Here is a 57,671-nt window from a genome sequence, read left to right as displayed (position 1 = left end):
GCCCCTCGTCGCGTGCCGTGTTCCAGGAGGCCTCCTCCGAGTCGACGACGTAGAAGCCGCTGTTCTCGTCCTGGCCGAAGCGGACGTCGTCGAAGACGAAGAACTCCGCCTCGGGGCCGAAGACGGCCGTGTCGGCGATCCCCGTGTCGACGAGGTGACGCTCCGCCTTGCGGGCGATGAACCGCGGATCCCGGCTGTACGGCTCGCGGGTGATCGGGTCGAGGATGTCGCCGATCACGCTGAGCGTCGGATGCCGGTGGAAGGGATCGACGAAGGCGGTGGCCGGGTCGGGAAGGACGAGCATGTCGCTCTCGTCGATGTTCTTCCAGCCGCGGATGCTCGAGCCGTCGAAGCCGACGCCGTCGACGAAGAGCGCCTCGTCGAGCCGCCCGACGGGGATCGTGAAGTGCTGCCACGACCCGATGAAATCCATGAACTTGATGTCGACGAACTCGATGCCGCGCTCGGCGGCCATCTCCAGAACGTCCTTCGGCGCGCTCGTCATCGGCGGTCCTTTCTTCTGTGGCGGGACGCCCCGCGGCTCCGCGGTCCATGCGTGGCGGGACGACTCCATTCTCTCCCGGCAGGGGGGTGCGCGTCAACAGATAGTGACGGAAGGCGGCGACCGTCGCGCGCGGCGCGGCGGATGGGGGCGCGGCGGTGCTCGATGCGGGCGGGGGCTCGGCAGGCGGGGGCGCGGCGGGGCGCGATGCGGCGCGAACGGGCGGTCGGGGCGCTCAGGCGAAGCGCCGCCACGGAACGACGTTGAGGCAGCGCAGGCGCGGCCCGCCGTCGAAGCCGAAATCGATCATGCTCACCGAGGCGTTGGCGATCGCGAGGCGGTGCATCGCGTCGAGGTCCATGCCGAGGTAGTGCGCGACGACCGGCTTCATCACGTCGCTGTGCGAGACGAGCGCGGCACGGCCGTCGCCGGTTTCCTCCACGATCCGCCGGACCGCGGCCAGGGCCCGCCGCTGGATGTCCGCCATCCCCTCCTCCGCCGAGAAGGTCGATCGCGTGGGCGCCGTGCGGTAGGCCTCGAAATCGGGATCGCCGGCCAGTTCGTCGAAGCGCCGCCCCACCCACCGCTCGTAGGCCGATTCGTCGAGGCGCGGCTCCTCGACGATTCGCGCCTCCCACTCGCCGGCGAGTATCCGCGCGGATTCCATCGCGCGCGGCACGGTGCTCGAGTAGACGACGGGGATCCCCGCCGTGCCGAGCCAGCGTGCCGTCGCCGCCACCATCTCCCGGCCCGCCGCGTTGAGCGGAACGTCCGATCGCCCCATGATGCGGCGGTCGCGGTTCCAGTCGGTCTGCCCGTGGCGGATGAGGTAGAGCAGCATCGTCGTCTCCCCCGGCGCGGCCGGTCAGAGGATGTGTTCCCAGCCGAGGTCGGGGAGCGGGACGATCCCGCCACCGCGCGTGCGCAGGCGCAGCCCGTCGGCGGCCGGGCGGATCTCGCCGATCTCCGTCCCGGGGCACGCCGCGCCGGGCGCGACCGCGAGGAGAAGGACGTACTCCTCGCCGCCGCCGAGGAGGAGACGCCGCCGCGCGTCGTCGTCGCCGCCGGCGGCGACATCGGCCGGGGGATCGAGCGGCAGCGCCGCCTCGTCGACGAGAGCACCCGCGCCGCTCTGGGCGCAGAGGTTGCGAAGGTCCCGCGCGAGGCCGTCGCTCACGTCGATCGCCGCCCTCACGCCGCCTCTCATCGCCTCTCCCGGCGGCAGGGGCCGGGCGAGTGGGGCGAGATGGGCCGCCGCGGCGAGAAGCGCTGGCAGGAAGGCCGCGTCGAGACCGCGGGCGGCGAGGAGCGCCGCGGCCTCCTCCTCCCCGGCACCGATCGGGCAGGCCCGGGCGGCGTCGAGGAAGGCCTCGCGTCCGCTCTCGCCGGAAACGAGGCGCGCCGCGGGAACGCCGGGGATCGGCGGCAGGTCCGCCGCCGCGCGCAGCACGGCGAGCCCGGCGAGCGAGCGCCCGAGCGGGCCGGTGACGACGAGGCGGTCTCCCGGGCGCGCGCCGCCGCGCCGGAGCGCGCGGCCGGCCGCGACCCGCCCGAGGATCGCCACGTCGAGGAAGAAGGGGCCGGCGCTCGCCACGGTGTCTCCCCCGGCGAGCCCGGCGCCGTACCGGTCCAGGGCGGCACGGAGCCCGCGGACGAGATCGGCCGCGTCCTCATCCCCGAGCCCGGCGGGAAGCCCCGCCGTGACGGTGACGGCCACCGGCTCGCCACCCATCGCGTAGACATCGGAGACGTTCGCCGTCACGGCCTTCGCGGCCGCCTGGGCGAGGGAGCCGTAGCGCAGGTCGAGGTGAACGCCGTCGACGACGGCGTCGGCGGCGAAGAGGAGCTCCCCCGCGGGCGCCGGCAGAACGGCGGTATCGTCGCCGAGGCCGGCGTCGGGAAACGCGGCGCGAAGCATGTCGATGAATCGCCCTTCGTTCATGGCACCCTGCCCCGGTCCAACTAGAGGGTCTCCTCCTCCACCTCGAGCATCGCGAGGGGCATCGCGTCCATGCAGTCGCCGGCGAGCATCGCCCGTTCGCCCGTGTCGGCCGAGGCGATGTCGGCCGCGCGCGAGTGGACGAAGACGCCGAGGCGCGTGGCGGCCGCCGGCGAGGCGCCCTGGGCGAGGAAGCCGCCGATCGCGCCGGCGAGGACGTCGCCGCTGCCGGCAGTCGCCTGGCCGGGATGCCCGAACCAGTTGACGTAGCCCGCGCCGTCGGGCTCGACGACGACCGTCGGGGCGCCCTTGCAGGCGAGGACGATCCCCGTGCCGGCCACGAGGAGCCGCAGCGCCTCGATCCGCGCGGCGGAATCCGTCCCCACGTCGGCGCCGGTCAGGCGGGCGAGCTCGCCCGCGTGCGGGGTGAGGACGATCGGCCGGTCGGCGGAGAGCGCCTTCACGCGGTCGTAGGCCCCGGCGAAGGCGTTGATCCCGTCGGCGTCGAGGAGGAGGGGCGCGTTGCAGCGCCCGGCCAGTTCCCCGACGAACCGGACGGCGGCCGCATCGGCGGTGAGCCCGGGGCCGCAGGCGACGGCGTCGAAGCGCACCTCGTCGAGCAGGGCCGCCGGGTCGGCGTCGATCGACCCGTTGACGGTCTCGGCGAGCGGCACGAAGATGATCTCCGGGGCGGAGACCTGGACGACCTGGCGGATCGATTCGGGGCCGGCGAGATAGACGATCCCGCAGCCGGTCCTCAGGGCGGCGCCGGCGGCGAGCACCGCCGCCCCCGCGTACCGCCGGCTCCCCGCCACGAGGAGGAGCGCGCCGCGGTCGAACTTGTGCCCGGCGGGATCGCGCGGCGGCAGGTCGGCGACGGCCTGGTCGAGATCGAGCAACCCCAGCGAGAGCCGCGCCTCCTCCACGACCGGCGCGGGAATGCCGATGTCGACGACGCGGAGCCCCCCCACGTGCTCCTTGCCGGGGTAGAAGAGGAGCCCCGTCTTGGGCAGACCCATCGTCACGGTGAGATCGGCCCTGATGGCCGTTCCCAGGACGGCGCCGGTCGTGCCGTCGATCCCCGAGGGGACGTCGATCGCGACGACGGGCAGACGGCTGCGGCGGACGAGCTCGATCGCCTCCGCCCAGCGCCCGGTCACCGGCTTGCCCAGCCCCGTGCCGAAGATGGCGTCGACGACGACGTCGCACTCGTCGAGCGCGGCGAGCATCTTTCCCTCCCAATCGGCGAGGTAGAGGAAGATCTCCTCGAGCCGCCCCTGCTTCCGGTCCTTCCTGAGGCGGGCGTAGTTCTTGAACGCGTCAGGGGAGAGGTCCTTCGGCTCCCGGAGGTAGAGGAGGACGACGCGGGCCCCCGTCTCGGCGAGCAGCCGGGCGACGACGAGCCCGTCCCCGGCGTTGTTGCCGCTGCCGAGGAGGATCGCGTAGCGGAAGTCGCCGGGCGGGTCGAAGAACTCCCCGATCGCGTCGACGACGCCCTGCCCGGCCCGCTCCATCAGCGTGAGCCCCGGCACGTGGCGGCTGATCGTGGCCTCGTCGAGCCGCCGCATCTCCTCGGCCGTGACAACGTGCATCGTTCGTCCTTTCCGGCCGGCCTCGAGCCGGCCGCCGCGCTCAGTCCGCGGGAAATACTTCCTGCCCGCCGCCCGCCGAGGCGGCGCCGTTGATCTCGTCGATGATCCCCACCAGCTCGTAGATGTCGTCGATGTCGTAGTCGGCCCCCGAGTGGCTCGTGTCGAAGGTGTCGCCGTAGCGGGCGAAGACCGTCGTCATCCCCATCTCCTTTGCTCCGGCGATGTCGCGCTCCGGCCAGTCCCCCACCATCAGCGCCTCGGCCGGGGGGATCCCCGTCCGCTCAAGGACGGCCCGGAAGGGGGCGGGGTCGGGCTTGTAGGCGCCGGTGTCCTCGTGGGCGAGGACGGCGTCGAAGACCTGGTGGAGCTGCAGGTAGCAGAGCCGCAGCCACGCCTCGTGGCGGGGGGCGTCGGAGACGACGCCGAGGCGGAGCCCGCGGCGCATCAGCGCGAAGAGGGTGATCTTGACGTGCGGGTAGAGGACGAGGGCCGCCTCGCGCGCGCGCCGGTACCCGACGATCCCCGCGGCGAGGATCTTGTAGTCGACCTCGCCGAGCAGATCGGTGAGCAGCCGGTCGAAGACCTTCTGGAACTCGATGCCGCGCTCCTCGTAGATGCGGCCGATCTCGTTCCTGATCCGCTCGGGCTCGTTCATGAGCCCCGCGTCGATCATCGCCTCGACCGAGGCGTCGATCGCCTGCTCCTTCATGCGCATGAAATCGGTGAGCGTGTTGTCGAGGTCGAATACGACGAGCCTGATCATCGGCCTTTCTCCTTGCCGCCGCCGACGGGCCGGATTATGTTCCCCCATGTGGAACCGAACGACGAGCACTACGAACCGGTCGACGGCGATGCGCCGGAGCCGGGGCTGTTCGGCAGGGTGAACAACTACTATCTGCTCGTATACGCCCTGGCGTGCTTCCTGATGTTCTACTCGATATCGGGGCTGCTCTACCTGCGGGGCAACGAGGTCCTCTCGCTCTCCCTGCCCGGGATCGCCGCGTTCCTCTTCCCGATGTACCTCCTGACGAGGCGTTTTTCGCTGGGATTCTCCCGGGAATTCCTCATCGGGGCGCCCGACCTCCCGACCACCCTGCTCGCGGTCCTCGCCGCCGCCTGCGCGATCCTGCCGAGCGACATGCTCTCCGGGCTGCTCGAACGGCGGCGGCCGCCGGACCCCGAGTATATCAAGTTCCTCGTCTCGATCAAGCCCAAAGGGGTTTTCTCGCTCCTCGCCGTCGGCGCGGGGACGGTGATCGTCGGGCCCGCCACCGAGGAGCTGCTCTTCCGCGGGTTCGTCCAGCGGATCTTCCACCGGAACATGGAGGGATGGCTCGCCGTCCTCCTCGGCGGGATCATTTTCGGCATCGCGCACTTCAGCCCCACGCTGCTCCCCGGCGCGACGTTCGTCGGGATCGTTTTCGGCTACCTCTTCTACCGCACGGGGAACCTCGTCTACCCGGTCCTCGGGCACGCCGTCTACAACCTCTCCTCGCTCCTCCGCCTCGAGGGCGCCTCGGTGGCCGATCTCGAGCAGGCCGGCGGCGCGCTGCCCTCGCCCCTCTGGACCGTCGTCTCGCTCGCCGGCCTCGCCGCCGCCCTCCTCGTCATCGAGCGGCGCCACGGCGTCACGGACCTGGCCGGACCACCCGACTGACCCGACGCCAACCGGCACGCCGGCCGCCCGCGCATCGCCCGCTTATCGCCCGCGCACAAAAAAACGGGGCCGCGAACGGCCCCGTCGTCTATCTCCGATGCCCGGATCCCCTACTTGGTCGAGAACCCGAGGTCCTTGCCGATGCTGATCTCCCCGTTGTCGATGCGGATGTTGAAGCCGCAATCCGGATTGTTGCAGACCCACGCCTTGTAGCGGATGGGGGCGCCGTCCCTGCCGTAGTCCGAGAGCGGCAACAGGATACCCTTGTTACACTTCAGACAACCCGTGAACGTTTCCGCCATGTTCCCCGCCCGGTTCCTCCCCTCGAACCGAGACTCTCACCTCCATCTCCGCTGAATCCCGTACCGTCCCTGTTCGCGCCCGCCCCGCGGGCCTTTCAGGATTCACATACTGTTGGAGTTCTGATACCCTGTCAAGCGAAATCGGGGAGCGTCGGCGACCGGCCCGGCGGCCGCCGCGAGGCGCACGGACGGGAGGTGTCGGGCGATGGAACGACCGCGTTTTCTCTGCGACCGGATGCTCGGGCGGCTCTGCCGGAAGCTGCGCCTTCTCGGCTTCGACGCCGCGCTGAACGGGGAGGGGGAGGCGGGACGCTTTCTCCTGCGGGCCGCGCGGGAGGGACGGATCGCCGTGACGGCGGCGCGGCGGGCGGATGATCGCCCGGGCCCTGCGCCTGTCGTTTTGCGAACCGCCGGCGCCGTCGAGCAACTCGCCGAACTTTTCGCGGCGATCGGTGGCGCGCCCTCCCTCGAGCCATTCACCCGCTGCATCGAGTGCAACGAGTTCCTCGTCGAGGAGCCGGCCGCCGCGGCCGCCGGCCGGGTGCCGCCCCTCGTGGCCAAACGATTCGACCGCTTCCACCGCTGCCCCGCCTGCGACCGGATCTACTGGGAGGGCTCCCACTTCGAGGCGATGACGCGCGAGGTGGAGCGGATCCGCCGGGCTCTCGGGGAGCAATGAGGCGCGAGGCCCGGCAACGCCGGCCAGGCGCCCCGCCGCATCGGGCGAGGCGCCTGCGATCGTCGCGGCATGCCGTCCCCTAGAGGAGCTTCGTCTCCGACGTGGGCCGTGGCGCCTTGACGACGAGGATGCGCGCGGGCGACGCCGCGTCGTTGACGATCGTGTGCGGGACGCGCGCCGGGCTCTCCACGAGCCGGTCGGCCGGCACCCGCTCGGTCTCCTTCCCCACCGTGATCGACGGCGTCCCCTCGAGCACGTAGAAGAAGACGTCGACCGGGGTGACGTGCATCTTGAGCCCCTCGCCCGGCTCGAGCGAGATGTGCATGGCGACGGCCGACTCGTCGTCGTAGACCTTCGAGACGCGCACGCCGTGCGGATTCGGCGCGGAGGGCGCGTTTACGACATCGACGATCTTCATCATCTTCCCTCCATGATCGCCGCCGCGTCCGAGGCGGCCTCGCCCGTCGGCCTGATGCCGAACTTCTCCACGAGCACCGTCGCCACGTTCGGCGAGAGGAAGGCGGGCAGCGTGGGCCCGAGGCGGATGTTCTTCACGCCGAGCGCCAGCAGGGCGAGGAGCACGGCGACCGCCTTCTGCTCGTACCAGGCGATATCGTAGGAGATCGGCAGGTCGTTGATGTCGTCGAGCTCGAGGATCTCCTTGAGCTTGAGGGCGATGACGGCCAGGGAGTACGAGTCGTTGCACTGGCCGGCGTCGATGACGCGCGGGAGTCCGGCGGTCTCGCCGAGGCCGAGCTTGTTGTAGCGGTACTTCGCGCAGCCGGCGGTGAGGATCACCGCCTCGGGCGGCAAGGCCGTGGCCACGTCGGTGAAGTAGGAGCGCCCCTTCTGGCGGCCGTCGCAGCCCGCCATCACGACGAAACGCTTCACGGCGCCGCTCTTGACGGCCTCGAGGATCGGCTTGGCGAGCTTCTCGAGCTGGCCGTGGCCGAACCCGACGGTGAGCGAGCCCGTCTCGATCTCCGTCGGCGAGGCGCACCCCTTCGCCTGCTCGACGATCGCCGAGAAGTCCTTCTCGCCGTCCGCCGCGGCGGGGATGTGCCTGACGCCGGGGTAGCCGGCGGCGCCCGTCGTGTAGATGCGGTCGCGGTACTCGTCCCTGACCGGCGTGATGCAGTTCGTCGTCATGAGGATGGGGCCGTTGAAGGAGGCGAACTCCTTGTCCTGCCGGTACCACGAGCCGCCGTAGTTCCCCGCGAAGTGGGCGAATGTGCGGAAGGCCGGGTAGGCCTGGGCGGGAAGCATCTCGCCGTGCGTGTAGACGTCGACGCCCGTGCCGTCGGTCTGATCGAGGAGCCGGGCGAGGTCGTGCAGGTCGTGGCCCGAGACGAGGATCCCCGGGTTGCCGCGGACGCCGATGTCGACCGTCGTCATCGCGGGCTCGCCGTAGGCGGCCGTGTTGGCCGCGTCGAGGAGCGCCATCGTCGTCACGGCCATGCTGCCGGCCTCCATGACGAGGGCGAAGAGGGCGTCGCCGTCGGTCTCGCGGGTGAGCGAGGCGAGCGCCTTGAAGGCGAAGGCGTAGATCGCCGGATCCTCCCTGCCGAGAACGGCGGCGTGATCGGCATAGGCGGCGATCCCCTTCAGACCGTAGACGAGGAGCTCGCGCAGGCTCCGCGCATCCTCGTCGTCCGTGGCGAGGACCCCGACGCCGGAAGCGGCGGCGAGGAACTCCTCCATCGACGCGCCGCGCCAGCGGGCCGCTTCGGGAAGATCGCCCGCGGGCGTCTTCGCGGCGAGCTCGTCGCGCAGGGCGATCGACTCGCGCACGAGGGCGGCGATCCGGTCGGCGCTGAAGTTGGCGTTGGTGATCGTGGCAAAGAGGGCCCGCATCGTGAACCGGCCCGCCTTCCCGAAGAGGGGATCGGCCTGATCGAGGCGCTCGGCGTGGACGGCGACGCCCCTGAGGACGTACAGCAGGAGGTCCTGCATGTTGGCCGTCGTCTCGTCCTTGCCGCAGACGCCCCGCTTCGTGCAGCCGGCGTTGCCGGCCGTCTCCTGGCACTGGAAACAGAACATGCTCATCTCGCGCTCCTTTCGTCCGGCCCGGATCGGGCCGGTCGTGTGCATGATACGCGTCACGCCGCCCGCGCGCCTTGACCGGGGTCAAGCGGGGCGGCGATTGTTCCGGATCCGTCGCGAAACGGGGCCGGCGGCGGCGCGCCGTCGTTTTCCGCCTTGCCTTCCCGCCGCGCCGCGGGTATCTATAGCCTCATGGACAGGCGCGACGGGAAGCTCTTCCAAACGGCGTTCTTCGGCGACATCGGGCCCGGGGCCCGGCAGGCGCTGCTGAATGTCGGTGTGTATCGTGAAGCCGCAGGGAACAGCGTACTCTTTCTCGAGGGGGATGTCGAGGGCCGCTTCTTCATCCTCGTCGAGGGGGCGGTCAAGCTCTACAAGCTCACCCCCGACGGCCGCGAGATCGTCATCCGGCTCGTTTGCCCCGGGGAGATGTTCGCCGAGGCGATCCTCTTCGAGCGCGACGACTACCCGGTGAGCGCCCTCGTCACGGCCGACTCGCTCCTCTTCGAGATCCCCCGGCGGGGCTTTCTCGCGCTCCTCGGGGAGCCCGCCTTCCGCGACGAGTTCATCGGCACCCTGATGCGCAAGATGCGCTTTCTCGCCGACCGCATCCTCCAGCTCACCGCCTTCGACGTGGAGGAGCGCTTCTTCCGCTTCGTCGCCGACCGCTGGGGGCGACGCCCCTCCTGCCGACCCGACCTCTCCAAGAAGGAGCTGGCGCAGGCGATCGGGACGACGCCCGAGACCCTCTCGCGCCTCCTCGCGCGGCTCGCGCGCCGGAAGCTCGCCACCTGGGAGAACGGCCTGCTCGAGATCGACCCCGCCTGCTGGGAGCTCCACGCCGGCGACGGGTGAGGCGCGGCGGGGACGCTGCGAACGATGGCCTCGCGTTGCGCACGGCACGGCGCACGGCACGGCGCACGGCGCACGGCGCCGCGGTCGCCGTCCCGGCCGGCCCCCGCCTTCAGCGCAGGGTGATGTAGTCGCGGGTGTCGGCGGCGAGGATGCCGGGGATCCCCCGCTCGTCGGTCTCCCCGAAGACGAAGGCGAAGTTGCGGAAACGCCGGTAATCGATCGGCCGCATCTCGAGGACGCGGCGGAAGAGCCGCCCGAACCCCATGTAGTCGAAGGACGCCACCCGATTGCCCGTCACCTCGGGGGGCATGTCGGCGATGGCGAGGCAGAAGAGGCGCCCCTCGAGCCCGTCGAGGTAGGCGTCCCAGTCGGGGCGCCACCCCCGCAGCAGATAGGCGTATGAGTCGAGCCCCCAGGCGATCTGCGCGATGTCGGCGGCGCACCAGCCGGCGAAGCGCAGGGGGTTGACCTCGATCGGGAAGACGCCGCCGTCCGGCTCGAGGCGGAACTCGACGTGCATGGGGAAGTTCCTGAGCCCCGCCGCCTCGCCGAGCCAGGCGAGCTCCCCGCCGAAGCGCTCGATCCCCTCGCGGACGATCTCCGCCGAGGTGAGGTAGAGCCGGTCGCTCGTGTCCTCCGGGGAGCGGAACCGGTGGTGGAGAACGTTGAGGACGACCGGCGCCCCGTCGGCGTCGTAGTGGACGTCGAGCGCGTACTCCTCCCCCTCGACGCACGCCTCGACGATGAATGTGCCCGCGTCGAGGACGGCCGAGGGGTAGTGCCCGGCTACCTGGTCGAGCTCGAGCCGGATCGCCTCGAGCGCGGCGGGCCAGTCGGCCGGATCGGCCACGCGCCGGACCGCCATCGAGAAGAACCCCACGGCCGGCTTGATGACGAAGGGCGAGGGCAGCGCGGCCGGATCGAGATCGCCGAGTCCGGCGAGCGGGACGGCCCGGTAGAAGAAGTCCGGGTGCCGCGGGGCGAGGAGCTCGCGGAAGCGGACCTTGTCCTTGAACCGGGCGACCGTCGCGGGGAGCCCCTCCGCCGGGAGGCGCTCGTCGAGCCAGCCGATGCTGTTCTCCGAGTTGCAGTAGACGAGCGGGTGCCTCTCGGCGGCGAGCGCCCGCGCCGCCTCGTTTTCCCCCACGAACGCGAGCGTCGGGCCGCCGAGCGATCGTGCGAAGGGCGTGTCGAGCACGTCGGCCCCGATCCGCGCGATCGAGGCGACGAGGTTCTCCGAGACGTAGGGTTCGTCGAGGATGACGAGGCTCATCGGTGTCTCCTTCCGCGGCGCGGGGCGCCGGCAGGTGTCACGGCAAAACGATCTCGTCCAGCGGGCGTTTCGGTACGTGGTGGACGCCGTCGTCGTCGCGCCAGTAGCGGATCCCGCGCGTCCCGCCGACCGTCTCGACGACGACGCGCTCGGCCGGCTCACCGAGGGCGACGACGAGCATGACGCGGAACCGCTCCTTCAGCGCGAGGGCGGCGGCGAGGGCCTCGCGGTCGACCGAGCCGACGATGCAGGCGCCGATCCCCCGCTCGGCGGCGCCGAGCGAGATGCTCCAGGCGGCGATCCCGTGATCGCACCCCGCCGAGGCGGCGATCGATGTGTCGTGGAGGATCGTCACGTAGGCGGCTGGGCGTTCGCCCGGGGCCGGTCCCGGCCAGTCCTCGAGGTAGCCCGCCCAGGAGAGGTGCGGGAAGATCGCCCTGTTCGTTTCGGGATCGGCCGAGAGGTGGAAGCGCAGCGCCTGGCTGTTGCCCCCCGACGGGGAGAGCCGTGCCAGGTCGACGAGGGCGAGCAGGGTCTCGCGCGCGATCGGTTGCTCCTCGCGGAAACGGCGGACGCTGCGGCAGCGCGAAACGAGACCCGAGAAATTCATCGCGCCTTTCCCCGGGGGCGGCGGTGCGGCCCCGCGGCAGCCCTAGAGGGGCAGGGTGGAGAGAGCATCGAGCATCGCCGTGCGAGCCGCGTCGTCGACGGCGGGCACGCCGAAGAGGAACCGACGCTCGAGGAGCTCCATACCGCAGAAGCCGAAGATCCCCGTGTCGATCGCCTTCCGGATGGCGTCGCCGAACCCGTGGTTTCGGTAGGCCTCCTCGCCGCCGCCGGTCGTCGTGACGACGATCGCCTGCTTGCCGGCGAGGAGCCCCTCGGGGCCCTTCTCGCCGTAACGGAAGGCGAAGCCGTGGACGAAGACGCGGTCGATCCATCCCTTGAGGATCGCCGGCATCCCGAACCACCACGTCGGGTGGATGACGAGGAGCCGGTCGGCCGCCGCGATCGCCGCCTGCTCGGCGGCGACGTCGGGGGGCACCTTCCCCGCCATGTAGCCTTCCAGGCCCTCGGCGTCGAGCCGCGGCTCGAACCCGAGGGCGTAGAGATCGTGGACGACGTATTCTCGGCCGCGCTCCTCGAGGAGCGCGGTGACGCGTTCGAGGACGGCGTGGTTGAAGCTCTCCGGCCGCGGGTGGGCGTAGACGACGAGATACTTCATGGAGACTCCCCCTTCCGGTTCGGGACCGTGTCGGCGGCGGCGATGGCCGCCCGGCCTGTCGACGGGATCGTCCGCGGCCGGCGCGGTCTGCGGCGACGAGAGCGGCGGCGACGAGGTCGACGGCGGCGCGGCCGGCGGACGGGGGAATCGTACACCGCTCCCCGCGGGCGCGTCAAGGACGCCGCCGGGGCGCGGCGGAAGGCCGCGCCGATTCGCCGTGCATCACGCCGGCGCGCCGCTCAGGTCTTGCGCTCCTGCGGGCGCGCCGCGGGGAAGAGGATGTTGTTGAGGATGAGCCGGTAGCCGGGGGAGTGCGGGTGGCGGCCGAGGTCGGTGGGCGGATCGCCCACGAGGTGCTGGTAATCCTCGGGGTCGTGCCCGCCGAGGAAGGTGAAGGTGCCCCGGCCGAGGTTGCCGTGGATGTAGCGGACCTCGTCGGCCCCGCGCACCTCGCCGAGGACGAGTACCTTCTTCTTGAGGAGGCTCCGCCGGAAGGCCGTCGTCTGGCCCATGAACCCCTTCACCACGGAGACGTGGTCCTGCACGAGCATCGTCGCGACGGGGTCGTGCTTCGCCGAGAACTCGAAGAGGGTGAACCAGTCGCTCTGTTCGCCGCGCGCGGCGGCCTCCCGCGTCATGTCGATGTCGGAGAATTCGTAGACGTAGGGATCGAGCTCGAGCTCGAAGCCCTCGAAGGCGAAACAGCGGGAGAAGTCGAGCTTCTCACGGCAGCCGGGGTCGACGCCGTCGCCGTCGTACTCGCGGGGGACGATGTCCACCGGCCCCGCGGCGAGGGCGAGGTCGATCGTGTCGCAGGCCGAGCACATCGCGAAGAGGAACCCCCCGGCGCGCACGTACTCGCGGATCGCCCGGGCCACGGCCTTCTTCTCCTCGGAGACCTTGTCGTAGCCGAGCGAGGCGGCGATCTCCTCGAAGAGGATCTGCTGCCGCATGTACCACTCGGTCCGCCGGAATCCGCCGTAGAACTTGCCGTACTGCCCGGTGAAGTCCTCGTGGTGGAGGTGCAGCCAGTCGTAGGCCCCGAGACCGCCGGCGAGGACCTCCGCGTCGTAGACGACATCGTAGGGGATGCCGGCGTAGTCGAGGGCCATCATCACCGCGTCGTCCCACGGCTGCTTGTTCGGCGGCGCGTAGACGGCGATCCGGGGCGCCTTCTCGAGACGGACCGATTCCATGTTGCCCGACTCGACCTCGGCGAGGATCGCGGCGACCGCCGCGCCGTCGGCCGCCTCGACGAGCACGCCGAGGAGCCCCGCCTCGCGGCGCCACGCCGGCGCGTCGGGGAGGAGGAAGGAGCCGCCGCGAAAGTTGAGGAGCCAGCGCGCGTCGCCGCCCGCCTGGAGGACGCGCCAGACGAGCCCGTAGGCGCGCAGGTGGTTCGTCTGGCCGGAATCCATCGGCACGAGGAGATCGGCCCGCGCCGCCGGGGCGGCGAGAAGCGCGAGGGCCAGGAATATCGCGGCGGTCGTTCGTCTCATCGCGTCGTTCCTTTCTGCGAGGCGGCGGGGCGCGTCATCGAGCCGCGTTCGCCCCGTCGGCGCCCGTCTCTCATCGAGCCGCGCCCGTCTCGCGGAGATGCGCGATCCGCGCGCGGACGCGCTCGACATAGGGGTCGTCGGGGTACCGCTCGACGATCTCGCCGTAGAGCCGCGCCGCGGCGGCCGGATCGCCCCCCCGCTCGAGGCTCTCGCCGCAGCGCTCGAGGGCCCGCGGGGCGAGCTCGTGGAGCGGGTGGCGTTCTGCGAGGCGCAGGAGCGTCTCCCGCATCGCCGCCTCGCGGCCGGCACGCTCGAGGAGCCCGGCGCGCTCGAGGAGCGCTTTCGGGGCGAGCGACGAGGCGGGGCTTTTCGCGGCGAGCGCCGCGAGCGACTCTGCCGCCTCGTCGATGCGGCCGGCGGCCGAGAGCTTCGCGGCCGCCCGGTAGCGTTCGAGCGCGGCCCGCTCCTCCCCGCGCGCCGTCTCGACGAGCATCGCCGTCTCGAGGGCGTCGTTCGCCCACCGGCTCCCCGGGAACCGCTCGGCCGCGGCGCTCAACGCCTCCACCGCTCCCGCGTCGTCTCCCTCGAGGAACATCAGGCGCCCGAGGGCCCACGCGCCGAGGGCGGCGACGCTGGTGTCGGCGCTCGCCGCGACGAGGGCGAGCCGGCGCCCCGCCTCCGCCCGGTCTGTCGCGCCGAGGAGGGCGCGCGCGCGGACCTCCTCGATCGGCACGGCGGCCGCGCCGTCGGGGCGGCCGAGCCGGGCGAGCGCGTCGAGGGCGTCGCCGGGGCGGTGGAGGTCGTCGAGGAGGATCTCCGCCCGGAGCCGGACGGCCCGCTCGCGCAGGGGGAAGGAGCGCATGCCGGCCGAGACCGAGTCGGCGAGGGCCGCCGCCCGCTCGAGGGCGCGCGTGCGCGCGGGGCCGCCGGAAAGGCGCCGCGCCCGGTCGCGCGTCCGCTCGGCGACGAGAACGGCGACGAAGGGGGCGGCGGGAGCGTTGCCGTGCCGCTCGAGGTAGGCTTCGGCCGCCGCGTCGAACGCCTCGCCGGCCGCATGGACGGCATCGTCGGCCGCGGCGATCGCTCCCGCCGCCTCCTCGGCGAGCCGGGAGACGAGCCGGCCGAGCTCCGGCTCGGCGAGCAGCCGGTCGCCCGCCTCGTCGACGTAGCGGTCGATCGGCCTGCCCGACTCGGCGGCGAGCAGCGCGTGGAGCAGTTGGAAGGCGGGGTCGCCGGCGGCGGCCGAGTCGGCCGCGGCGAGGAGATCCGCCGGCCGGCCCGTCTCGCGGAAGATCTCGAACGCGTCGCGCGCGAGCACGATGTCGCGGGTTTCGGCGAGCGAGAGCGCGCGGAGCGATTCGCGGAACGCGGCGCGCGGCCGGCCGAGCAGGCGGTGGAGCCGGACGATCTCGTTGGTCAGGTGGACGGCGTTCCGCCCGCCGCCGAGCCGCCCGCGCTCGAGCGTGGCGAGGGCGCGGTCGTAGAGCCCCGCGTCCCGTTCGAGGGCGGCGACGGCGCTCGTGTACCCCTCGCGCGACGCCGGGTCGGCGAGCGCCCGTTCCCAGGCGTCGGCCGCCTCGCCGGGGCGGTCGAGCGCGAGGAGAGCATTTCCCAGCTCGCGGAGGAGCAGGAAGGGCCCGGCCGCGTCGCCGAGGCGCTCCTCGAGGAGGCGCACCGCGTCCGCCGCCCGGCCGCCGCGCCGGTAGGCGCCGGCGAGCATCTCGGCCACCTGGTCGGCCTCCGGCTCGTCGGCGGCGAGGCGCTCGAGGAGACGGATCGCCGCGTCGTAGCGCTGCGCGCGGATCAGCGCGTTCGCACGGGCGAGATCCCGGCCGAGGCGCACGCCGGCGTCCTCCCGTTGCGCCGGGTCTGCATGGAGCCCGGTCGCGAGGAACAGAAGGAGGATCGCGACGCCCGCCCGCCGTCTCATCGCTCGCGCACCTTTCTCGAGAGGGCCCTGAAGTAGAGCCGGAGCAGTTCCTCGTAGCCGACCGGCCCCTTCTCGCGCATCGCGCTCCTGATCTGCTCGAGGAGCGCCTCGGCCGTCTCGTCGCCGGGGACGACGGGCGGGGGCGCCTCGGCCGGGAGATCGCCCGCCGGCGCGCTCCGGCGCTCGCGCGTGTAGTCGCGCCGCTCGAGCGATCGCTGGGATTCGAGCATGCGGCTGACGATCCGTTCCTGGCGGTCGAGGAGCTCCTCGTCGAGCCGGCCCCGCTCGATTCGTCCGGCCGCGTCGGCCATCTCGTCGGCGAGGTCGTCGAGCCGGCCGAGCAGCTCGCCCGCGCCGCGGCTCTCCTCGGCCGCCCGGCGCATCATCTCCTCGAGCCGGCGCTGCTCGCCGGCGAGCCGCCGCATCCCCTCCCGCTCCTGTGCCGACAGGCCGCCGCCCGCCGCGAGCATCCGCTGGAGCTGCTCGCGGATCGCGAGCTGCCGCTGCATCATCATCCGCATCCGCTGGCGGGCGCCGCCGCCACCCTGCCCCGACGAGGCGCTCGCCCGGAGAAGCTCGATGACGGCGAGGTTGATCTCCTCGAAGGCCCGGTTCGAGCCGCGCCGCGCCTCGACGTAGCTGCGCGATCCGAGGCCGTCGAGGACGACGTCCATCTCCCGCATCGCGAGGCCGAGGTGGAGGAAGGCGCCGTCGGGGATCGCCATCGTCTTGCCGGCCAGCTCGTACAGACCGCGGGCGATCCGGTCGGTCGCATCACGGAGGAGGATCTGCCTCGATGCCGCCGCCGCCTCCCCCTCCTCGCCGCGGATCGCGAAGGCGGCCGCTTCCTGTTCGCCCGAGAGCTCGACGAGGCGGCGCGCGGCGCGGGCGATCTCCGCCACGAGGGCGGCGTCGAGCGTCATCGACATCGCCATCCGGCACTGGCCGAGCGAGGAGTAGAGATAGAGCATCCCGTCGGCGGCGCTCTGCTGCGCGCACGAGGCCTCTCCCCGCTGCCCCTCCCGCAACCGCCGGGCCGCCTCGCGCATCAGTTCCTCGACGGCCGCCGAGTCGGCGCGGGCGAGCGCATCCTCGAGCATCGCGGCGAGGGCGCTGTCCTCCTGCGCCTCGGCGAAGGACGCCGCGTCCTCCTCGAGCGCCGCCATCTCGTCGGCGAGCGCCTCCTGCCGGTCGGCGATCCCGGCGTCGTCGCCGGCGTTCGCTTCCGTGGAGTCGGCGAGCGCGCGCTGCCCGTCGAGCATCTCGCCGGCGCGCCGGAGGAGCTCCTCCATCCGCTCCTCGCGGAGCACCTGCTCGAGCAGGTCGATCGTGCGCTCGAGCTGCCGGACGAGATCGGCCGTGGAGAGCTCGACCTCCTCCATCGCGGCGAGGGCCTCCTCCCGGCTCATCTCGCCGAGCAGCCGCTGGAACCGCTCGATCGACTCGCGGAGCTGCCCGTCGCGTATCCGGTCGATGAGTCGCCCGATCTCCTCCATCTTCTCGCCGATCTCGCGCGAGGTCATCCGGTCGCCGGCGAGCCGGTCGAGCGTCCGGTCGAGCCGCTCGGCCGCCTCGGCGAGCTGCTCGCCGATCCGCTCCTGCCGCTCGAGGAGCTCGCGTCCCTCTCTCCGGCGCGACCAGTCCATCTCCCCCTCTGCCTTCATCTCCTCGGAAAGCTCGCCGATCCGCTCGCGCACGCGGCGTCCCTCGTCGACGATCTCCTCGAGCTGCTCCTGCTGCGCCCTCTCCTCGCGCCGCACGTCGGCGTAGATCTGCGAGAGGGAGGGCACGAGGAGACGCCGCGTCTCCGTTCGCGCGCGGCCGGGCCCCGTGGCGGCGTTGCGGTCGACCGCCTCGAGGAAGAAGAGGACGCGATCGCCGGGGAAAAGCCCCGCGCCGGCGAGCGACCAGGCGTGCGTTGCCTCGAACGAGCGCGTCCCCGCCGGTGGACGCTCTATCGCGACGGCTTGGAACCCCTCGTCCTTCCCCTCGCGCATGAAGTGGAGGCGGACGGGGCCGAGCCCGTAGTCGTCGTCGGCCCGGTAGACGACCGCCGTCTCGAAGGACCGCGGCAGAAGATCGCCGTCGGCCGGCGCGAGGATCTCGACGCCGGGTGCGCGGTCCTCCCGCGCGTGGACGGCGCGGGGCACGGGGCGCTCGTTGTCGAGGCCGAGCGAGTCGACGACGCGCACGCGGAAGGTGTCGTCGTCCTCGACGGTGAAGGCGGCGCGGAAGAGGCGGCCGGCCGGCTCGACGGGCTCTTTCTTCCCCGACGAGAAGGAAATCGTCCCCGAGGCGACCGGCGCGCTCGCCTCCCCCTCGATCGTCACGCGCGTGCCGGCGAGCGCCTCGAGGCGGCCGACGAGCGGGCTGACGGTGTCGGGGGGCAGGCCGGTGTAGGACGGCGCTTCGAGCACGGCGGCGAGCCCGTTCACGACGGGGCGGCGCGCCACGCGGACGGCCCGCTCGGCCGTTCGCGCGCCGTCGGCGTCGAAGACGTACCGGACGTCGCCGGGCAGCCCCTCGAAGGTGTGGCGGTAGACGACGAGAGGGGCGCCCGCCGCGCCGGCGGTGTCGGGCAGGAGCGGATCGCTCCGCCAGACGCCCGGCGCCGGGCTCGAGAGGAGCGACACCGCGCGCGGCGTCCTGCCGAAGCTCGTCGCCTCCACCGTCACGTCGTCGCCGGCGATCGCCCGCGACGGCGCACGCGTCACGACGAGGTTGACCGCCGTCCCGCCGCGGAAGGAGAGGGTCGGGTCGGCGATCCAGCGGGCGACGCGCGCGCCGCCCCCCGCAACGGTCATCAGGCCGCAGACGAGCCCCGCGGCGAGGGCCGCGGCGAGGAGCCGCGGCCGGCCCGCGTCGGCGAAGAGGCGGCGGGCGTCGAGCGAGGCGAGCCCGGCGGCCCCCCGGCGCAGCGTCTCCTCGACGAGGAAGGGCGAGCTCGCCGGCGGCGGATCGTGCGCGAACTCCCGGGCGGCGGCGAAGAAGCCCCCGCGCCCGGCGAGCCGGCCGACCGACAGGGCGAGCCGCGCGGGGCCGGGCGGCGGCAGGATCCGCGGCAGGGCCGAGGCGATGGCGACTGCGACGCCCCCCCAGAAGAGGAGGAAGACGGCGAAGGGCGCGGCGCGCGAGCCGGGCGCGAGGCGCTCGAGGGCGAGCCCCGCGGCGAGGGCGGCGAGGGCGGCGAGCGAGACGGCCGCGACCAGGCCGCGGGCGAGGGCCGCGCGGCGGGCGCGCGCGAGCCGCGCGAGCGCGGCGTCGAATCCCGCCTCCGTCGCCGGGTCCCGTCTGCTGCGTGTCCCCGTCATCGGGTCGTTCCCCGTTCCTTCCGTATCGTGCGGCGGGCGTGGGCCGGTCGCGCATCCGGCGCGCGGCCCGCCCGCCGTCTCACCTCGTCAGCGCGTAGTAGAGGATGTTGACCGCCATCTTCATGGCCGCCTCGCGCTTCTCCGCGGGATCGCCGTGGACGTCGGCGTCCTCGAGGCCGTCGCCGACGTCGCTCTCGTACGTGTAGAAGAGGACGAGGCGCGTTCCGTCGAAGACGCCGAGACCGCGCGGCGGTTTGCCGTCGTGCTCGTGGATCTTCGGCGGCCCGTCGAGATCGTAGAAGCAGTGGTAGATCGGGTGGTCGAGCGGGACGTCGACGAGCGGCCGCGCGGGGAAGAGCTCGGCGACGAGCGCCCGGAACGAGGCGTCCATCCCGTAGTTGTCGTCCGCCCAGAGGAAACCGCCGCGGAGAAGATGCCCGCGCACCGCCTCGATCCCCTCCGGCGAGAGCCGCACCGTCCCGTGCCCCGTGACGTAGAGGAAGGGGTAGGCGGCGAGATCGACCGCCTCCGCCTCGACGATCGCCTCGTCGCGCGTCGTGCGGATCTCCGTGCGCCGCTCGAACTCGCCGAGGAGGTTGGGGAGCGAGGAGGGGTCGCTGTACCAGTCGCCGCCCCCGCCGTACTTGAGCCGCGCGATCGTCACCCGCCCCGCGGCTGGCCCGGTCGCGCCGGTTGCGGCTGGCCAGGCCGGCCCCGCGGCGGCCGGCGCGGCAGGCGGCAGGAGCAGGAAGGCGGCGGCGAGCGCCGCGCGGCCCGCTCGCAGGATCCGTGTCGTGCGTCGTTCCATACGGTCATTATACACGCGGAAGCCCCCCGGCGCAGGGAGAGATCGGTCGGCCGCGCGCCTCATGCCCCGGCGGGGGCGGCGGGCAGATCGATTGTCGCCTCCACCCCTCCCCCGTCCCCGCGGGCGCGGAGCGCCACCTCGCCGTCCATCTCGCGCGCGAGGCCCTGGCAGATCGCGAGCCCCAGCCCCGTGCCGTTCGTCTTCGTGGAGAAGTAGGGCTCGAAGAGCCGTTCGGCCGCCTCGGGCGAGAGCCCCGCCCCGTCGTCGAGGACGGCGATCCGCACGCGCCCGCCGGCCGCCCTCCAGCCGACGTCGATCCGCCCCTCGCCGGCGACCGCGTCGACGGCGTTCTCCAGGAGGTTGACGACGATCTTGCGCAGCGCCTCGCGGTCGGCCGCGACGGCGGCCGGCTCCGCCGCGGCGAGAGCGACCGTGACCCGCTCCATCCCCGTGTAGGGCGAGATGATCTCCTCGAGGAAGGGCCCCACGTCGACCCGCTCGGGATGCAGGTTCGTCACCTTGCCGAAGCTCGAGAACTCCGAGGAGATCCGCCGGAGGATCTCGGTCTGCTGCACGATCGTCTCGACGCCGCTCTCGAGGATCTCGTCGAAGCCGTCGGCCTTCGCCTCCCAGGCGCGGCGCATGAACTGCGCGGAGAGGCGGATCGGCGTGAGGGGGTTCTTCACCTCGTGGGCGATCTGGCGCGCCATCTCCATCCACGCGGCGAGCTTGTTCGAGCGGATCAGCTCGGTGAGGTCGTCGAAGACGACGACCGTGCCGAGGCGCTCGCCCTCCGCCTCGAGCGCGGCGACGACCGCCTTGATGGTCCGCCGCCTGTCGCCGGAGAAGAGGGTGACCTCCCGCTCCTCCACGCCGCCGCCGTCGCCGCCGAAGAGGGCGAGGAGCGGCTCGATGCCCGGCTCGTCGACCGCGGCGGGCTCGCGCCCCTCGATGCGGGCGCGGTCGATGCCGAGGATCCGCTCGCCGGAGGGGTTGAGCGTGGTGAACCGGCCCGCGCGGTCGGTGGCGAGGACGCCGGTGGCCGCGTTGCCGAGGACCGCCTCGAGGTAGCGCTGGCGCTCGAGCAGGCCGCGCCGGGCCTCGCCGAGGGCGGCCGTCATCGTGTTGAAGGAGTCGACGAGCTCGCCGATCTCGTCGCGCGCCCCCGAGGCGAGCCGGAACTCGAGGTCGCCGTCGATGATCCGCCGCGTCCCCCGGCGGAGCTCGGCGAGCGGGTTGAAGATCCTGCCGGCGAGGAAGACGCCGAGCGTGACGGTGGCCACGAAGAGGAGCGTGAGGAGCCCGAGGATCAGGGCCGAGGTCTTGAGCACCTCGCGCCGCACGTCGGCGGGCTGGTAGAGCATCGGCACGCTGAGCACGCCTGCCTCCGCCCCGCGGGCCGGCGCGAGCGCGGCGCTGCCCACCTGGTAGGCGTAGTCGCCGATCGTGGCGTCGACGACCGCGGCCCGGCTGCGGCCGAGGACGATGTCCGCGTAGGTGGAGGCGGCGAGCAGCGGGTCGATGAACCCGCCGGTGACGAGCTCCCGCTCGCTCGTGGCGGCGACCGTGCCGGCGTAGTAGATGTTCACGTCGTAGCCGAGGACGTCGGCCGCCATCGAGGCGAAGCCGTCGTCGATCGGGCGCCGGTAGACGAGCCGCCCCGTCTCGCCGCCGGGCAGCGGGGCCGGCACCGTCACGCCCCCCCAGAGGCGGCCCTCCGCGAAGGAGACGGTGAGGTCGCCGGCCGCCGCGCTGGGGCCGGCGGCGGCGTTCAGGATCTTCGCGGCGCCGGCGGCCGCATCCGCCCCGGCGGCCCCACCCATCCCGCCCGATTTGTTCGTTCCGTTCGTTACGCCGGCGTCGCCCGCGACGAACGCCCCCGACGCGTCGTAGAGGGCCCAGCGGCGATCGGGGGCCACGCGGTCCGGCGCCGCTGCGAAGGAGGTTGCCTCGGCCCGCACCGACTGCCCGATCATCGAGGCGGCTGCGCGCGCCCCGGCGAGCGCGTCGCGCTCCCCCTCGGCCCGGAAGCGCCCCTGGATGTAGCGTCCCGAGAAGACGCCGAGGATCACCACCGGGACGATCGCCACGGCGAAGAAGGAGAGGAGCAGCTTCTGGCGGAACCCCGGCGGCCCGCTGAAGCGGACGGCGGGTGTCACGCTCCCCAGCAGGCCGAGCTGGCGGACGACGAGGAGCGCGAGGAGCGAGAGGACGGTCAGGGCCACGTCGAGCGAGACGACCGTCGCCCACATGAGGACGTTCTCCACGGCGCCGGCGTCGCGGTAGCCCACGAGGAACCCCTCGCCCGACGCGTCGACCGCCGAGACGCAGTCGTAGGCGTCGCCCTCGAGATCGAGGCGGAACCACTCGCCCGGCCCGGCGGGCAGCGGCGTCCCCCCGACGAGCCGCGGCGTGGAGGAGCCCGCGACGACGCCTCCCCGGACGCGGGCGACGAGGAGGTTCTCCGGCTCGTCGATCCGCGGGGCGACCGAGCCCACGTCGATGTTGTGGAGGATCTCCGGCGCGGCCGGCCCCGAGCGGGCGAGGAACTCGGGGTTCTCGAAGAAGTAGGGGATGACGATCTCGACGCGCCCGATCCGCCGCCCGCGCAGGTCGTGCACCGGGGCGACGCCGCCGAGGAAGAAGATCGCCCCCTCGCCGGTCTCCTGGCGCATGTCGTAGACGGCGGGGCGCTCCGCTTCGGCCGCGGCGGCAGGGAGGTCGGGAGGCGAGACGATCGGCATCCCCACGGCGAAGCGCGAGTAGCGCCGTCCCGCCGCGTCGAACACGCGGAAGAGGCAGGAGAGGTTGAAGCGGCTGAGCGCGCTCTCCGCCCAGATCTCGAATGCGGTCGACTCGCGGCGCGAGATGATCTTCGAGGCGACGTCGCGGTCGTTCGCGATGTCCTGGCAGAGGTCGGGGAGGATCACCTGCAGCCAGTTGTCCTCCGGGTAGTTGAAATCCTGCGCCTTCTCGATCACCCGCTGCCGCCGCAGCTCCGTGTAGCGGCCGTTCGCCGCGCCGTAGATGACGAAGGAGGTGACGAGGACGAGGAAGAACGAGGCGAAGACGACCGAGGTGATCTCGTCCTTGCGCAACAGCGGGAAGATGCGGAAGGCGAGCAAAACGAGCGCGGCCGCGGCGATCGGCAGCGTCCAGTGGCCGCCGGGAAGAAGAACGAGCGCGACGAGCGCGGCCCCGGCAGCGGCGATCCCCTCGCCGAGTGCGGCGCCTCCCGAGACGAGCGCGAGCCGCACGGCGAAAAGGCAGAGGATGAAGAGCCCCGCCACGCCGAAGAGGAGGGCGAGGTGGAGCGCGACGACGGGGAGCTCGAGCAGGCTCACATCCAGCCCGATGAGCCGCGGGTTGGCGTTGAGGACGACGCGCGTGACGAGACGGACCGCCCCCCCGAGCGACAGGGCGAGGGCGGCGAAGATGACGGCCGCCTTGCCCAGCGCGCGGACGGGCCGCATGCGGCTGCCGCGGACGAACCCCCGCTCGAGCGCGCCGGGGTAGTAGGTACGGAAGTTCTTGATCGAGCCGAGGACCAGCATGAGGAAGAAGAGCGCGGTGAGCAGGAAATCCCCCGTCGTGCGCGTCAGGCCGCCGGGGATGTCGTCGGCGAAGAGGGCCGGGTCGAAGAGGTTGGTGCCGAAGAACCGGCTCGGGATGTCGAGCCGGAGGAGCAGGACGCGGATCAGGGCGAGAAAACCGAGCAGGATGACCACGCGCCGGGCGAGGACTGGCCACTTCCGGCGCCCCCGGGCGCTGCGCTTGCCGAACCTGCCGTAGGTCCAGCGCGCGATGACGACGACGGCGAGGGCGACGACGAGCCCGGCGAGAAAGCTGCGGCGCGACTCGCGCTCGGCGACGACCGTGGCGTAGGGATCGCCGCTGACCCGCAGGTGGGCGAGCGGCAGCCCCTTCTCCGAGACGACGATGCCGTAGACGCGCACCCCCTCGTCGGTGGTGTAGCGGATCTGCGGCCTCTCCCGCGCGGCCGGCTCCTCCTCCCAGCGCATCGCACCGCGATGCTCTCCCATCGAGAAGTTGAAGCTCACGCGCTCGCCCCAGCGCTCGCTCAGCACCTCGCCGAGGCCCGTGCTGCGCAGGAACCGGTTGTTGATCCGGTAGTTCACCTCGAGGGGGATGTCCACCACGGCGCGCGCGCCGCCGGGGAGCGGTTCCACCCGGACGAGCAGCGTGTACATCCGCGTCCTGGCGGTGAAGATCCGCGTGTCGTCGACCGGCCCGGGGATCGGCTCGAGGTAGCGCGGCCGGCCGCCCCAGGCGATGCGCGCGCCGCCGGCCGAGCGGACCTGGACGCCGATCTCGCCGAAGGGCCGGGCTCGCCCGCCGAGCGCCCCCGCGAGTGAATCGAGCGCGGCGACGAGCCTGACGCGCCCGCCGGACCCGAGGTTCGAGACGTCCGGCCCCGCGGCCCGCACCGCGGCGGCCGCGGCCTCCGCCGCCGTCTCCTCCAGCTCGCCGACGACCCTCCCGGTCTCCTCGAAGAGACCGGTGAGGCGGGCCTCCTCCCCCGCGTACCACGACTCCTCGCCGCCGCCGGTGGGCCGGGCGAAGAAGAGGACGACCATGACGAGGGCGAGCGGCACGAGCGGCACGAGCGTGACGGCGCGGCCCGGCTCGCGCATCCCCTCATCCGTTCCCTCTTCTTCGCCGCGCTCGACGATGTGCTCGAGGCGGCGCGGGTACCAGCGGCCCCGCGGCGCGGGCTCGCCCGGCGGCCCGTAGCCGCCGCGCCCGGTGTGGGGCACGAAGAGGAAGACGATGAACCCGGCGTCGAGGAGAACGAGCATCAGCCACACGGGCGCGGAGAGGACGATGCGATCGAGCGAGATGAGGACGATGAAGAAGACGAGGACGCCGACGAGGAAGGTCCAGAGCGCGATGCCGAAGGCTGTCTGTTCGCGGTTCCGCTTCACGGCACGCAGACTCCGGTGATTGTCACGAGGCGGTCTTGATCTCGGCGACGACCCACCGCGACCCCTCGAGCCTCAGCGTGACGTAGACCCTGTCGGTGAAGATCCTGCCGCTGCGGATGTCCTTCCAGCTCCGGGTGGCGATGCCGTACACGCGCCGGCCCGGCTTGTCGACGTTGTGGAACTTGACGAACTCGAACCCCACCTGCCGGTAGGACTTGAACATCTTCTTGAAGAGGTAGTAGACCTGCGACTGGCTGTAGAAGCCGTCCGTGCCGCCCGGCTCGGGGAGGCTGAGGTAGACGCGCTTCTCGCCGACGTGGCGGGCGAGGGCGTCCGCGTTCTCCGCGCGCCAGGCCGCCTCGAGCCCCCGGAAAACGGCCATCGGCGCGTTCGTCGCCTGCATCTTGGCCGGCGGCGCCGCCTTGGGCTTCCGGCGCACCTGCGCATCGGCGCTCCCGCCGGCGAGAAGCCCCGCGGCGAGGATGAGAAGGATGATCGTCAGTGTCCGCGGCGCGCCCATGGTGTGCCTCGTTTCGTGATGCGCCGAAAGGGACGGACTCCTCCGGCCGGCCGCCACGCGCGGCCGCCGCCCGAGCCCGACCCGTCGCCGTTCGCCCGTCGCCCGGCCGCGTTCTGCGCCGGGCGCCACTACCGTACACAGTGCAAGGCAAGGGGCGTGCCCCGGCCCGTCCGTTGATTTGTATGGAATTACGCGCGAAGGGCGGGGAGGTGAGTGTCCACTTTTGGAGAATTGCGTCCTCGAACGAGGACAGAAATGCGGCGGGGCCGCCCGCCGGACGGCCCCGTATCGATTGCCCGCGCATGGACGCGCCGGCTAGAACTCGTCGGTCTTCCCGGTGAACTGCTCCTCCATGAAGTCGGCCGTCTGCACGGCGAGCTCGAGGGCGTTCACGAGTGATTCCTTGTCGGCGTTGGCCGAGATGCGGACGACGAAGATCGCCTTGTCGCCCACGCGCCCCCAGGCGCCGAGCTTCTTCTTGAAGGCGTCCTCGAGCAGCGTGTTGGCCACGTCGACGGGGATGTTGTCCCCCTCGATCCGGTAGGCGAACGACCAGATCTCGCGGATCTCGAGGTTCCGGTACTCGTAGGTCTTCGACCGGATGTAGGCGAGCTGCGTGCGCTCGTTGCCGGTGTTGTAGACGACGCGGTAGTCCCCGTCGCTGTCGATCTCGTACTTGATGTCCTGCTCGCGCAGGATCGTCCCCACCCGGTCGTCGTACTTCGGCTCGTCGTCGCCGATCTGGGCGCAGATATCGCCCGCGAACAGCATGACGGCCACCGCGATCAACACCACGACGAATCCGTTCTTCACGGTCCGCTCCTTTCCCCTGCGGTCAGTGCAACCCGTTGCATGAAAGTCCCCGGAGCGGAGCATGGCACATTTTGTATGAGGAGTCAACAGCGGGGCGGGGGTACGATCGCCAGGAATCGCGGATAACACGGATTCGTTCGCCGCCGGGATCGCCGCTTTTTCTTCTTATTATACCTGGCTTCCGTAAAGGCGGTCCTTATTATACCTGCGCCCCTCGAAGTATAATAAGCCGCTCGCATTCACGAGCGAGAGGTATCACTGGGACAGGATCTTCTTGATCTTCGGCCCGAGGACCTTCCTGAATCCGAGCAGCCGCAGTATCGCCCATTCCCTGATGCTTGCCAGTTCCGATGCTGTCATCTCGATCGATCCCTCTGTATACACACCGATTCTCGATGCTCTTCTTGTATCCAACCGTTCCCATTCGAGGGCATCTCCCAGCTCCTGCTCGATCTCTTTCTGCTGAAGCTTAAGTGCATCCAGGAGCTCGACATTCTTCGAGCCGTCCTCGAAATCTGACCTGCCCCACTTTTTAGTACCACTCTGAGATGTTAGACTGCCTCCCGGCGCCCAGCCTAACAGCGGGAGCTGCGGACTTATCGGAGCGCTCTGGCACGGATGCAGCCCGACGACCGACACCGGTGATACCGACCGGACTCCGACAGCGAGCAGGCTGTACGACTGTTTCCCAAATCCTTTCAATCCCACCACGACGATCCGCTTCGATATCGCGCAGCCGGCCCAGACGAGCCTGCGGATCTACGATGTGGCCGGGCACCTCGTCAGAGTGCTTGTAGACGAACATCTTGTCACGGGCAGGTACGAGGAAGCATGGGACGGCAGAAACGACGCCGGACACAAGATCTCGAGCGGAGTATATTTTTACAGGCTTACCGCGGCAGAATACGAGCAGACGAAGAAGATGGTGCTTCTGAGATACCACTTCAAACGGATCGACATATTCAATCAAGCCTTCGGAGTGTCCCACGAAGGTCAGAGCTTCGAGCCATCTCCGACTCTCTGCCAGAGTGACCCTTCGCCGCTGCCGAAGGCAGCGGAGAAGCTATATATATAAAGGATTAATTATATATAGAACGGTCATTATCGGACGTCGCTGCCCCAGTCAGTTAATTACATAGCCTATATATTCATAGATGTGAAAACAATGAGATGTTTAATACATATTATTGTTTCAGAAACACCCCCAGGTCCTCCAGCAGGCTCTGCAGGTCCTCCTCGTGCTCGACCTCGTCCTGGAGGATCGAGGCGGCCATGTTGTAGGTCACCACGTCCTTGAGGCCGACCTCCTGGATCATCGCGTTGTAGACATCGATGGCGCACTGCTCGCCGGCGATGTTCTGCTCGAGGATCTTCCGCACGAACGGATCGTCCGGCGCCTCGTAGGCGCAGTTCGTCCACTCGAGCCACTTGTCGGGCGAGGTGAGCGGGGTGCCGCCGAGCTGGATGATCCTGGTCGTCACCATCTCGGCGTGGCGCAACTCGTCGGCGGCGTGCTGGAGGAGCTCGGCGATGACGGCGTCCTTCATCGGCCCCGCCACCACCTTGGCGCCGAGCCAGTACTGGTAGTGGGCCAGCCACTCGTCGGCGAAGGCCTTCTCGAGAAGCTCGAGCACCCGTTCGACGTCCATCCCCACGATCTCGATTCCCCTGGTTCCCATTACGGCTCCTTTCGGTGCATGGTCGTCACGTCGCAATACCTGCAATACTACACGGGAATGTGAGAATTGTCATCCCCGAGCCGGCCGCGTGCGGCGTCGGAGGAAGATCGCCCCGGCGGCGAGGGCCGCGGCGGCGAGGAGCGCCACGGCGTTCGGCGAGAGGACCGGCACCGGGCAAACGGGGATCACGTGCACCGCCGCCGCCCCCGTGTCGCGAGAGAGGCCGGTGGCCCGGTCCCAGGCGACGAGGGTCACCGTGTCGAAGTCGCAGACCTCCGAGACGCTCGCGTCGAGCACGGCATAGATCTTTTCGCACGCCCCGCCCGCCACCGCCACGCTCCCCGTCCGGGGGTAGCCGGGGTTCCAGGGGATGAGTCCCGCGCCAGAGAACTCGTAGTCGATGGTGTCGACCGGAGAGCACGGATCGCCGTTACAGATCGAGAAGGGGAGGAAGTTCGTCTCCTGGCCGTAGGCGGCGAGGAGCAGCGTGTCGTTCAGGACGTACACCCACGGGGGCGAGTCGGTCACCTCGAGGACGAGCGTGTCGGCCGACCAGTAGTATTTCCCCTCCCAGAGGTTCGGGTCCTCGCAGCCGGGCGTGTCGAGGCATGAGGGATCGCAGGCACCGCCACCGCAATAGGCCATGACGGCGACGATCGTGTCCCGGTCGCCGGTCGCCGCCCCGCAGGGGGCCGATATCGAGACGTACTGATGAAGGAAGTAGCCCGGCTCGAGGAGGATGCAGTCGCCGAGGGACGGGTCGCCCCCGATCGTCCAGTTGCCGGTATCGGTCACGTGGACGCAGAAGGTGTCCGCGTCGTCGCAGGAGGATAAGATGGCGAAGTTGCACGGGGCGAGGTAGAGGGTGATCGTTTCGCCGGGGGCGACGGTGCGGTCGGCCCCGAACCCCACATAGAAGGCGGGGTCCCCCTCGCGGCTGCACACCGCCCCGGCCGGCGCCGCGAGCGGGCCGGCGAGGAGGGCGAGCGCGAGCGCCGTCCGGATCGTTCCCCTCCATGCGGAATCCATGACCGCCTCGATCTCTCGTTTCGGGGTGCGGCAGTAGTATAGCACACTGTGCGGGGAATTTCACGGGGCGATCAGGGCGATCGGACCAAACGGGGCGATCGGGGCGATCAAAACGACGGGCGGCGGCAAGCGGCGAGCTGGGCGCCCCTCACCCCCAGCTCCGCCAGATGAAGATGCCGAGGACGACGAGCGAGAGGGCGAGCTTCACGAAGAAGGCGGCGAGCTTGCCGACGAAGGCGGCGAAGCCGGTCTTCATCGCCTCGTCCATCGAGTTGTAGTACGCGTACTCGAGGGCGACGGCGCCGAGGAAGGCGCCGGCGAGGGCGCCGAGCACCGTGCCCACGAAGGGCAGCGCCGCCGAGCCCACGATCGCCCCCACGAGCCCGCCGATGAAGGCGCCGAGCACCCCCCACTTCGAGGCCCCCTTCTTCGCCACGTAGACGACGCCGAGGAGCGATTCGACGATCTCGCCGACCGTGAGAAGCCCCGCCATCACGATGAGGAGCGGCCAGCCGACCGTCGAGAACCCCGTCGCGATGTCCCAGATGACGATCCCGGCGAAGGCGACCCACCCGCCGGGCACGCCGGCGAAGATCAGCACGTCCAGGGCGAAGAGCAGGAGATAGAAGAGGACGAGCCCCGTGTGCTGGAGGATCGAGAGGAAGATGTCCATGGCCTGTGGCCTCCGTTCGATCGCGGGCCGCCCCGCGGCCGGTCCGCCGGCCGGCGCGCCGCACGGCCGCGCGCGCCCCCCGGCGGCCGCGCCGGCGGGAGAGAAAAACGGGACGGAAGCCGTCGCCTCCGCCCCGTCATGGATTCCGTCACACCCGCCCCGAGGCGCCTACTTCTTCTGCTTCTTCAGGCGCCCGGCGATGCGGTTCTGCCACTCGATGAGCACCGGGCTTGCCACGAAGATCGACGAGTAGGTGCCGACCACCACGCCGATCAGGAGCGCGAAGGCGAAGTCGTGGATGACCTCCCCGCCCATGAAGAAGAGGAAGAGCACCACGATGAGCGTGGTGAGCGAGGTGATCACCGTCCTGCTCAGCGACTCGTTGATCGAGATGTTGATCATGTTCTCGTAGGATTCGCGGCGGCGGAGGCCGAAGTTCTCGCGGATCCGGTCGAAGACGACGATCGTATCGTTCAGCGAGTACCCCACGATCGTGAGGAAGGCGGCGACGACGACCATCGAGATCTCCTTGTCGAGCAGGGAGAAGATCCCGAGGGTGATGACGACGTCGTGGATCAGGGCGAGGATCGCGCCGATGGCGAACTTGAACTCGAACCGCCAGGTGATGTAGATCAGGATTCCGAACAAGGAGATGATGATCGCCGCCCAGGTGCGGTTCTGGAGCTCCTCGCCCACCTTCGGGCCCACCGTCTCGGTGCGCTCGAAGGAGACCTCCTGGCCGGGGAAGGCCGCCACGAGGGCCGCCTTGAGCTGCTCGGCCGCCTTCGCCTCGATCCCGAGGAAGGGCAGGCGGAAGGCGATGCGCGTCTCCGTCTCGGCCGCGGCGGTGATGATGCCCACGCCGGCCGCCTTGACGGCCGACTCGAGCCCGCCGAGCTCCGGCAGGGAGTCGGCCTCCACGATGACGAGGTTGCCTCCCTCGAAATGCTCCGAGGCGTCGGGGGCGAGCTCGCGCTCCTCGACGACGCGCCAGTTCAGCCCCGGGGCGACCGTCTCGAGCGCGTCCATGAGGTTCGCCGAGGCGCGCCCGGCCTCCTCGAGCTTCTCGATCGTGATGAGGTAGTCGTTCGGCCCGCCGAAGTTCTGGATGTGGCTCCCCTCGAACCCGGCCCGCTCGACGACGTCGCGCACCTCGCCGACCGGCACGGCCTCCTTGAAGCTCACCTGCACGAGCGTGCCGCCCATGAAGTCGATGCTGAGGTCGGGGCCGCCCTTGATCGCGAGCGAGACGAGCCCCGCCACGATCAGGACCCCCGAGATGATGAACGCCCGGTTCCGGAAGCTCGCGAAATTGATGTGCGTCTCGCCGAAGAACTTCATGTCAGCTCCTTGTATATGACCCCGTCAGATACTCAGCTTCTTCACGCGTCCGCTCCTCGTCCAGAGATCGAAGATCATGCGGCTGAAGACGAGTGCGGTGAACATCGACGCGATGATACCGATGCTGAGTGTCGTCGCGAACCCCTTGATCGCGCCCGTGCCGAACTGCCAGAGGACGACCGCCGTGATCAGGGTCGTCAGGTTGGCGTCGAGAATCGTGGTGAAGGCCCGGTCGTACCCGGCGTCGACCGCCGAGCGGATCGTCTTGGCCTTGCGCAACTCCTCGCGTATGCGCTCGAAGATGAGCACGTTCGCGTCGATCGCCATGCCGATCGTCAGGATGATCCCGGCGATCCCCGGCAGGGTCAGCGCCGCGCCCAGGTAGGCGAGCAGGCCGCAGAGGATGATCAGGTTGAACAGGAGCGCCAGCGACGCGATGCCGCCGGAGATCTTGTAGTAGACGAGCATGAAGAGCACGACGAGGACGAGGCCGAAGATGGCGGCCCGGACCCCCATGCGGATCGAGTCGGCGCCGAGGCTCGGGCCGACGGTGCGTTCCTCGACGACGTTCAGGTCCACCGGCAGGGCGCCGGCGCGCAGGATGATCGAGAGGTCGCGCGCCTCGGCATCGGTGAAGTTGCCCTCGATGTAGCCCTGTCCGTCGGGGATCTTGACCCGGATGATCGGGTAGGAGCGGATCTTGCCGTCGAGGATGATCGCCGTGAACCGCCCGGTGTTCTCGCCCGTGAAGCGGGAGAACTCGCGCGCGCCCCGGCGGTTGAACCGGAAGTTCACGATGAGCTGCGTCGGCGAGCTCGGGTTGGGGCTCGTCGAGGCGTTGACGAGGTTCTTGCCCGAGACGCCCTCCTCGGTGGAGACGAGGAAGAGGAACTTGCCGCGCCCGCCCTCGGGGATGTTGATCCATTCGTCGTACCAGATGAACCGGGAGTCGCCGGGAATCGCGTCGGCCGCCTCGGGGCTCGCCAGAAGCCGCCGGACGGCGGGGATGTCGCCCTCGGCCACGAGGAGCCAGTCGCGGTAGACGCTCGTGATGAGCGATGTGAACGGCTTGTCGCGGTCGACCGTCTGGAGCGGCACGTTCATCGACGGCGTCTCCACGGGCGATCCGGTGAGAAGCGTGTCGAGCGACGGGGCCGCGGCGACGTCGGCGACCGCGGCCGTGTCGGGCACGACGCCGATTTCGGTCTCGAGGTCGGCCGTCTCGACGAGCGAGTCCGCCGGGATGCCCCTGAGGATGCGGTCCATCTTGTTGAGGACGGCGGCCAGCTCCTGCTGCTGGCGGATCAGCCGCCACTCGAGCATCGCCGTCTGGCCGATGAGCCGCCGCGCGCGGTCGGGATCCTGGAGACCGGGCAGCTGGACGATGATCCGCTTCTGCCCCTCGCGCTGGACGATCGGCTCGGCGACGCCGAACTGGTCGACGCGGTTCACGATGATCTCTCGCGCCCGGTCGACGACGTCGATCTTCTCGCTGTCCTTGAGCTTGGAGTCGTCCACCTCGAGGGCGAGGTACATCCCGCCGCTCAGGTCGAGCCCGAGCTTGATCGCCTGCTTCATCAGCCGGTCGTAGCCCTCGACGTCCTCGACCGACCTGCGCGCACGCTCTTCCGGGCTCATCGTGGCGATCCGTATCGTCGGGATCAGGAAGTACAACGACCCGAGCAGCACCACCAGGGTGATGATCACCTTGAAACGCAGTCCTCTACTCACGCGGTTCCTCGCTTTTTTGATAACGCTCTGTCGTGCACGTTCCGCCCCGGAGCTGGCCGCCCGGGGCGTATGGTCCCCCGGCGCCGCGCCCCGTGACAATCTCTCCGGGCGGCGCGGGCGATTCGCCTCGCGTGTGCCTCTCGCGGGAGTCCGCCGAACGGCGGGCACACCTCTCCCTCGTAGAAACTGTAAAGTATAATGAATTTGCCCGTTCAGTCAATGAAAATACCTCGGCCCGGTTGAAGGAAGCCGCCCGGCGGGGGTTGCGTCCCCCGGGGCGGCGCGCTTGCCCGCGGCGCCGGCGGCCGCGCCGCCCGCACGGACCGCCGGATCCGCGCCGGCGCCGGCATCACCGCCCGGCGGCGCCTGAAATCCCTTTACTTCGTCGAATATTCACCCGAGGATGCCGGTATTCCACGGTGGAGACCACGCCGCGAGGGACGAACAGACGAAAGGGCTGACCGTGCAGACGAAAGGACAGGTCGTGAACGGACTCAAGTACACGTGTCCGAAATGCGGGAACACCGGCTACGACGTGGACGAGTTCCGCGCCACCGGCGGGTTCCTGACGAAGATCTTCGACATCCAGAGCAAGCGGTTCACCACGGTGAGCTGCTCGCGGTGCCGGTACACCGAGATCTACCGCGCCGACAGCTCCATGCTCGGCAACATCTTCGACTTCTTCACCGACTAGGAGGGGCACGGATGATCCGATCGCGCCTCGCCGCGGGGGCCCTCGTCGTCCTCGCCTTCTCCGCACTGCTTGCCGCCCTCCCGCCGGCCATCGGCCGGGGAGGCGCCCTCGCCGTCGAGACCGACGCCGTCCTCGAGACGGCGGCCGTCGCCTTCCTCGACCTCTTCTTCGCGGGCCGCTACGAGGAAGCCGGCGCGCGCTTCGACTCGACGATGACGGCGATGGCGCCGCCGGCGAAGCTCGCCGAAATCGGCGAGGCGCTCCGCGGCCAGCTCGGCGAGTTCCTCGAGCGGGGCGCCGCGCGCACCGAGCGCGGCGACGAATGGACGGCCGTCTTCGTCCGCTGCCGCTTCGAGGCGGCCGCGGTGGAGATGAAGGTCGTCTTCGACGCCGCCTCCAGGATCGCCGGCTTCTTCGTCGTGCCGGCCCAGGCGCACCACGCGTGGACCTGCCCCGCCTACGCCGACACCCTCCGCTTCACCGAACGCGAGGTGACCGTGGGCGCGCCCGGCTGGCCGCTTCCCGGCACGCTGACGGTGCCGGCGGGGCCGGGACCGCATCCGGCCGTCCTCCTCGTCCACGGCTCGGGTCCGAACGACCGCGACGAGACGGTGGGTCACAACCGGCCCTTCCGCGATCTCGCCTGGGGGCTCGCCTCGCGGGGCGTGGCCGTCCTCCGGTACGAGAAGCGCACGCGCGCCCACGCGGCGCGCGTGGCGGAAATGCTCGATTCGCTGACCGTCCGCGAGGAGACCGTCGACGACGCCGTCGCGGCCCTCGCCTCGCTCCGGGCGGAGAAGGAAATCGACACGGCGCGCGTCTTTCTCCTCGGGCACAGCCTCGGCGGCACCCTCGCGCCCCGGATCGCCGCGCGCGACGGAAAGGTAACCGGGATCGTCGTGATGGCGGGGGCGGCCCGCCCGCTCGAGGACCTCATCCTCGACCAGATGACGTGGATCCTCGCCTTCGACGGCGAGACGAGCGAGGCCGACAGGCGCAAGCTCGAGGCGCTCCGGCGTCGGGTGGCCCGCGTCAAGGACCCATCCCTCTCCGCCGACACGCCCCCCGACTCGCTCCCCTTCGGCGTCCATGCCGCCTACTGGCTCGACCTGCGCGGGTACGGCGCGCCCGCGGAGGCGGCCCGGCTCGACCTGCCGATCCTCGTGTTGCAGGGCGACCGCGACTACCAGGTGACCGGGCGGGATGCCGCCCGGTGGGAAGCGGCCCTCGCCGGGCATCCCCTCGCGGCGTTCCGCGGCTTTCCCGGGCTCAATCACCTCTTCATCGCGGGGGAGGGGCCATCGGCGCCGGTGGAGTACGAGACGCCCGGGCACGTCGACGAGGCGGTCATCGAGGAGATCGTCCGCTGGATGGGAATGCGCTGACCGGGCAGGCTCCCGGGGGTCCGTGGCTCCGGGCCGCACGGCCCGGCGGCCCCGGCCGGTGGATCCCGCCGCACGCCGGGACGTCAGCCGGCGTCCGCGGCCGGCGGCGGCCCGCCGATCGCCTCGGCGACGGCCCGCGAGAGGTCGGCGAGGACGTAGGGCTTCTGCACGAACCCGGCCGCGCCGCCTTCGAGGAGCGCCTGGACCCGCCCGTCGATCCCGTATCCGGAGGAGAGCAGGACCGGGGGCGGTTCCTCCATCCCCTTCAGGGCCCGGATGACGGCCTCCCCGTCCATCTCCGGCATCACGAGATCGAGAAGGACGAGATCTATCCCTCCCGGCCGGCCGCGCACCGCGTCGAGGGCCGCCTCGCCGCCGTCGGCCGGGATCGCCTCGTAGCCGAGGTGCTCGATCATCCTGGCCGCCGCCCGCAAAACGACCGCCTCGTCGTCGACGACGAGCACGCGCCCCGTCCCACGCAGGATCTCCTCCTCGGCCTTCTCCGGCTCGCCCGACTCCGCCTCCTCGCGCAGCGGAAAGAAGAGGCGCACCGTCGTGCCCTCGCCGGGCGCGCTCTCCACGGCGATCCCGCCTTCGTGGTTCTTCACGATGCCGTAGACCATCGCGAGCCCCATCCCCGTCTTGCCCTCCGGGCCGCGCGTGGTGAAGAAGGGATCGAAGATCCGCTCGCGCACCTCGGGGGTCATCCCCTCGCCGTCGTCCGAGACGGCGAGGACGAGATGGCGGCCCGTCGAGAGATCGGGATCGGGGGCCACCTCCCCGGCCGCGACGTCGACGACGGAGGTCGAGACGACGAGGCGCCCTCCGCCGGGCATCGCGTCGCGCGCGTTGAGGGCGAGGTTGACGATCACCTGCTCGATCTGCCCGGCATCCCCCGTGATGCAGTGGGGGTCGGCCTCGAGGCGCCGCTCCACGACGATCCGCTTGTCGATCGAGTGCTCGATGATCTGGAGGGCCGAGTAGACGAGCTCGTGCGTGTCGACGCGATCGTCGCGGTACTTGCCGAGGCGCGCGAAGCCGAGGAGCTGGCCGGTGAGCTGCGCGGCGCGCCGCGCGGCCCCCTCGATCACCTCGGCCGCCTGCCCGACCTCCTCGTCGTCTCCCCGGAGTTCCCGGAGCAGCTCGGCATAGCCGAGGATCCCGGTGAGCATGTTGTTGAAATCGTGGGCGATCCCGCCGGCGAGCGTGCCGATCGCATCCATCTTCTGCATCTGGAGGAGCTGCTCCTCCATCACACGTCGCGCGGTGATGTCGCGGGCGATCACCTCGACGCCTCGCGGCTCGTTCCCGTCGAGGATGAGGGAGATGAAGATCTCGAATGAGGCGCGCCGGCCGCCGCGGACCGTCGTCTCGATCTCGAAGGGTTCGATGCACCCGCCCGCCGTCGTCGACACGAACCGCTCCTCGAGAAGATCGTACTGGTCCCTGATGAAGGGAAGCTCGCGGAAGTTCCGCCCGATCGTCTCTTTTCGCGACTCGCCGACCATGGCGAAGGCGGCGTCGTTGGCCTCGAGGACCGTCCCGTCGATCGAAAGGAGGATGATCCCGAGCGGGGAGGTCTCGAAGAGTGTGCGGAATCGCAGCTCGCTCGCCTGCAGCGCCGCCCCGGTCCGCCGGTGCCCGGCGATCTCGGCGGTGAGCTCCGCGTTGCGGATGGTGAGTTCGGCCGTCCGCCGCCGCACCTGCATGCGGAGGAAGAGCGTCACGACGATGAGAACGAGGACGACTGCTGCCAGCACGCGCATCAGCGGCAGCAGCCACCGCGGCATGCCCCCGGGGGGCTCGAACCCGAAATGCCGGTGGACGGCGCGGACGAACACCGACTTCTCGTAGGACTTCATCGCGTCCATGTGCTTCTCGATCTGCTCGAGGAGCACCCTGTCCCCGCCCCGTCTGAACGCGAAGGAGCGCCAGACCGCCCCGCCGATCGCCCGCCCCCCCTCGAGCCCGTAACCGTTGCCGTGCCGCTCGCCGAAGAACTTGCCCGCGAGGGCCGCGTCGACCTCGCCGCGTCGGACGGCCGCGAAGGCTTCGTGCCCATCGCCGTAGGGAACGAGCTCGCACTCGATACCGAGCCGGTCGATCTCCCTCCGCAGGAACGGCACGGCCCAGTGGCCGCGCATGACGGCCACGCGGCGGCCGTCCAGCTCCATCAGCGATTCGAGGAGCTTCGTGTCCTTCACATAGATCCGCGCCCGCTCGCGAGCGAGGAATTCCGAGGGTGCGTCGTACCGTGCCGCGAGCGAATCGCCCCACGCCGGGCCGACGACGAAATCGATCTCTCCGCGATCGAGCCGGGCGAAACACGTGTCGAGGGACCCGATGACGTACTCGAGCTTCCATCCCTCTTTTTCGGCGATGTAGTCGAGGACGTCGACGTAGACGCCCGATACCGAACCGTCCTTGCCGATCGTGACGATCGGCTCGCAGGGATAGACGCCGGCGCGGACCGTCACGTTCGCCGGCGAGACATCGTCCGCCGGCAGACAGAGAAACATGACGGCGCACAGACAACCGATCGCTCGCGTAACCGGCATCGGCACTCGTTTCGTTGCGCGTCGGACCGGCTGATCGGGCATGCCGCCGCGCCGGTCTCACGCGGATTCGAACAGGCGTATTACATTATGTAAATTATTTTGAGAGTCCATGTCAACCGTTGACGCGATCCGCCCTGGACGGGGACCGCTCCGCCGGCGTCGATCTCGTATCCCGAGGAGAAAAGCGCCGGCGCCGCGTCCGCGCAACAATCGGTTCCGGCGGCGACGGCATGCGTGTACAATGACCCCCGGGCAAGCCGGCGGCCGGACCGCCCGGCGAACGACACCCGGCGACGACAGGGAGGACACCGATGACGAGAGCGGAACGCGCAGTTGCGGCCTTCTCCGGCGGCGACTGCTGTTCGGAGGCGGTCTTCACCGCCTTCGCCCCCGAATGCGGCCTCGACGAGGAAACGGCCCGGCGGATCGCGACCGGCTTCTGCGGCGGCGTGGGCCGCCTCGGCGAGGTCTGCGGGGCGTTCAGCGGTGCGTGCATGGCGATCGGCCTCGCCCGGGGACGCTCGGCGGCGGGCGACGAGGAGGCGAAGGAGGAGACGCGCCGCCTCGTGCGCGCATTCGCCGACGCCTTCCGGGAGCGCCACGGCGCCCTGCGCTGCCGTGACCTGCTGGGGCACGACATCGGCGATCCGGCAGGGTACGACCGCATCGTCGGCGAGGGGCTCTTCGAGACGACGTGCCCCGCGCTTGTCGCAGGCGCCGTCGACATCGTCGAGACGCTGCTCGGCATGGCGTGACGATGGGCCGGGCAGGCGCCGCGGAGGTCCGTCCGGCACCTGTCGCCGCGGCCCGCCCGCCGCGTGCAACCTCCGCGCGCCGTCTGCGTAGAGATACCGTATGCGAGCCGACGACGCCCGAACGGGATATAGCGGAAAGGAAGCATGATGCCGAACCGGATGATCAGCCTGGCGATCGCCGCCCTCCTCCTTTTGCCGGGAGCGGCCGGCGCCGTCGACATCGATCTCGGTGACGACGGAAGCGACTGCCACCACTACAGCCTCGATCTCGCCGTGAACGACTGGGGGATCGGGTTCGGCAACTCGCCGCGCCTGCGGGGGATCAGACTGAACTTCCGGGACGAGTGCGTCGAGGAGGTCTACGGCCTCAACATCACGCTCTGGTCGCCGCGGCACGCCGACGACGCGGTGATCCGCGGCCTCTCGATCGGCCTCGCCGCCCCCGCCGCGGGCGAGCTCGGCGGGATCCAGCTGGGGGGCGCCGCGGTGATCGCCGGTTCCTCGCTCTCGGGAATCTCCGTCGGCGGGCTCGCCGTCATCTCCGGGGACCGGACCGCGGGGATCGCCATCGGCGGTCTCGCCACCGTCGCCGGCGAGATGACGGGGCTCTCGATCGGCGGACTGGCCAACGTCTCCGAGGGCCGCGTGACGGGAATCGCCCTCGGCGGACTGGCCAATGTGACCGAAGGCGACATGACGGGGCTCTCGATCGGCGGGCTGGCCAACGTCGCCGAGGGTGATCTGGTGGGAATCACGGCCGGCGGGCTGGCCAACGTCTCCGAGGGCCGCGTGAGGGGAATCGTTCTCGGCGGCCTCGCCAACGTGGCCGAAGGCGACATGAAGGGCCTCTCGATCGGCGGGCTGGCGAACGTCGTCGAGGGGGACATGGCGGGGTTCTCGTTCGGCGGCCTCGCCAACGTCGCCGAGGGCGACATGAAGGGCCTCTCGATCGGCGGACTGGCCAACGTCGCGGACGGCGAGATGCGCGGCCTCTCGATCGGCGGGCTCGCCAACGTCTGCACGCGCTCGATGCGGGGCATCAATATCGCCGGCCTCGCCTGCGTGGCCGAGCGGGATATCGCGGGGATCAGCGTGAGCGCCGGGATGCTCGACGCGATGGACCGGCTCGTCGGGATCTCGTTGGGCGGTATCGGCGTCGTCGGCTGGGACGAGGACGACGGGTTCACCTACGTCGGCATCCGCGCGGCAGAGGCGGGATTCCTCACCCTGCACGGGATCGACATCTCGATCGACGAGCGGATCGTCGGCCTCGCGGCGGCCGGGTTCCATATCGGCGCCGGGGAGATCGGCGGGATCGCCGCGGCGGGGATCCTCACCCGCGCCGACGTGGTGCGCGGCTGTACGACGGCGGCGGTGAACTACGTCGACGAGCTCCAGGTGGGCCTCTCGATCGGCCTCTTCAACTTCGCCGACGAACTCCACGGCGTGCAGCTCGGGCTCATCAACATCGCGAACAACAACCGGCGGTTCAGGGTGATGCCCCTCCTGAACCTCCACTTCGACTGAACGGACGCCGTCAGCGCAGCATGACCGTCTTCACCGTCTTCTCGTAGCCCGGCGCCTCGAAGCGGCAGAAGTAGACGCCGCTCGCCGCCTGCCGCCCGCCGTCGTTCCTGCCGTCCCAGCGCGCCTCGTAGCGTCCCGCCTCCCGCACCTCGTTCACCAGCGTGCGCACGAGCCGCCCGGCCACGTCGTAGATCCTGAGCCGCACGAGCCCCGCCGCCCGGAGCGAGAAGGGGATCGTCGTCACCGGGTTGAAGGGGTTCGGCCAGGCCCGCCCGAGGGCCGTCGCCGGCGGCGGCGCGTCGTCGCCGCCGGTGATGTCGGTGTTGAGATCCTGCCCGAAGAAGGAGAAGGCGTCGCCGACGATCCGGTGACGCACCGGCGGCACGCCCACCTCGGCGTCACGGGTGTACATCATCGAGAAGCCGCAGAGGATCGTCCGGATGTCGTAGCCGCAGTCGTTGACGCCCACCGAGTGGATCCCCGCGTAGCGGGGCACGCCGGCGTAGTCGGGGTAGGCGAGGGAGTATTCGCCGGCCCCCACCGTCTCGAACACGTCGAACCCGTTGATCACCGGGCACCCGCCGAAGACGTAGAAGCTGTCCCCCCACGTCGCGTGCCAGAAGGGATTGCTCCACGAGTCGACCGCTTTGACGAGCGGGCTCGCCGTGCCCCCGTCGACGAACCCGCCGGGGCCGCCGGAAAGCTCGAAGTAGCTGCCCCTCTCGAGCGCCGCGCCGCAGTAGGCGCAGAGGAGCGCGAGGGCCGCCGAGGCGGGATTCGCCTCGAGATCGGCCGCCAGGTCGTCGCCGAGGAGCCAGAGCCCGACGCCGTGATCGGAAAACTCCATCCAGTCGATGAGGGCCTGCGCGTCGTTGCTCTTGTCGCCCCACGGCACCGTGCCGGCGGTGACGACGCCGTCGGAGAGGTTGCCGCCGTCCCAGACGAGGGTCCGGTAGGCCCGGGTGAGATGGAAGTTCCTCGCCCGGCTCCCGGGGCCGTTCGAGACGAGCATGCTCGGCCCGTTGACGTCGTAGCGGTCGGGCTGGTTATCCGCCGGCAGGACGGCGTGGAACGCGGTCTCCCAGTAGTAGTACGGCGCGCCCATCACGAGGCCGCGACCGTGGAAGTCGTTCACGTAGAGGATGTCGCTCGCCAGCGTCGGCAGGCAGGTGACCTCGAACATCCGCTCGCGCCGCCAGTAGCCGGCCCGCGCCCACTCGGGGCAGGTCGTCTCGACGCCGTCATGATCGACCGCCGAGAAGTAGTACTCGATCTGGTAGCCGCGCGTGAAGAGCGAGTCGGCGAGATCGATCGAAAACCGGTCGGCGGCGACGCTGCCGCCCGCGCGCGCGTAGTCGCACTGGAGGACGGTCCACGTGCCGTCGTCGGAGACGTAGCGGCCGCATGAGCCGGCGAGAGCGGGCCCGGCGAGGTCGGGTTTCGGCGACAGGGGATCGCCGATGTACGTGCAGAGGACGTTGCAGTAGACCGTGGGCCAACCGTCGCCGGTCGAGTCGATTCCCCCGCCGGTCGGCGACCAGCAGGAGACGACGGCCGAGTCCCCCGGATCGATCGCGGGATCGCCGGCGGGGCGCAGGTCGAGCGCCGCGTCGATCCGCACCCAGCTCTCGAGGTTGAACTCCTCGCCGGGGAAGTTGTCCTGGAAGAGATCGACGTCGCGGTACGACCACTGCGGTCCCGACGTGCCGTAGCGGACGATCTCGACGTTGTCGTACCACGGGGCCGGAGTGTGATCGGAACAGCTGCCGTACTGCGGATACCACCAGGCGCACATGTCGACGACGCCGAGCATCACCTGGATCGTGTCGCACGCGGCGAGGTCGACGAAGGTGGAGAGGTCGCGGGTGGCCCGGTGGTAGCGCGTGTCCCAGTAGAAGTAGACGAAATTGTCCGTCTTCCAGATTCCCGGGCAGCCGTCGTTGATCTCGCGAACCGCCCAGTGCCAGTAGACGAGGTTGCCCATGGCGGGCGGGAGCCAGTCGTAGCTCATGGCGAGCCCGCCGAGCCCGGCGATCTCTTCGCCGGGGATCGGCGTGTCCTGGTTCTCCCTCCTGTCGGACGAGTACATCGCGAGGTCGATCGGGGGCGAGACGACCCCCTCGTCCTGGCAGGGGGGCTCGATGTTGCCGGGCCCGTAGCAGTACGGCGTATCGAAGAGGCCGGGTATCTCGTCGCTCGGGTAGGGGGCGCCGATGAAGAAGACGATCTGCGTTCCGAAATTGTCGTAGCAGGGATCGTCATCGTAGAAGAGATTGCTGTACAGGCCGCCGTAGGTGCCGAACGGAGGCTGGACGTCGCCGTGCCAGGGACCGACGCTCGTCGCCCCGTCGGGGGCCGACTCGAAGTCCTCGTAGAAGGACTGCCCCTCGAAGTCGGAGACGGTGATCGAGTCGATATGCGCGGCGCCTCGCGTCGGCCAGAGTCCGTCCTGGTCGCTCCAGGCGCCGTCGGAGGTGAAGCGGAAGCGGAGCTTCGTGCCGCAGCGGCCGGGGAAGAAGGTGGCGCTCGCCACCGTGTCGACCGAGCCGGAGAAGCTCAGGGCCTCCTCCCAGGTTCCGTTCCCGCCGTCGTACTCGAGGGCGAGCCGGTCGATGCCCGGCTCGGTGTCGACGACGGCCCGGAACGAGACCGTCACCTCGCCGAAGTACTTGTAGGGGCTCCACATCGAGAAGGCCTGGTCCCAGTTGTTGCCGTACCCCGGCGCGCTCACCCACGAGCAGGTGTAGGCGTCGTTTCCCGGCGCCACCCCGCACCAGAGGGACTTCGTTCCCTCGAGGGGGCCGGGGAGGCCGGCGAGTTCCGGCTCGAGGTAGTCCTCGACGTGCCAGAAGGTGTCAACCTGCGCGGAAAAGTCGACCTGCGTCCAGCCCTGCCAGTCCATCGGCTCGAAGTCGAAATATACGAGGACGTACTCGGTGCGCGTCATCGCCGTCTCGAGCGGCGGCAGCCCCTCCTCCCAACCGGGAATCGCGGCGTAGTCGATCTCCTCCTCGTAGACCGGCCGGTAGGGCAGCGGGCGCCGGATCGTCTCGCGTCCCGACGCGCCCGCGGCGAGCAGGGTCAGCGTGCAGACGGCGAGCGCAGCGATTGCTCGTCTCATACGGTCCCCCTTGTGTGCGCACCCCCCCCTCGCACCGGAGCGACAGGGGACGCCCGCGTGATGGGTCTCCTCCTCGTCTCCGTGGGACGACCCGCGTTGGACGATTTCCCCGGGGGAATCGTCAGCGCAGCAAGACCGTCTTCACCGTCTTCTCGTAGCCCGGCGCCTCGAAGCGGCAGAAGTAGACGCCGCTCGCCGCATCGCGCCCGCCGGCGTTCCGCCCGTCCCAGCGCGCCTCGTACGTGCCGGCGGGACGCACCTCGTCGACCAGGGTGCGCACGAGCCGCCCGGCGGCGTCGTAGATCCTGAGGCGCGCCCGTCCCCGCTCGTGGAGCGAGAAGGAAATCGTCGTCACCGGGTTGAAGGGGTTCGGCCAGGCCCGGCCGAGGGTCGTCGCCGGCGGCGGTGCATCGTCGTCGCCGGTGATGTCGGCGGGGCTGTCGCCCGCGTTGAGCCAGCCGCGCATGACGTCTCGGTAGACGATCGTGCGCATCATCGGGCTCCCCCCCTCGATCTCGCGCAGGAACATCCAGCTGAAGCCGAACCACATCGTGCGGACCGTCGCCCCCCGCGAGTTGACCCGCTCCGCGCGGATCCCGGCGGCGTGGATCGCGCCGCCATGCTCGGGGTAGTCGAAGGAGGCGAGCCCCGGTCCCGTCGGCTCGAGGACGTCGAAATCGTTCAGGATCGGGCAGCCCCCGAAGCAGTAGACGCTGTCCCGCCACGTCGTATGCCAGAGGGGGTTGAACGCGTCGTCGGTCCCGACGATCTCCGGCACGACGACGCCGCCCCCCTCGAGCCCGCCGGTGAGGTCGAAGTAGCTGTCGCCCGCGAGCGAGACGCCGCACCAGTCGGCGAGGAGCTCGGCGGCGACGGGCGACGGGGAATTGGAAAGATCGTATGCCGCGTTGTCGCCGAGCACCCAGAGGCCGGCGTAATCGTCGGCGACGTTGTCGAGGAAGCCGACGAGGAGCCCGGCGTCGTCGCTCTTCTCGCTGTCCATCGTGCCGTCGCAGATGACACCGTCCGACAGGATGCCCCCGTCCCAGACGATCGCCCGGTAGGCGGCGAGGAGATGCGCCAGCCGCGCGCGCGAGGCGAGGCTGTTGCCGACGAGGGACGACGGGGAGTTCACGTCGTAGCGGTCGGGGAAGGTCTCCTCGGACATCGCGGCGAAGGTGTCGTCGAAAAAGTCCTCGACGACGCCCGCCCGCGAGCCGATGCCATGGAAGTCGTCGACGTAGAGGATGTCGGTGGTCAGCGTGGGCAGGCAGGTGAACTCGAAGAACGGGGAACACTTCGGGTAGCGGCTCGCCGCAAGATCCTCCGCATCGGCCGGGAGGGTCGTCGTCTCCCCCGCCCGGTCCGTGGCCGAGAAGTAGTACTCCACCAGGTAGCCGCGGGTGAAGAGCGAATCGTTCAGGTCGATCGCGTACCGGCCGGGGACGACGTTCCAGTTGCCCGTTCTGGCGAAGTCGCACTGGAGCACGGTCCACGCGCCGTTGTCGGAAACGTAGCGCCCGTACGAGCCGGCGAGCAACGGCCCGGCGAGGGCGGGTTTCGGAGAGAGCGGATCGCCGACGTACGCGCACCTCACGTGGCAGTAGACGGCCGGCCAGCCGTCTCCCGTCGTGTCGATCCCCCCGCCGAGAGGCGAGTCGCAGGTGACGACGGCCGTGTCGCCCGGATCGACAACGGGATCGTCGCAGGGCCGCATGTCGTTCGCCGCGTCGGCGCGCACCCAGCCTTCCAGGTCGTCCGTGCCGGGGAAGTTGTCCTGGAAGAGATCCAGGTCGCGCCAGCTCCACTGGGGGCCGCGCCGGGTGTACCGGACGAGCCGCACGTTGTCGTAGTAGGGCGAGGTGGTGTGCTCGGCGCAATTGCCGTAGACCAGGTACCACGAGGCGCACATGTCCAGCGCTTCGAGGATCACCTGGACCGTGTCGGCGTCGCCGACGAGGCCGCCGACCTCGAAGACGGCGTGCTGGACGCTGCGATCGGAGCCCCCGTAGCCGAATCCGAAGTCCTCCCAGGGGCGGGGACACCCGTTCTCGACGGCGCGGATCATCCAGTTGGCGAAGACGAGGTTGCCGTAGGGCAGGTCCTTGTACCAGTCGAACTCGAGGCGGAGTCCGCCCATCCACGCGAGCTCGCCCGCGGGGATCGCCGCGTCCTGCGTCCCGCCGCCCGCGGAGGAATATCGCGTGATGTCGATCGGCGGTGAGACGATCCCCTCCTGCTGGCAGGGGGTCTCGATCCCGCCCCCGCCCGCGCAGAAGGGGGTGTCGAAGAGACCGGGGAACTCGTCGCTCGGCACGCCGGAACCGACGAAGAAGACGACCTGCCGCGAGAGGTTGTCGCTGCAGGGGTCGGCGTCCTGGAGATTCGCCACGAGACCCGAGTACGTCCCGAAGGGCTCCTTGACGTCGGCCCGCCAGAAGCCGTCGGGGAGCGCGCCGTCGGCGTATCCCTCGAAGTCCTCGTAGTGGACGAGTTCGTCGTCGTCCCACACGGAGATGCTGTCGATGTGGGCGGCGCCGTCCGTGTCCCAGAGCCCGTCCTGGTCGCTCCAGGCGCCGTCGGAGGTGAAGCGGAAGCGGAGCTTCGTGGCCGCGAGCGGCACGGGCACGGCGAGCGTGACCGACGGCAGCGCCTGCTCGCCGTCCCAGCCTTCGATCTCCTCCCACACGCCGAGCCCGGCGTCGTACTCGAGGGCGAGCCGTTCGAAGCCCTCCTCGCAGTCGACCGCGCCCGTGAAGGAGATCCACACGGGGCCGTCCACGAAGAACTTGTCCGACACGAGCCGCTGGTCCCACCCGTTGCCGTAGCCGGGGGCGGCGGCCCAGCCGCAGGTGTACTCGTCGGCGCCTCCGATGGCGCCGCACCACGCCGACTTCTCCCCCTGGAGCGGGCCGGGGAACCCGGCGAGGGCCGGCTCGAGGTAGTCCTCGACGTGCCAGAAGGTGTCGGGCTGCGCCGTGCCGTCGACGCGCGTCCACCCCTGCCAGCCGCTCTCGAAATCGAAGAAGACGTTCGTGTACTCCCGGTACCACGCGCCGAGCGCCGGGCGATCGGCCGCCGCGGCGTCGGAAACAGCCATCCCGGCGAAGGCGTCGGGCGGGATGTACCGGACGATCCGGCGCGTCTCCGGGGCGGCTTCGCGCGCCGGCGCGGGGCCGGTCGTTGCGAGGAGCAGGCAGCATGATACGATCAGGGTGACGGTGAGCCTCATCGCGATCCCCCTCCACGGGCGAAGCCCCGCATGCCGCGGCTTGCCGGCCGGAACGGACGGATCCTCCTGTAAAAAACGAATGTGCACGGGAGTGAGAAGAGGGCAGGGGGTGGGGACCGGCCGGCGGCACGGGCCGCCGGCCGGACGCCGCGCCGACGTCGCACACCGGTGCAGACATCCAGCCGCTACCGCACTATTGTAGCACCGATGGGTGGAATGTGCAACCATTCCATTGTCGATCAACGGATTAGGAACGATTCGCGGCGCTGTGCCGCACGGGTCCTTCCCTCGTCTCCCCTCTGTCCGTCCGGGGCGCGTGCAGCCCGGCGCTTTGGCCTTGACAGAACAGGCCGGCGGCCCTTTCATTGTGTACACGGGAGAAAGGAGAGCAGCGATGAACAGGGACGAACTGAAGCGGATGACGAAGGACGAGCTCGTCGCCCTCGCGCGCCGGCGCGGTCTCGGGGGGACCGCGCGGATGCGCAAGGACGCCCTCGTCGAGATGCTCGCCGGCGCGAAGGCGGCGGCGAAGCCGAAACAGGCCGCGGCAACGGGGAAGGCGGCGCCCGCGACACCGGCGGAAAAGAAGGCCGCTGCGGCGAAGAAGAAGCCAGGCGGGGCGAAGGCGGCGCCGAAGAAGGCCGCCGCGAAGAAAACCGCGGCGACGAAGGCGGCCGCGAGGAAGGCCGCGCCGAAACGCGCGACCGTCGCGAAGCGGAAGCGGGCGGCGAAGCCCGCCGCGCGCGAGGCGGAACCCGGCCGCCGGACGATCCGCGAGAAAGCCGTGGCGAGCAAGTACTACCTCGGCGCCGAGGAGCGCGCGATGCCCCCCGTCGAGGCCACGCGCGTACCCGAGACGTACGGGAGCACGCGGATCGTCGCGATGGTCCGCGACCCCCACTGGCTCTTCGCCTACTGGGAGATCGCCCCGGCGGCCCTCGCCGAGGCGGAGACGCGCTTCGGCGACGACCGGCCGCGGTGCCGCATGATCCTGCGCGTTTTCGACCGGGGCCCCGGCCCGACGACCCACGCCGACGTCGAGCTTGCCGGCGGGGCGCGCAACTGGTACCTCAACGTCGATCCCGGCCGGCACTACCGGATCGCGATCGGCCTCCTCGGCCCGGACGGCCGTTTCGAGGAGATCGCGATCTCCGGCGACATCGAGACGCCGCGCGCCGGCGTGAGCGACGTCGTCGACGACCGCTGGATGGTCCCCGACGAGGAGTTCCGGCGCATCGTCGCCGCCTCCGGCGGCTTCGACGCGGCCCGCCCCGGCGCCTCCGGCGAGATGCGCGAGCAGATCGAGCGCCGCCTCCTCGAGCAGATGGGATCGGGGGCCGTCTCGAGCCTCGGCAGCGGCGCCATGCCCGGACCCGCAAGGAAACGCGCCTTCCGGCTGTGGGTGGCCACCGAGCTGATCCTCTACGGGGCCACCGAGCCCGACGCCCGCGTCACGGTGCAGGGCGAGGAGATCGCCCTCCGCGGCGACGGCACCTTCTCGCTGCGCTTCGCCCTTCCCGACGGCGCGATCGACCTTCCCGTCGTCGCCACATCCGGCGACGGCGTCGAGGAGCGCGCGATCGACACGGCGGTCCGCAAGAAGTCGAAGGAGAAAGCGCCGGTGATCCGATGAAGAGGGACCCGAAGGGCTACCTGTCGATGGTGCTGCACACGCACCTGCCCTACGTGCGGCATCCCGAGTACGAGGAGTTCCTCGAGGAGGACTGGTTCTTCGAGGCGATGACGGAGACCTACATCCCCATCGTCGAGGCCTTCGACCGCCTCGTCGAGGAGGGCGTCGACTTCCGCGTGACGATGTCGCTCACGCCGACCCTCCTCTCGATGATGAGCGACCCGCTCCTCCAGTACCGCTACCTGCGCCATCTCAACAAGCTCATCGACCTCGCCGCCAGGGAGATTGAGCGGACCCGCTGGATGCCCGAGTTCCACGAGCTGGCGCTGATGTACCACTGGAAGCTGACGCGCGCGCGGCAGATCTACCTCGAGCGCTACAACAGCCGGATCGTCCCGGCCTTCCGCCGCTTCCAGGATCTCGGCGTGGTCGAGGTGATCACCTGCGGCGCCACGCACGGCTTCCTCCCGCTCATGCCCAACCGGACGGCGGCCCGCGCGCAGGTGCTGATCGCCGCCGACCACTACGAGAAGCACTTCGGCCGCCGCCCGCGCGGGATCTGGCTCCCCGAGTGCGGCTACGCCCCCGGCGTGGACGAGATCCTCAAGGAGGCGGGGATCCGCTACTTCTTCACCGACACGCACGGGATCCTCTTCGGCTCGCCTCGCCCGCGCTACGGCGTGTTCGCCCCGGTCTGGTGCCCGTCGGCCGTCGCCGCCTTCGGCCGCGACATGGAATCCTCCAAGCAGGTCTGGAGCGCGCACGAGGGCTACCCCGGCGACTACGAGTACCGCGAGTTCTACCGCGACGTGGGCTTCGATCTCGACTACGACTACATCCGGCCCTACCTCCATCCAGACGGCAACCGGATCAACCTCGGGATCAAGTACTACCGGATCACCGGCCCCGGCGAGGGCAAGGCGCCCTACCGGCCCGCCTACGCCCGCGAGAAGGCCGCGATGCACGCGGGGAACTTCATGTTCAACCGCGAGAAGCAGGTGGAGTGGCTGAACGGCCTCCTCGGCGTCCGGCCGATCGTCGTCTCCCCCTACGACGCCGAGCTCTTCGGGCACTGGTGGTACGAGGGGCCCGAGTGGCTCGAGTTCCTCTTCCGCAAGCTCCACTTCGACCAGGAGACGATCGAGCCGATCACGCCGAGCGAGTACCTCGAGCGGCACCCGAAGCTCCAGGTTGTCTCCCCCTCGATGTCCTCGTGGGGACACAAGGGCTACTGCGAGGTCTGGCTCGAGGGAAGCAACGACTGGATCTACCCGCACCTGCACATGGCCGCCGACCGCATGGTCGAGCTGGCCGGCCGCGCCCCCCAGGCGGAGGGGCTCATGCGCCGGGCGCTCAACCAGGCGGCCCGCGAGCTCCTGCTCGCCCAGAGCAGCGACTGGGCCTTCATCATGAAGACGGGGACGATGGTCGAGTACGCCCGCAAGCGCACGATGGATCACGTGGCCCGTTTCAACCGGCTCTACGAGGACATCCTCGGCGGACGCGTCAACGAGGGGTGGCTCGCCGAGGTGGAGACGCGGGACAACATCTTCCCCGACATCGACTACCGGGTCTACCGGGAGGCGTAGGCCGATGGAGCGCGGCGACGGCAGACGCTTCCTCGTGATCCACGGCCATTTCTACCAGCCGCCGCGGGAGAACCCGTGGACCGAGCGGATCGACCGCCAGGAGGGGGCCGCGCCCTGGCAAGACTGGAACGAAAAGATCGCAGCCGAGTGCTACGAGCCGAACACCGTCTCGCGCCGTCTCGACGGCTACGGCCGGATCACCTCCATCGTGGACAACTACCGCCGCATCTCCTTCAACTTCGGCCCGACGCTTTTCTCGTGGATCGAGGCGAACCACCCCGACCTCCTCCGGCGGATCGCCGAGGCGGACCGGGCGAGCGCGGAGGCGAACGGCGGGCACGGCAACGCGATCGCGCAGGCATGGGGACACGTCATCATGCCCCTCGCCTGCCGGCGCGACCAGGAGACGCAGCTCCGCTGGGGCGTCCGCGACTTCGAGCGCCGCTTCGGCCGCTCTCCCGAGGGGATCTGGCTTCCCGAGACGGCGATCAACGATACGACCCTCGAACTCGTCGCCGCACACGGTTTCCGCTTCGTCGTCCTCTCCCCCTACCAGGCGCTGTCGATCCGCCCCCTCGGGCGCGGCGGCCGATGGAAGGAGGTTGCCGACGGATCGATCCCCACGGGGCGGGCCTACCGCTGCTTCGCCGGCGGAACGCGGCGCGGGCCCTCGGTCGACGTCTTCTTCTACGACGCGCCGCTCGCCACCGACGTGAGCTTCAACCACCTCCTGCGCAACGGCGACCGCTTCGCCGACGCCGTCGACGCCGCCTACGCGCGTACGGGCGGCGACCTCGTCGTCGTCGCCACCGACGGCGAGGTCTACGGCCACCACGAGCCCTTCGCCGATATGGCCCTCTCCTACCTCGTCGAGCATGCCGCCGCCGAGCGCGGGATCGAGCTGGTCAACTTCGGCCGCTACCTCGACGAGCACGAGACCGCCTGGGAGGTGCGTCTCAAGCCGGGGCGCGACGGCGAGGGGACGGCGTGGTCCTGCTCGCACGGCGTCGGGCGCTGGAAGGAGGATTGCGGCTGCAACACCGGGGCATCCCCCGGCTGGAACCAGCGGTGGCGCGCGCCGCTGCGCCGGGGTCTCGACCGGCTCCGCGATTTCCTCGGCGGCATCTTCTCCTCCGAGGCAGCCGGGCTCCTCGCCGATCCGTGGCAGGCCCGCGACGAGTACATCGATCTCCTCCTCGACCGGTCGCCGGAACACGCGGCGCGCTTCGTCGACGAGCGCGCCGTGCGCCCGCTGAACGACGACGAGCGTTCGCGCGCCCTCGCGCTGCTCGAGATGCAGCGGCACGCGATGCTGATGTTCACCTCGTGCGGATGGTTCTTCAACGACATCTCGGGGATCGAGACGATCCAGATCCTGCGCTACGCGGCCCGCGCGATCGAGCTGGCCGGCGAGCGGCACCGCGAGCATCTCGAGGCGGTCCTCCTCGACGAGCTGGCCCGTGCGCAGAGCAACGTGTCGCGCGCGGGGACGGGTGCCGACGTCTACCGCAGGGCGCGCGACGGGGCCCGCGTGGGCGCGGCCGACGTCGTCGGGCATCACGCGATCCTCGCCGACCTCTTCGGTTTAAACGAGGCGAGTCGCCTCTTCAACCACGACATCCTCCCGATCGACACGTCCGCGCAGGCCGTCGGCGATGACCGCCTCGTGGCCGGAACGGTCGAGCTCCGCTCGTCGATCACGCTCGAGCGGAGCCGATGGGCGTACCTCCTGCTCGCCGAGTCTCTCCCGTCCATCGAATGCCGGCTCCGGCTTCTCCAGGACGGCGAGGAGACGCCGGCGGCGGCGACGATCCTCGGGGAAACGGCGCCGGCGGCGGGCGGATCGCCGCGGGCGGCCCTCGACGCCTTCGGCGGCCGGCGATTCCTTCTGCGCCACCTCTCCGCGGAAGAGCGCCTGCGCGCCCTCCGCCACCTGACCCGCCGCCGCATGGACGTCCTCGTGGAACGGTTCGCCGGCGTCTACGAGGAGAACCGCGACCTGCTGCGGCTGCTTCACCGCGCATCGATCGAGCCGCCCGACTCCCTGCTCGCCACGTCGCGCGCCGTCCTCTCCTCGCAACTCGCCGGCGCCCTCGCCTCCTGGGACCGCTCGCTCAGCCCGGCCGGTCTCGACACCGTCGCCGCGATCGCCGGGGAGGCGGCCGACTGCGGCATCCCGCTCGACCTCTCCCCCGCCGCCGACCGCGTGAGCGAGCTCGTCGCCGAAACGATCCGCTCGCTCGGCGACGGCCGCGGCGGCGTCGCGGCGCTCCGCTCTTTCCTCGCCGCGGGGGACACGATCGGCCTCGTGCTCGACGACCGCGGCATCCAGAACGCGCTGTACCCCCTCATCGAGGAATTCCGCGAGCGCCTCGCGACGGCGTCGCTTGCCGGAGAGGCTGACCTGGCCGCCGCCGCCGATCTCCTCGCCATCGCCGAGCGTTTCAACTTCGACGTCGACGCAATGCGGGAACGGCTTGGGTAACCCGCCGGCCTCGTTGTATACTCTCTTTCGCCGGCCGCCGCAGCGGCCGCGGGAGGAGCGATGGACAGGAACGAGGCCACCGGGCGCATCGAGGCCCTGCGCAAAAAGATCCGCGAGCACGACCGCCGGTACTACGTCGACGCCGCGCCGACGATCGCCGATGCCGCCTACGACGCGCTCCGCCGCGAGCTCGCCCGGCTCGAGGAGGCATTCCCCGATCTCGTCACCCCCGATTCCCCCACGCAACGCGTCGGCGCGCCGCCCCGGAGCGAGCTGCCGAAGGTCGAGCACCTGCGGGCGATGTTGAGCCTCGAATCGGTCGTCGACACGGAGGAGGCGCGCGAGTTCGACCGCCGCGTACTGCGCGGCCTCGGCCGCGAGCGCGTCGACTATGTCGCCGAGCCGAAGTTCGACGGCCTCTCACTCGAGCTCGTCTACGAGCAGGGGCTGCTCGCGCGAGCCGCCACCCGCGGCGACGGCCAGGTCGGCGAGGAGGTCACTCCGAACGCGCGCACGATCGACTCGGTGCCGCTCCAGCTCGCCGGGGGCGCGCCGCCCCGACTCGCCGTCCGCGGCGAGGCGCTCATGCAGCTCGCCGACTTCCGCCGTCTCAACCGGCGAATGACCGAGCTCGGGCAGAACGCCTTCGCCAACCCGCGCAACGCCGCCGCCGGCTCGATCCGGCAGCTCGACTCGCGGATCACGGCCGAGCGCCCCCTCACCTTCTTCGCCTACGGGATCATGCTCATCTCGGGCGCGCCGGCGCCGGCCACGCACGCGGCCGAGCTCGATCTCCTCGCCACCTGGGGCTTCCGCGTGGACGAGCGCCGTCGCCGCTGCCCGTCGATCGAGGAGGCGATCGCCTTCCACGCCGAGCTGGCCGCGACGCGGGACGATCTCCCCTTCGAGATCGACGGCGTCGTCGTCAGCGTCGACGAGCGGGCGGCCCGCGAGGCGCTCGGCGAGCGCTCCCGCTCGCCCCGCTGGTCGATCGCCCTGAAGTTCGAGCCGCGCAAGGAGGTGACGACGGTCGAGGAGATCGTCGTGCAGGTGGGGCGCACGGGCAAGCTCACCCCGGTGGCCCTGCTGCGCCCGGTGGACGTGAGCGGCGTGACGGTGAGCCGCGCCACGCTCCACAACGCCGGCGAGGTGACGCGAAAGGACGTGCGGGCGGGAGACACGGTGCGTATCCAGCGCGCCGGCGACGTCATCCCCGCCGTCGTCGAGCGCATCCCGCGCGAGGGGGAGACGCGCGCCGAGCCTTTCCTCATGCCGGCGAGCTGCCCCGCCTGCGGCGCGGCGGTGGAAAAGGAGGGCGCGCTCCATTTCTGCCCGAACGGGCTCGCCTGCCCAGCGCAGCTCCGCCGCGGCATCGAGCACTTCGTCTCGCGCGGCGCCCTGGACGTGACGGGGCTCGGCACGAAATCGGTGGGGACGTTCGTCGAGCGCGGCCTCGTCCGCGGCGTCGCCGATCTCTTCCGCCTGCGCCGCGAGGATCTCGTCGAGCTCGAGGGGTTCGGGGACACCTCCGCCGACAGCCTCCTCGCCGCCCTCGAGAAGGCGAAGCGGATCCCCCTCGACCGCTTCCTCTACGCGCTGGGGATCAGGAATGTCGGCGAGCACGTCGCCCGGCTCCTCGCCGCCCGCTTCGGCACGCTCGAGGCGATCGCCGCGGCGGACGAGGAAGCGCTTCTCGCCGTGCGCGAGGTCGGCCCCGAGGTGGCGCGCCGCGTGGTGGAGTTCTTCGGCGCGGTGCGCTCGCGCGGGCTCCTCGACGAGCTAGACGGGCTCGGCGTCGAGGTGCTCGCCGTCGAGCAGACCGACGAACCGGCCCTCCTCGAGGGGAAGACGTTCGTCTTCACCGGATCGCTCGAACGCTACACGCGCGAGGAGGCAGGCCGCATCGTCGAGCAGCTCGGCGGGCGGGCCGCGAAGAGCGTCAGCAAGAAGACCGATTACGTCGTCGCGGGGCCGGGGGCCGGTTCGAAGGCGGAGAAGGCGCGCACGCTCGGCGTGCCGGTGATCTCGGAGGAGGAGTTCGCGGCCCTCGTCGAGGCTACTCCTTGAGCGTGAGCGGTCCGCCGCAGCAGGTGAACTCGCAGGGCTCGGCGGCGCAGTCGCTTCCCTCGCCGCACTCGCTGCACTCGGCGACGACCTCGAGCTCGAGTCCGCAGTCCTCGCAGCGCCAGATCTGGCCCTTCTTCATCTCGTGACATTCCGGCATCGTCTTCCTCCTTGTTCGGGATCTATTCCAGTATAGCGCCGCCGCCCGGGTTCCGTCAACGAAGCCGTTCCTCCCCCGTGTCCCGCTTCACGCCGCCCCAGGTGGCGGGCTGGACGGCGGTCGTATCCCCCGGCCAGCCGGCCAGGGCCGCGGCGAGGCGCCAGAAGGCGCGGGCCTTCTGTTCGCAGCTCTCGAAGGTCGTATGCGACGACTCGTCGCCGACGAACCGGGGATGCTCCACGGGGATCGTGTCCGTGCCGAGGACGTAGTACGAGAAGGACCACGCCCCGGCGAGGGAATCGTACCACCAGCAGTCGAGATCGGCGAAGTCGTAGAGGACGCGGCTCTCCGCGCGGCAGAAGTTCCGGATCGTCTCGTTACAGAGCCACCGGTTGCGCCCCGCCTCGCCGGTGGCCTGCGCGTTCCCCGTCATGTAGACGAAGACGACGCCGGGATGCGTCGCCTCGAGCGCGCTCATCGAGTCGAGATACGCGGCCACCTCCCCAGCATCGTAGTTGTCGAGCTCGGTGCACCACGCGAAAACCGAGACGTCGATCGCCGGCTCGGCGGCGAGCACGGCGCGCGTTTCGGCCATGCCGGCGGCGGTCGCCCAGTAGAGGTCCGGCGTGACGTACGTCTCCGTCGCCTGTCCGTTGAAGATGCACAGCGCGCCTGGCACGGCGGGAAGGGCGTTGTTCTCGTAGGCGTAGCGGAAGGCGTCGTCGCCGTCGGCGATCCGTCCGAGGCCGGTGGGGACCTGTCCGCCGTGGGAGGTATGCGCGTACTGTATGCGCACGAGCGCCTGGGCGGAATCGATCCATGCCGGGGAGAGGACCTGGAGATCGGTCTGGCGATGGTCGATGACGAAAGGGCCGTCCCGCGCGGGAAGCTGCGCCCGCGGGGCGGACGCGCCGAGAGCCACGGCGAGGGCGGCGGCGAGGGCCGCCGTCGCCCGCCGCCCGCGGCGGGCCCGGCCCCGCCCCCCGGCGAGAGGGAGTCGGAACGGGTACCCTCCGGTGTCCATCACTCTCCCGTCGTGCTCGATGTGTCGCCCCGCCCCTCGATCACGGCGGCGATCCGCCGGCCGAGAAGCGGCGCCACGCGCGCGGCGAAGGCCTCTGCGGGATGCGAGTTCGCCGGTCCGCGCGCGTTCTCCTCCTTCAGGTACAGTCCGCCCTCCGTCTCGAGGAGGCGGAAATCCCAGACGAATATGTTGTCTCCCGGCTCGTCCCATTCCTCGCGCACCCACCGGGCGAAGCTGTCGGCGCGCGCGGCCTCCCCGGCATCCGTCAGGCCGGCGACGAGGGCCGGCGGCGTCCACACGAGAAAACGCGTGCCGGGGAAGGAGCGCATCTTGTCTCGCAGGGCATCGTACTGGAGCCGGTAGTTTTCGAGGCGCTTCTCCGGCGAGGCCGCGTCGGCCCGATCCGTGTCGGGTTCGACGGCGCTCACCGGGAAACAGTGCTTCAGGACGACGACGTCGTACCGGGCGGCGAGGATCTCGAGGGTCGGCTCCTCCATGTACGGCTCGTCGCCCGCGTGGGCGACCCAGATGTTCCAGTAGTCGTGGGGGTAGTTGTTCCAGCCGTACGGCTTCTCGCGCGGGAATTCGCGCTCCTCGATGCGCACGGCGCGCCCGTCGGGGGTCCGGTAGCCGCGGAAGAAGCGCTTCACGCCGGCGTCCCAGACGACCCGCCCCGTGCTGTGGTGCAGGAAGACGACGCGGACCGCGTCCCCGCCGCCGCACCCGGACAGGCCGAGGGCGGCGAGGAGCCCCGCGGCGACCGATCGCACGAACCGTCGCATCGCGCCCCTCCCCTACATGAACTTGTACGTGACGCCGAGGGCGAGGATCTCCTTGAAGCGCCCCTTCAGGTCGACGTCCTTGTCGTAGAGCAGCTCCACGTAGAGGCTCACCATGAGGTACTTCGTGATCCCGGCGGTGAAGAGGTTCTCCCACTTCACGTCGGTGGATTTCCAGTAATCCTCGTTCGGCAGCCCCGAGATCGCGTCCGCCTCGGAGTAGTAGATCGCCTGGAAGGCGGTGAGCTTCGACCCGTAGGTGATCCGCTCGCCGGCGAGGTTCGTCTTGAACTCGGCATCGAAGAGCAGGCCGAGGTCGTTCGTCGTCTCGGTGGCCCGTTCGAGGGTAACCGGGTCGAGCCGGTCACGGTCGATGAACTGGCGCGCCGCGCCGCCGAGGCGGATGACGAGGTCGCGCGTCTCCTCGTCGATGAGAACGCGGGCGATACCGGCGCTCTCGGTGATCTTGAGCGGGTTGACGTAGCGGTCCTTCGTCCGATCGCTCTGATCGACGAACTGCGACTCGAGCCGCACGCCGGCGTAGGGATCGACGGTCGACCCGAGCGTGAAGCGGAGCACCGACTCGAAGTCGATGAGGTCGGTCGACTTGGCCGGGCGGCTCCAGTTCTTCGTCTCGACGTCCTGGTTGTGCGTCTGCCCGAACTGCAGCTTCAGTGTGTTCCCGCTGTGCATCAGGTCGCCGAGCTGCTTCTCGAAGAGGGAGACGGAGGTGAAGGCCCACGAGATCGCGCCCGTCTCGCCGCCGACCCAGTTGTCGCTGTAGGCGTTCTGCGTGAGGGTGAGGTTGGCCTCCACCGATTTCTTCCACGGTTCGGCGCCGGCGGGTGCCGCGGCGATGAGGATCGCGATCGCCAGGATCGCCAGTGTGCGCATCATGTCCGTTCCTTTCGTCGTTCGCCCGTTTGGGCAACCGCGCTACAGGCCGATCTCGACCCCGACCACGGCGTAGTGGATGAGTGCGAAGTTGTAGACCTCGTCGTTGTCGGCCCCGCCCTCGAGGAGCCGGTAGCCCGCGTAGAAGGCGCGCCGCGGGCCGAGATCGAAGAGGATCGCGGCAAGCACGTCCTCGGCGCGCCCCTGCGGCGCGGCGAGCGCGTCGGCCTCGAAAAGAAATCCCGCGGCCCCGTCCGGCGTCCAGCGCAGGCGCACGTTGACGAGGGGAACGAAGCCGACGTTCGTCTTCTCCGTCACCGTCCCCCCCCAGGCGAGCCGGATCCCCGCGTCGCGGATCTTCGCCGTGATGCCGGCGCCGATCTCGAGCCGATCGCTCTTGTGGAACGCGTAGCGCCAGGTGACGCGCCAGGAATCGAAGCGGTACCGCCCCTCGACGAGCGCGTTCTCGGGTAACTCCACGCCGTTGAAGCTGACGTCACGGTCGAGCGTGCCTGCCGCGTCGAGACGCAGCGGCGCGGCGAGCAGGGTGACGGTGTGCCGGTCGAGTTGCCAGGTGATCCTGCCCCGGACGAAGGGGCGGGTGTCCGTCTCGAGGTCGTCGGTGAAGGAGAAGTCCGTGCCCGTGTCGCCGGGGATGCGCACGTCGTTGTAGCCGCCGAAGGTGATCCCCGTCTCGAAGGAGACGCCCCACCCCGCGCAGACCGGCGCGGCCGTCGCGGCGACGAGGCAGGTGGCGATACCGAGCGCTGCCGCCGCGAAGCGGCCGTGTCTTCCGTAACGTGTCGATGTCATAGGTTCGTCCTTTCCGCGCGCGGGCCGCACGGATCATTGTATCGCGACACGGCGGTGCGCCGTCCAGCGAAATCCGACGAGGCCCGAAGCCGGAGGCGGCGGTCAGTCGGCGGTCGCGCGGCCGGGAAGGCCATCGCCGCGGCGCGGTTCGTTCGCCTCGAGCGTGCAACAGAGGGGATCGGCGTCCTCGATGGATCCGCCGAGCTGCTCGCTGGCGGCGCGGCAGCCGCCGTAACAGCGGTGCCAGTCGGCGCAGCCCGCGCAGCTCTCCGGCACGACCGTGCGCCACCGGCGGATGTAGGGCGAGTCGAGGATCTCCCCGATCGACCGCTCGAAGATGTTGCCAGCCGCCACCGGGGAATGGTTGCAGAAGCGCAGGTCGCCCGCCGTGTCGAGCGTGAAGGCGCGGTCGGTCACGTGCGGCCGGCACGAGGAGAAGCGGATGTGTGGATAGTCGCCGGGGTCGAGGACGCAGACGGGGGTGCAGACGTTCGCCGTGGCCTGGATGCCGAGAGCGGCGACGGCGGCGTCCGCCTCGCCGAAGAACCGCCGGAGCCGGGCGGCGCCCGCCTGGAGCTCGGCCTCGTGCCGGATCCCCTCCCCGCCGACGT

45 protein-coding genes (2 of these 45 cut by a window edge) are annotated in these 57,671 nt (G+C 70.6%); 12 read left to right on the top strand and 33 right to left on the bottom strand.

The window, feature by feature from the left end; translation table 11 throughout:
- From glnA to JW876_08385, 5 genes are all read right to left on the bottom strand, one after another.
- Positions 1-505, bottom strand: the start of a protein-coding gene (glnA, locus tag JW876_08405) for a type I glutamate--ammonia ligase (GenBank protein MBN1885528.1). 914 nt of this gene lie to the left of the window's left edge; 505 of the gene's 1,419 nt are visible here — the first part of the coding sequence; its start codon is at positions 503-505; its stop codon lies beyond the left edge, outside the window.
- Between the two features lie 232 nt (positions 506-737).
- Complete coding sequence (locus JW876_08400; protein MBN1885527.1) at positions 738-1,343, bottom strand: histidine phosphatase family protein; 606 nt, start codon at positions 1,341-1,343, stop codon at positions 738-740.
- Between the two features lie 24 nt (positions 1,344-1,367).
- Positions 1,368-2,444, bottom strand: coding sequence for a thiamine-monophosphate kinase (locus JW876_08395; GenBank protein ID MBN1885526.1), 1,077 nt, complete (start codon positions 2,442-2,444; stop codon positions 1,368-1,370).
- Positions 2,445-2,464: 20 nt separating this feature from the next.
- Positions 2,465-4,033, bottom strand: a complete 1,569-nt coding sequence (locus JW876_08390) for an NAD(P)H-hydrate dehydratase (protein ID MBN1885525.1) — start codon at positions 4,031-4,033, stop codon at positions 2,465-2,467.
- 40 nt (positions 4,034-4,073) lie between these two features.
- Positions 4,074-4,796 carry an HAD-IA family hydrolase gene (locus JW876_08385; protein ID MBN1885524.1) on the bottom strand — a complete coding sequence of 241 codons (723 nt, stop codon included), beginning with the start codon at positions 4,794-4,796 and terminating at the stop codon, positions 4,074-4,076.
- 36 nt (positions 4,797-4,832) lie between these two features.
- Here JW876_08385 and JW876_08380 point away from each other — a divergent pair, with 36 nt between their 5' ends.
- The gene (locus tag JW876_08380; protein ID MBN1885523.1) at positions 4,833-5,690 is read left to right on the top strand and encodes a CPBP family intramembrane metalloprotease; all 858 of its coding nucleotides are present in this window, start codon (positions 4,833-4,835) and stop codon (positions 5,688-5,690) included.
- A 110-nt stretch (positions 5,691-5,800) separates the two neighbouring features.
- Here JW876_08380 and JW876_08375 read toward each other — a convergent pair whose 3' ends face one another.
- Positions 5,801-5,992 (bottom strand): hypothetical protein, encoded by a 192-nt coding sequence (locus JW876_08375; protein ID MBN1885522.1) that lies wholly within the window; start codon positions 5,990-5,992, stop codon positions 5,801-5,803.
- 205 nt (positions 5,993-6,197) lie between these two features.
- On the opposite strand from JW876_08375, the gene JW876_08370 reads away from it, so the two are divergent.
- Positions 6,198-6,671 (top strand): Mut7-C RNAse domain-containing protein, encoded by a 474-nt coding sequence (locus tag JW876_08370; GenBank protein MBN1885521.1) that lies wholly within the window; start codon positions 6,198-6,200, stop codon positions 6,669-6,671.
- Positions 6,672-6,750: 79 nt separating this feature from the next.
- Here JW876_08370 and JW876_08365 read toward each other — a convergent pair whose 3' ends face one another.
- Positions 6,751-7,089, bottom strand: a complete 339-nt coding sequence (locus JW876_08365; protein MBN1885520.1) for a cupin domain-containing protein — start codon at positions 7,087-7,089, stop codon at positions 6,751-6,753.
- Positions 7,089-8,711 (bottom strand): hydroxylamine reductase, encoded by a 1,623-nt coding sequence (gene hcp, locus JW876_08360; protein ID MBN1885519.1) that lies wholly within the window; start codon positions 8,709-8,711, stop codon positions 7,089-7,091. The genes JW876_08365 and hcp overlap by 1 nt, the downstream gene beginning before the upstream one ends.
- Before the next feature lie 195 nt (positions 8,712-8,906).
- Between hcp and JW876_08355 the strand changes: the two genes are divergently transcribed.
- Positions 8,907-9,569 (top strand): Crp/Fnr family transcriptional regulator, encoded by a 663-nt coding sequence (locus tag JW876_08355; GenBank protein MBN1885518.1) that lies wholly within the window; start codon positions 8,907-8,909, stop codon positions 9,567-9,569.
- Between the two features lie 109 nt (positions 9,570-9,678).
- On the opposite strand, the gene JW876_08350 is transcribed toward JW876_08355, so the two are convergent.
- From JW876_08350 to JW876_08300, 11 genes are all read right to left on the bottom strand, one after another.
- Complete coding sequence (locus JW876_08350; protein MBN1885517.1) at positions 9,679-10,842, bottom strand: ATP-grasp domain-containing protein; 1,164 nt, start codon at positions 10,840-10,842, stop codon at positions 9,679-9,681.
- Between the two features lie 37 nt (positions 10,843-10,879).
- Complete coding sequence (locus JW876_08345) at positions 10,880-11,452, bottom strand: nitroreductase family protein (protein ID MBN1885516.1); 573 nt, start codon at positions 11,450-11,452, stop codon at positions 10,880-10,882.
- A gap of 42 nt (positions 11,453-11,494) precedes the next feature.
- Positions 11,495-12,067 (bottom strand): NAD(P)H-dependent oxidoreductase, encoded by a 573-nt coding sequence (locus JW876_08340; GenBank protein ID MBN1885515.1) that lies wholly within the window; start codon positions 12,065-12,067, stop codon positions 11,495-11,497.
- A 239-nt stretch (positions 12,068-12,306) separates the two neighbouring features.
- Positions 12,307-13,566, bottom strand: a complete 1,260-nt coding sequence (locus tag JW876_08335) for an asparagine synthetase B (GenBank protein ID MBN1885514.1) — start codon at positions 13,564-13,566, stop codon at positions 12,307-12,309.
- A gap of 70 nt (positions 13,567-13,636) precedes the next feature.
- Entirely contained in the window at positions 13,637-15,496 is a 1,860-nt protein-coding gene (locus JW876_08330; protein MBN1885513.1) for a tetratricopeptide repeat protein, read from the bottom strand.
- Complete coding sequence (locus tag JW876_08325) at positions 15,493-18,807, bottom strand: hypothetical protein (GenBank protein MBN1885512.1); 3,315 nt, start codon at positions 18,805-18,807, stop codon at positions 15,493-15,495. The genes JW876_08330 and JW876_08325 overlap by 4 nt, the downstream gene beginning before the upstream one ends.
- A 79-nt stretch (positions 18,808-18,886) precedes the next feature.
- Positions 18,887-19,615: a DUF4159 domain-containing protein gene (locus JW876_08320; GenBank protein ID MBN1885511.1), complete on the bottom strand. Its 729-nt coding sequence runs from the start codon at positions 19,613-19,615 to the stop codon at positions 18,887-18,889.
- A gap of 59 nt (positions 19,616-19,674) precedes the next feature.
- Positions 19,675-24,561: a HAMP domain-containing protein gene (locus JW876_08315; protein MBN1885510.1), complete on the bottom strand. Its 4,887-nt coding sequence runs from the start codon at positions 24,559-24,561 to the stop codon at positions 19,675-19,677.
- Positions 24,562-24,583: 22 nt separating this feature from the next.
- Positions 24,584-25,081: a hypothetical protein gene (locus JW876_08310; protein ID MBN1885509.1), complete on the bottom strand. Its 498-nt coding sequence runs from the start codon at positions 25,079-25,081 to the stop codon at positions 24,584-24,586.
- Between the two features lie 315 nt (positions 25,082-25,396).
- Entirely contained in the window at positions 25,397-25,894 is a 498-nt protein-coding gene (locus JW876_08305) for a hypothetical protein (protein MBN1885508.1), read from the bottom strand.
- 255 nt (positions 25,895-26,149) lie between these two features.
- Complete coding sequence (locus tag JW876_08300; protein ID MBN1885507.1) at positions 26,150-26,653, bottom strand: DUF4268 domain-containing protein; 504 nt, start codon at positions 26,651-26,653, stop codon at positions 26,150-26,152.
- 7 nt (positions 26,654-26,660) lie between these two features.
- On the opposite strand from JW876_08300, the gene JW876_08295 reads away from it, so the two are divergent.
- Positions 26,661-26,969, top strand: a complete 309-nt coding sequence (locus JW876_08295) for a hypothetical protein (GenBank protein MBN1885506.1) — start codon at positions 26,661-26,663, stop codon at positions 26,967-26,969.
- A gap of 109 nt (positions 26,970-27,078) precedes the next feature.
- Here JW876_08295 and JW876_08290 read toward each other — a convergent pair whose 3' ends face one another.
- From JW876_08290 to secD, 5 genes are all read right to left on the bottom strand, one after another.
- The gene (locus tag JW876_08290; GenBank protein ID MBN1885505.1) at positions 27,079-27,573 is read right to left on the bottom strand and encodes a ferritin-like domain-containing protein; all 495 of its coding nucleotides are present in this window, start codon (positions 27,571-27,573) and stop codon (positions 27,079-27,081) included.
- A gap of 69 nt (positions 27,574-27,642) precedes the next feature.
- On the bottom strand, positions 27,643-28,602 hold the full coding sequence (locus JW876_08285) for a hypothetical protein (GenBank protein MBN1885504.1): 960 nt from the start codon (positions 28,600-28,602) through the stop codon (positions 27,643-27,645).
- A gap of 148 nt (positions 28,603-28,750) precedes the next feature.
- The gene (locus JW876_08280) at positions 28,751-29,275 is read right to left on the bottom strand and encodes a DUF456 domain-containing protein (protein ID MBN1885503.1); all 525 of its coding nucleotides are present in this window, start codon (positions 29,273-29,275) and stop codon (positions 28,751-28,753) included.
- Positions 29,276-29,443: 168 nt separating this feature from the next.
- Positions 29,444-30,616 (bottom strand): protein translocase subunit SecF, encoded by a 1,173-nt coding sequence (gene secF, locus JW876_08275; protein ID MBN1885502.1) that lies wholly within the window; start codon positions 30,614-30,616, stop codon positions 29,444-29,446.
- Between the two features lie 24 nt (positions 30,617-30,640).
- Positions 30,641-32,347, bottom strand: coding sequence for a protein translocase subunit SecD (gene secD / locus JW876_08270; protein ID MBN1885501.1), 1,707 nt, complete (start codon positions 32,345-32,347; stop codon positions 30,641-30,643).
- A gap of 403 nt (positions 32,348-32,750) precedes the next feature.
- Here secD and JW876_08265 point away from each other — a divergent pair, with 403 nt between their 5' ends.
- Complete coding sequence (locus JW876_08265) at positions 32,751-33,041, top strand: zinc ribbon domain-containing protein (protein MBN1885500.1); 291 nt, start codon at positions 32,751-32,753, stop codon at positions 33,039-33,041.
- Positions 33,042-33,052: 11 nt separating this feature from the next.
- The gene (locus JW876_08260; protein ID MBN1885499.1) at positions 33,053-34,426 is read left to right on the top strand and encodes an alpha/beta fold hydrolase; all 1,374 of its coding nucleotides are present in this window, start codon (positions 33,053-33,055) and stop codon (positions 34,424-34,426) included.
- 83 nt (positions 34,427-34,509) lie between these two features.
- Here the strand turns inward: JW876_08260 and JW876_08255 are convergent, their stop codons facing one another.
- Positions 34,510-36,984 (bottom strand): PAS domain S-box protein, encoded by a 2,475-nt coding sequence (locus tag JW876_08255; GenBank protein MBN1885498.1) that lies wholly within the window; start codon positions 36,982-36,984, stop codon positions 34,510-34,512.
- 311 nt (positions 36,985-37,295) lie between these two features.
- On the opposite strand from JW876_08255, the gene JW876_08250 reads away from it, so the two are divergent.
- Both JW876_08250 and JW876_08245 read left to right on the top strand, forming a co-directional pair.
- Positions 37,296-37,739 carry a C_GCAxxG_C_C family protein gene (locus JW876_08250; protein ID MBN1885497.1) on the top strand — a complete coding sequence of 148 codons (444 nt, stop codon included), beginning with the start codon at positions 37,296-37,298 and terminating at the stop codon, positions 37,737-37,739.
- Positions 37,740-37,883: 144 nt separating this feature from the next.
- Positions 37,884-39,266 carry a hypothetical protein gene (locus tag JW876_08245; protein ID MBN1885496.1) on the top strand — a complete coding sequence of 461 codons (1,383 nt, stop codon included), beginning with the start codon at positions 37,884-37,886 and terminating at the stop codon, positions 39,264-39,266.
- Positions 39,267-39,276: 10 nt separating this feature from the next.
- On the opposite strand, the gene JW876_08240 is transcribed toward JW876_08245, so the two are convergent.
- Together JW876_08240 and JW876_08235 are read right to left on the bottom strand one after the other, a co-directional pair.
- Positions 39,277-42,387, bottom strand: coding sequence for a hypothetical protein (locus tag JW876_08240; protein ID MBN1885495.1), 3,111 nt, complete (start codon positions 42,385-42,387; stop codon positions 39,277-39,279).
- 121 nt (positions 42,388-42,508) lie between these two features.
- Positions 42,509-45,619 (bottom strand): hypothetical protein, encoded by a 3,111-nt coding sequence (locus tag JW876_08235; GenBank protein ID MBN1885494.1) that lies wholly within the window; start codon positions 45,617-45,619, stop codon positions 42,509-42,511.
- 394 nt (positions 45,620-46,013) lie between these two features.
- Here JW876_08235 and JW876_08230 point away from each other — a divergent pair, with 394 nt between their 5' ends.
- From JW876_08230 to ligA, 4 genes are read left to right on the top strand one after another with little or no spacing between them, the layout of a single operon-like run.
- Positions 46,014-47,252, top strand: coding sequence for a DUF4912 domain-containing protein (locus JW876_08230; protein ID MBN1885493.1), 1,239 nt, complete (start codon positions 46,014-46,016; stop codon positions 47,250-47,252).
- Positions 47,249-48,841: a DUF1957 domain-containing protein gene (locus tag JW876_08225; protein MBN1885492.1), complete on the top strand. Its 1,593-nt coding sequence runs from the start codon at positions 47,249-47,251 to the stop codon at positions 48,839-48,841. The genes JW876_08230 and JW876_08225 overlap by 4 nt, the downstream gene beginning before the upstream one ends.
- A gap of 4 nt (positions 48,842-48,845) precedes the next feature.
- Positions 48,846-51,326 carry a DUF3536 domain-containing protein gene (locus tag JW876_08220; GenBank protein ID MBN1885491.1) on the top strand — a complete coding sequence of 827 codons (2,481 nt, stop codon included), beginning with the start codon at positions 48,846-48,848 and terminating at the stop codon, positions 51,324-51,326.
- 60 nt (positions 51,327-51,386) lie between these two features.
- Positions 51,387-53,393 carry an NAD-dependent DNA ligase LigA gene (gene ligA / locus JW876_08215; GenBank protein MBN1885490.1) on the top strand — a complete coding sequence of 669 codons (2,007 nt, stop codon included), beginning with the start codon at positions 51,387-51,389 and terminating at the stop codon, positions 53,391-53,393.
- Here ligA and JW876_08210 read toward each other — a convergent pair.
- From JW876_08210 to JW876_08185, 6 genes are all read right to left on the bottom strand, one after another.
- Positions 53,383-53,550, bottom strand: a complete 168-nt coding sequence (locus tag JW876_08210) for a hypothetical protein (protein MBN1885489.1) — start codon at positions 53,548-53,550, stop codon at positions 53,383-53,385. The two genes, ligA and JW876_08210, sit on opposite strands and share 11 nt — an antisense overlap.
- Before the next feature lie 55 nt (positions 53,551-53,605).
- On the bottom strand, positions 53,606-54,574 hold the full coding sequence (locus JW876_08205; protein ID MBN1885488.1) for a hypothetical protein: 969 nt from the start codon (positions 54,572-54,574) through the stop codon (positions 53,606-53,608).
- On the bottom strand, positions 54,574-55,356 hold the full coding sequence (locus tag JW876_08200) for a hypothetical protein (GenBank protein MBN1885487.1): 783 nt from the start codon (positions 55,354-55,356) through the stop codon (positions 54,574-54,576). Before JW876_08200 ends, JW876_08205 begins: the two co-directional genes overlap by 1 nt.
- A gap of 12 nt (positions 55,357-55,368) precedes the next feature.
- Complete coding sequence (locus JW876_08195) at positions 55,369-56,250, bottom strand: DUF3078 domain-containing protein (protein MBN1885486.1); 882 nt, start codon at positions 56,248-56,250, stop codon at positions 55,369-55,371.
- Positions 56,251-56,289: 39 nt separating this feature from the next.
- Positions 56,290-57,060 carry a hypothetical protein gene (locus JW876_08190; GenBank protein ID MBN1885485.1) on the bottom strand — a complete coding sequence of 257 codons (771 nt, stop codon included), beginning with the start codon at positions 57,058-57,060 and terminating at the stop codon, positions 56,290-56,292.
- 102 nt (positions 57,061-57,162) lie between these two features.
- Positions 57,163-57,671: the final stretch of a radical SAM protein gene (locus tag JW876_08185; protein ID MBN1885484.1), read on the bottom strand. 553 nt of this gene lie beyond the right edge of the window; 509 of the gene's 1,062 nt are visible here — the last part of the coding sequence; the start codon falls outside the window, past its right edge — the gene reads right to left on this strand; its stop codon occupies positions 57,163-57,165.

The organism is Candidatus Krumholzibacteriota bacterium (assembly GCA_016931295.1).
Taxonomy (GTDB): Bacteria; Krumholzibacteriota; Krumholzibacteriia; order Krumholzibacteriales; family Krumholzibacteriaceae; genus JAFGEZ01.
This window is presented reverse-complemented; position numbering and strand designations above follow the sequence as displayed.

Coding starts and splice junctions, on each gene's coding strand:
- JW876_08210 (MBN1885489.1), bottom strand. CDS start 53,550: ATGCCGGAATGTCACGAGATGAAGAAGGGCCAGATCTGGCGCTGCGAG.
- JW876_08240 (MBN1885495.1), bottom strand. CDS start 42,387: ATGAGACGAGCAATCGCTGCGCTCGCCGTCTGCACGCTGACCCTGCTC.
- JW876_08265 (MBN1885500.1), top strand. CDS start 32,751: ATGCCGGTATTCCACGGTGGAGACCACGCCGCGAGGGACGAACAGACG.
- JW876_08260 (MBN1885499.1), top strand. CDS start 33,053: ATGATCCGATCGCGCCTCGCCGCGGGGGCCCTCGTCGTCCTCGCCTTC.
- JW876_08370 (MBN1885521.1), top strand. CDS start 6,198: ATGGAACGACCGCGTTTTCTCTGCGACCGGATGCTCGGGCGGCTCTGC.
- JW876_08195 (MBN1885486.1), bottom strand. CDS start 56,250: ATGATGCGCACACTGGCGATCCTGGCGATCGCGATCCTCATCGCCGCG.
- JW876_08390 (MBN1885525.1), bottom strand. CDS start 4,033: ATGCACGTTGTCACGGCCGAGGAGATGCGGCGGCTCGACGAGGCCACG.
- hcp (MBN1885519.1), bottom strand. CDS start 8,711: ATGTTCTGTTTCCAGTGCCAGGAGACGGCCGGCAACGCCGGCTGCACG.
- JW876_08205 (MBN1885488.1), bottom strand. CDS start 54,574: ATGGACACCGGAGGGTACCCGTTCCGACTCCCTCTCGCCGGGGGGCGG.
- JW876_08335 (MBN1885514.1), bottom strand. CDS start 13,566: ATGAGACGAACGACCGCCGCGATATTCCTGGCCCTCGCGCTTCTCGCC.
- JW876_08220 (MBN1885491.1), top strand. CDS start 48,846: ATGGAGCGCGGCGACGGCAGACGCTTCCTCGTGATCCACGGCCATTTC.
- JW876_08310 (MBN1885509.1), bottom strand. CDS start 25,081: ATGGGCGCGCCGCGGACACTGACGATCATCCTTCTCATCCTCGCCGCG.
- JW876_08245 (MBN1885496.1), top strand. CDS start 37,884: ATGATGCCGAACCGGATGATCAGCCTGGCGATCGCCGCCCTCCTCCTT.
- JW876_08320 (MBN1885511.1), bottom strand. CDS start 19,615: ATGGAACGACGCACGACACGGATCCTGCGAGCGGGCCGCGCGGCGCTC.
- JW876_08325 (MBN1885512.1), bottom strand. CDS start 18,807: ATGACGGGGACACGCAGCAGACGGGACCCGGCGACGGAGGCGGGATTC.
- JW876_08290 (MBN1885505.1), bottom strand. CDS start 27,573: ATGGGAACCAGGGGAATCGAGATCGTGGGGATGGACGTCGAACGGGTG.
- secF (MBN1885502.1), bottom strand. CDS start 30,616: ATGAAGTTCTTCGGCGAGACGCACATCAATTTCGCGAGCTTCCGGAAC.
- JW876_08235 (MBN1885494.1), bottom strand. CDS start 45,619: ATGAGGCTCACCGTCACCCTGATCGTATCATGCTGCCTGCTCCTCGCA.
- ligA (MBN1885490.1), top strand. CDS start 51,387: ATGGACAGGAACGAGGCCACCGGGCGCATCGAGGCCCTGCGCAAAAAG.
- JW876_08190 (MBN1885485.1), bottom strand. CDS start 57,060: ATGACATCGACACGTTACGGAAGACACGGCCGCTTCGCGGCGGCAGCG.
- JW876_08395 (MBN1885526.1), bottom strand. CDS start 2,444: ATGAACGAAGGGCGATTCATCGACATGCTTCGCGCCGCGTTTCCCGAC.
- JW876_08400 (MBN1885527.1), bottom strand. CDS start 1,343: ATGCTGCTCTACCTCATCCGCCACGGGCAGACCGACTGGAACCGCGAC.
- JW876_08285 (MBN1885504.1), bottom strand. CDS start 28,602: ATGGATTCCGCATGGAGGGGAACGATCCGGACGGCGCTCGCGCTCGCC.
- JW876_08280 (MBN1885503.1), bottom strand. CDS start 29,275: ATGGACATCTTCCTCTCGATCCTCCAGCACACGGGGCTCGTCCTCTTC.
- JW876_08330 (MBN1885513.1), bottom strand. CDS start 15,496: ATGAGACGGCGGGCGGGCGTCGCGATCCTCCTTCTGTTCCTCGCGACC.
- JW876_08355 (MBN1885518.1), top strand. CDS start 8,907: ATGGACAGGCGCGACGGGAAGCTCTTCCAAACGGCGTTCTTCGGCGAC.
- JW876_08380 (MBN1885523.1), top strand. CDS start 4,833: ATGTTCCCCCATGTGGAACCGAACGACGAGCACTACGAACCGGTCGAC.
- JW876_08375 (MBN1885522.1), bottom strand. CDS start 5,992: ATGGCGGAAACGTTCACGGGTTGTCTGAAGTGTAACAAGGGTATCCTG.
- JW876_08340 (MBN1885515.1), bottom strand. CDS start 12,067: ATGAAGTATCTCGTCGTCTACGCCCACCCGCGGCCGGAGAGCTTCAAC.
- JW876_08200 (MBN1885487.1), bottom strand. CDS start 55,356: ATGCGACGGTTCGTGCGATCGGTCGCCGCGGGGCTCCTCGCCGCCCTC.
- JW876_08225 (MBN1885492.1), top strand. CDS start 47,249: ATGAAGAGGGACCCGAAGGGCTACCTGTCGATGGTGCTGCACACGCAC.
- JW876_08350 (MBN1885517.1), bottom strand. CDS start 10,842: ATGAGCCTCGTCATCCTCGACGAACCCTACGTCTCGGAGAACCTCGTC.
- JW876_08345 (MBN1885516.1), bottom strand. CDS start 11,452: ATGAATTTCTCGGGTCTCGTTTCGCGCTGCCGCAGCGTCCGCCGTTTC.
- JW876_08255 (MBN1885498.1), bottom strand. CDS start 36,984: ATGCCGGTTACGCGAGCGATCGGTTGTCTGTGCGCCGTCATGTTTCTC.
- JW876_08230 (MBN1885493.1), top strand. CDS start 46,014: ATGAACAGGGACGAACTGAAGCGGATGACGAAGGACGAGCTCGTCGCC.
- JW876_08250 (MBN1885497.1), top strand. CDS start 37,296: ATGACGAGAGCGGAACGCGCAGTTGCGGCCTTCTCCGGCGGCGACTGC.
- JW876_08385 (MBN1885524.1), bottom strand. CDS start 4,796: ATGATCAGGCTCGTCGTATTCGACCTCGACAACACGCTCACCGATTTC.
- JW876_08365 (MBN1885520.1), bottom strand. CDS start 7,089: ATGAAGATCGTCGATGTCGTAAACGCGCCCTCCGCGCCGAATCCGCAC.